The following is a 57,671-nucleotide window of genomic DNA, read 5'->3' on the forward strand; positions in this document are numbered from 1 at the left end:
GCAACCGTTGACCGGTGCGCTCTCAAAAAAACGCACGCGCTTCCCGGTGCCCGAGGCTCTGGACAAGCTTCGCTTCGCTGCCCTGATAACCAAACATTGCACCCCTCGCTAAGAACCCACTATGACCAATCAATTTGTAGAGTTCGCTGGTTGTGCGGGAAAACTGAACAGAACCTCGAGTTTGAAGGTCAGAGCCCGTTGATTCTGCGTTGCCGTTTGGCCTCAGCAGAGTTGAAATAATCCTTGCTGTTGTAGCGGCGGTTGAAGTCTTTGAGATCAGGCATGCTAAAGAATCCTGGTGGAAGATTAGCCAAGGATCCCAAGCGCCGACAAATTTTCTCAACCAGTCTTCAACATCCTTCATCCGCTGTTTGAGCGGAACTCGCATCGCTATGTCCCCGCCTTTCGCTGAGAACGCGCTGGAAATATAGACCAGTGACTGCGCATTCATCCATCCTGCAATATCAGGTAGAAGTTCCACCTTCTGCCGAAATTTCAGTTTGCGATACTGGAGCGGAGAAGTCGTTTCACACTTCATCAGGCAAGCAGAACCGGCAAAGATCTCATCGTCTGGGTGCCTGCAACTGAGTTGCGAGCTGAAGCTACGAGGTCGCTGAGGACCAAGACGGTGGCTTATGAGGCGCTAGGGCTGGTTGCTGGTTGCTGGTTCGAATTCGAGGGCTCCCATGGCTCGACTGCCAGTGTAGGCAAGACGCTCAAGAACGGACACACTTTTTGGGTCGGCTCCTCGGCGTGCCATTTCAGCATTGATGATCGCATCGCTGAACCAACCAAGAATTACCTCAAAGTGCATCGGGAAGTGTAAATCGTTTTGAGCTGACCAATCCAACTGTGAAGGGCTTGGTCATGAAGGGATCGACGGTGTTGAATGTGCGGAGTTCACGTCCGACGCTGCCTGCCAATGGTATTCATGAAGTTGCTCATTCATGGGTGGGGGATTCGTTTGGCCTTTGATGAGAAGGAACCAGAAAGTAGCAACCACGCCACTCCGATCTGACTCTTTACAGCGTATCTAGTGCGGGCTGCGAGCGATCACCGTCCCTGACGATGATCTTGAAACCCTTCTTGACGATGACCCTGTGCCTACGACGGGCCATATGCGCGAAGACGGGAACCTCCACATCAACGAAGTCGTGGATGCGGATCACTCGCTGCGCGTCATCGGTACGCTGAATGCGTCCAATCAGCTGCTCGATCTTGCCCTTAAAACTCGCCGGGGAGACCATGAACAAGGTGTCCAGGGTCGGCAAATTGAATCCTTCTCCAGCAATCTTGTCCGAAGCCACCACCACGTAGGAACCCCCTGCCTTCTCCACCTCTGCCAGTTGCGCGCTGATTGCTTGACGCTCCTTCTTGCTGAGTTTGCCGTGAAGTTCGATCACCGGGGTGGTGGTGCCCGAATTTTTGATGAGTTCAACAAGGTTGTGGATCTGTCCGGTTCGATTGGAAAGTACTAGGCAGTGTCGCTTCTCATTTAGCTCCGAGAGCACGAGATCAGCCACCTGTTGGTTGCGCCCCTGGTCGTGGGCGATCTCGTTATATAGCTCCTGCAATCCGGAGCCGTCGGTTTCCTGGGCTTCCGGCTCGAAGGGTGTTTCATGGACATGCAGTTCACGCGTGGCAGCCAGTGGGGTCCCGGCGTCATGGCGGATGGGCCCGCATTGCATAGTGATTAGGCTATTGAGCTCGTCTGCCCGGTAGGGTGTTGCCGTGAGTCCAACCCAGAATCCTGCCTTGATCTTCTCGACGGCAGCCAGGGTAGAAGGTGCGGCGACCGAATGGCATTCGTCGATGATGATCTGGCCATAGCCAGTGAGCGTTTGGGGATCGGCGTTGCGGCCTCGTAGCGACTGCATCATGACAAGGTCCACCTTCCCGCTAAGCTTTCGTTGGCCATCACCAAGCTGTCCGATCAATTGTGGATCCAGGCCCAGGAAATTCTGCAGGCTCTCGCGCCACTGGCCCAGCAACTGTGTGTTGTTTACCAAGATTGCGGTGGGTACTTGGCGCTGTGCAATCAATGCGCAGGCGATGACGGTCTTTCCGGACCCGGTGGGCGCGACGATAACTCCTTCGCGGTGAGGCAGGATGGAGTCGAGCATCTCTTGTTGTTCCGCGCGTAGCTCACCCTGGAATGGCTGCTCCAGCTTGGTTCGAGGCTTGCGCGGATAGTTGACCTTCACCGTGAAACCGGCGGTGCGCAAAATCTTGATGGCTTCGTCGGTGACGCCTCGTGGCAAGAGCAATTCTTCCTCGGTGTGACTGAAACATTGGATCAGACGTGGAAACCCGTACGTGCTCATGCGTTGCGCTTGCCTACGGTAGAACTCGGGGTTAGCCTGACACGCCAGATGCTTGAGCTCGGTAATCACGGCGCTGGGCAACACCGGCAGCGGGATGTGCAGTTGGGCTTCGCGCAGCACTCGAATCGGCTGGTTTTTGACCAGACCTCGCAAACTAGCACGGGGACGACGCGGTGCTGGTTCGCTGGCCGAAAGCTTGGGACCGACGCTCACGTTGCCCAATTCTTTTAAGTAATCCACCACCGCATTGGCGCTCGCCGGCACTACCTGATCCAACGCCGAGAAATAGTCTGGCAATGGTTCAAAGGTTTCCGGGTCAACAAACACCGTTCGCCCTTGTGCACGGGCTGTTCCTTCCAACGGCAACGCGATGAGGTTGCCCAGCCTGTTGGCGCCCGGAGACTTGACCGGCAACGTGTCCTGCGAAGGGAAGAGACGGTCATAACTTTCCAAGGGCAGACCGGTACGGTATTCCATGGCGCTTCGAATAATTCCGGCGCCCATGGCCCTGGCTTGAATTGCGGGGATGCGCTCGGTGAAGAAGATCCATATATGTGCCCCTTGACCCGATCGCGAAATCTCCACGAGGTTATCAAATCCAGCACCACGTGCTGCCGCCGCATAGGCGGTGGCATCCGCCTTCCATTCACCCTTATCAAAGTCGCACACCAGTAGGTAACAATGGTCATCATCCATCAATGGATACAGGCCAACGTGATAAGGATGAGTTCCTTCGGGAGTGGGCTTCAGATGCTGATAAATCACATCATCGCTCAGCGGCAACAAATCGGACTTGGCGACGTCCTTGGGGCTAACCCAGCTCTTTGTCTTCGGTCCCCAACCTTTCTTGCCAGTCTTGGCACTGAACCAGCTTGTCGCAAATGCATCGGTCCGACCGCGGAACCGAGAACGGAAGAGTTGTAGTTTGTCCGCTGCTGATGACAAGTGAGTAATCGTAGAGGTGACTGTGGTAGCAGCTGGGATAGCTGGCAGCTGCATGGGTGCGGGCGCTGGTGCCGGCGCAACAATCGAGGATTCGAGTGCCGACAGGTCTGCACGCACCAGATGAAGCTGGTGCTCCAAGGCAGCGACGCGTTGTTTGAGCCGCGCGACCTGATTGCTAATGTCATCCTGAGCTGGCACAGACGATCTCCTGGTGGAACGAACCTTTCTACATGAGCATAACCAGTGTCGTACCTACTAATCGGCAAGAAGTACACTGCGCTGTACTGTATTGGTTGCGCGGTTGTCGCTGAGGGGAAGAATTTTGGCCGTACTTGATAGCACGCGGTCAACGTGAACTTCCCTGTTTCTTGAGGTCTAAAGGCGATGAAATACCCCCGTTAGCTGACGGCCGGTTCTGCCCTAGCGAGGCTCGATCACGGCCGTTTCGACGGTGTCCAACCTCGGGTGCAGATGGTCTTCGTGTTCAACCACTCCCGTGACCCAGCTGATCACCAGCCCGTCCTCGGTGTCCTCGAGGATGGCCAGATTGTTATCGAACCACGGCCCCTTGATGCCGTCCCAGCGAAAGGGCGGGTCCGGCACGTGAGCCCTGCGCGCCATCCAAGCCCCGAACGGGACGGCAGGCCCCAAGGCCAAGGCTGCGGCAAAGTAGCGTATAAACCGGGGCAGTGGGTTGCGGATGGGCGAACACACAGCTTGCAGGATCCTGCTCCCGTTCTCGCGTTCGACCTCGGAGACGTAGGAGAAGTGCACGTCTCCGGAGAGGAACGTGACGGACGCCGGGGCGGGGCCGCGCTGCCCATCGGCGACCTCGGTGGCCCACCGTGCCACGTCCTGGAAGCTTTTTTGGAACGCCGCCCAATGCTCAAGGTCCACGGCCCGGCGCAGTCGTTCGCCGAGCCACGCCCGGGCCGGGCCGCGTTCCCCGGAGGAGTAGACCTCGTTCCACGCTTCCACGTGATGCAGGCCCATGGGCAGCAGGAAGGGCAGTGAGGTAGCGATCAGCAGGTGGCGGAATCCGCCTTGCATGTGCTCATCGAGCCACGCATTTTCCGGTGGATCGAGCAGGGCACGCGCTTCGGGGTCGAGGCTGCGGGCGGCACGGGAGTCCACCACGATCAGCCGCACCGTATCCCAGTCGCGGCAGTAGCTGAAGCTGTATTCTTCCGGTGCGGCATCGACGCGCTCGGCGAACCGGTCCAAGTCGGCAGTGATATCCAATTCTTCGGGACCGGTGTGGGAAGCGATGAGTTGCCACAGTGGATCTGCAGCCCGTTTCTCGGGGGAGAGATTGCCGAGGTGCTGGTAGATCCAATACGAGCCGAGGCCCGCAACAATGCGTTCGTGCCACCAGCTGGTCTGCTCCATGTCCTGCTTCCAACTGCGCGAGGAGTTCCAATCGTCGCGGATGTCGTGGTCGTCGAAAATCATGGCGCTGGGCAGGGTGGAAAGAAGCCAGCGGTTGGCCGGGTCCGACCAGGCCAACCGGTACAGATGGGCGTATTCCTCAAAGTCCTTCAGCTCCGCCCCGGGTTCCTCGCTGATATCGCGCCGGCTGGCGATGAACTCGCGCATCTGCTCACTGGTGGAGTCCGCATACACCTGGTCCCCGAGGAAGAGCATCAGATCCGGCCACGGTCCGTGCTCCGGGCCCGCCATGGACAGGGCATAGGCGCGCATCGCGTCCACCCCGTGCTTGCGGTTGCCCGGCGCGTCGTGCGGAACGCTGGTGCGGCAGGACCCGAAGGCCAGCCGGGGATTCTTGGCGGGGTCGATGGTGGCGATCATCGATTCGGGGAAGCCATCCTCGCGCGGCCAGACCGGTTTCCCATCCAGATGCACACTGTAGGGATTGACGCTTCCAATCTCCAGCCCGCTCACCTGAACCAACGCATAGTGGTGGCCGTGGGCAGCAAAAGTCGGCGCACTCCAGCTGGATCCACCGCAACGGACCTCGACGGTGCCAGGCCGCGCGGTTTCCACCCAGATGCTGGCGCAGCTGGCATCCACGTAGCGCAGCATCGGGCCAAGCACTAGGTCCTGATCGCTTTGCTGGCTCATCGGTTTCCCTTCCTGGAGGTGCAGGTCAACCAAGAATGGCACAACAACATCGTGGGGGATAGGCCCGGCTGCCGGGCAGAGGATCAGTTCCTGCATAGGATGGGCAGATGAGCCCATCCCCGTATCTGCAAACCCGCCGCCGCCTCGTGGCCGCTTCGCCTTCAGAGATCTTCGAACTGCTCACCGATCCGGCCATGCACCCGGTCATCGACGGCTCCGGAACGGTGCGGGCCTCGACCGCGAAGGAAGGCAAGCTCAGCCTAGGCAGTGAGTTCGGCATGCAGATGCGCCTGGGTGTCCCATACCGGATCAGCAATACCGTGGTGGAATTCGAGCATGACCGGCAGATCGCCTGGCGGCACTTCAGTGGGCATCGGTGGCGCTACCAGCTGGAAGCTGCAGGGTCAGGAACCATGGTCAGCGAAACCTGGGACGCGAGCCGGGTGCGGCACCAATGGCTGCTGCGCCTGATGGGCTTCACCCGGAGCACCGGTCCCAATATGGAACGCACCCTGGAACGGCTGGCAGCGCAGTTCCCCGAGACCGCCGAGTAAGGGCGCTTTGCGCTGAGCAGCTCGTCGATGACGAGGCAAAACACCGTGCAGCGCCACGCCTCACCGTGCTCATCGGCGGTCCGCTGGGAAACGCTGGCATCCGTAGCGGATCAACCCGTGATTCTCCACGGTCGTGGCTGCACTGCTGGCCGTCGACTCCAAGAAACGTCTGCCGGCTCCACAGCTGGGGGCGGCACAAACACCTACGCCTGGGCCTGCTATTCGGACTCGACCGCGCTCCTCAGCGCCCGCGGATTCGCCGAGAACGCATTCGCACCCTTCGCCATGGACGCCGAATTCGACCGGGCTCTGGCATTATTCGACCTGAACTTCTTGTTGTTGGTGGGCCTGTGGATCATGGTGGTCGTGGTGACGGCCCGGACCGCCGGGCGCCAGCCTGGGATGCGGCGATAGTGGCCCTAGCCCCCGGGGATCATCCTGGCGGCGACGATCAACATGGGAATGATGAAGAGCAACTAGCCGTCTTCTTCCGAGACAAGAGACTTTTGTCGTTTTCAGAAGGCAACAGCACTGCGATGCGTCGTCCTTTTGGCGGAAGGAGCATTTGGATAGCCGCGTGGCGCACAAGTGCAATTTCAAGAATTTGCGTCCTCAGTGACCCGGCATAGAAGGAAACATATAGTCTTTTGGAGCGAGCGAATTGTCGCTGCTAAGGCGAATTCACATTAGCAGCGATAATTTCAAAGCGTTCAATCAGCTACGCAGCAGAACCATTGGTCCGTTGAAATCTACGTGGCTCCGCAATGGAGCATGCCAATGGCCGGTCTCCCTGGCCGACCGATGACGCAAAGATAGAACGAACGCTCTTATCAGGCGTTGCAGCGTTTTCTGAAATCAAACAAGCCGCGAGATCTTGCTGGGGTACAGAAACTCCTGCGTCGTTACCGCGAACATTACAATCAGCGTCGTCCTCATCAATCCTCGAACCAGGCCACACCGCAAACTGCAGGTAGCTTCTGGAGCATACGCCGGCTACTGAGCCGATACCGTTAGTAGCGTTGGCGGCCAAAGCTGTCGAATACCTCATGGAACGCAGGCTGGGACGTATTGGGGTGAATCGGGCCGACATTGTTGTTTCGGAGACAGGAAACATCCTGGGAGACTTGAGCTTCATGAAGAGTACGGCGCTGTAATTGAAAGTAATCATTTGTTGATGGAAGTCACCACCAGCAACTGTTAGACCTACTACAAAGGGAGACAGTTTTTTACCGTCAACTTTTGCATAGTTTCGATTCGTACGGACGATCACCGAATAAGAATTAATATTGTCTGACCCCGACACCGCTGAAATCGTCCTACGGTTCCCGCTTCCATGAATCGATAATCCATGGATCTGGTGGAGCGGAATGTGTTTCCGTCTGGACAGACCGATAGGATCACAACTATCGGAAGTCGCGATTTGAGATCTACGTCAGAGGAGAATTAGCTTGAAGAAGCAAATCAATGTTGTTGGTGCCGTTATCATCAGGAACGATGAAATCCTCTGCGCTCAAAGAGGCCTAAATGGAAGTCTCGGCGGCATGTGGGAATTTCCTGGTGGCAAAATTGAGCCAGAAGAAACTCCTCGCGAAGCACTCGAACGTGAGATTCGAGAGGAACTCCTCTGCACGGTCAAAGTAGACGATGAAGTCACGAGTACCACCTATGAATATGACTTCGGAATTGTTACTCTGACAACCTTCTATTGCGAGTTAGTCGAAGGAGAACCGCAGCTAACGGAGCATGAAGATGCAAAGTGGCTCAAACGCGATGAACTCATGTCTCTGGAGTGGGCGCCAGCGGACATTCCCGCGGTGGAAATCATCCAGGCGGCGTAGTGAAGACAAACGCTGATCTCGTTCTTGGTAGTGCTCTCTCTAGAGACGTCACTTTTGGATTCTTAGACGGGAAACAGCAATCTCGCCGCCATCACCACCCTCGTGTCGTATTGAACGCTGACGGAAATACGGTTCTGCGCATCCTTCGCGAAGAGCTTGCCCGGTGTGATGAATTCATTTTCTCCGTCGCTTTTGTAACCCCGAATGCGATTGCTTTACTTAAACAGGAGCTCGTGGAATTTTCGGGTCGAGGAACGATTGTCACCTCCGACTATTTGGGCTTTAACTCGCCATCGGCTTTTAACGAGTTACTTAACCTTGAAACTCTAGGGATCAACGTTCGAATTCACAACGCGGGAGCCTTTCACCCGAAGGGTTATATTTTCATAACCGAGAATATGGTTACGGCCATGATCGGCAGTTCAAATTTGACCGGTAACGCGATCGTCAAAAATCACGAATGGAACCTGAAAGTTTCAGCATCCGAGGGCAGCGATCTAGCTGACCAGCTATCGTTGTTGACCCAGAACCAGATCGAAGAATCCATGGTGCTGAGCCAACGGTGGATAGATGCGTATGCGGAACAGTACACGCCTCCTCCGATACGTCGGAAAGTAGTAGTTACCCCTCAACCTGACGTTGATGAGCAGCTTCTGCCGATAGCGACTGAACAAGATCTTGATGTGACCGGCCAATCGCCGGATGGCGCTGTGTCGACCGAGTTGTTCCTGCCGATCCTCCCGAACCAGATGCAAACGGAGGCGCTCAAGGCGCTGGAACAGGTTCGGTCGAGCGGCGAGTCGAAGGCCATAGTCATTTCGGCTACCGGTACGGGAAAGACGATCCTCTCGGCATTGGAAGTACGGGCAGCTCATCCTGGCCGGTTCTTATTTGTCGTTCACCGCGAGCAGATTCTCGATAAAACCATCCAAGAGTACCGCCGCGTCATCGGCGGCCACTACAACGATTTTGGCAAACTTGCCGGTGCCTCCAAACAAAGCGACCGCAAGTTTGTTTTCGCAATGGTGCAGACATTGTCCCAAGATAGTGTGCTGCACGAGATTCAGCCAGACGCTTTTGACTACATCATCGTTGACGAGGCACATCGCGTTGGCTCTCCAACATACAAGAAGGTACTTGGATACCTCGAACCTACTTTCCTGCTTGGCCTGACAGCCACACCAGAACGTAGCGATGGATTCAATGTTTTTGAGTTTTTCGACTACAACGTGCCTTATGAGATTCGCTTGAATCACGCGTTGGAAGAGAACATGCTGAGCCCATTTCATTACTACGGGATAGCCGACGTAACGCTTGATGACCAGACGACCCTAGACAGCACAGATGATCTGGGACATCTTGTGACGGCGGACCGTGTTCACCATATTATTGACGCGCTGGCTAAATATGGGCAGGCGGGTGTTGCCCCAAAGGGGCTTATTTTCTGTTCTCGTAAAGTTGAAGCTGCTGCCCTATCTGCAGCGCTGAATCAGCAGCAACTGCGTGGGAAAACTTTGCGGACGGTTAGTCTCAGCGGTGACGATTCGGTGGATCAGCGAGAACGAGTAGTTGGGCAACTGGAACGCGGAGAACTCGACTACATCCTCACCGTCGACATCTTCAATGAGGGGGTGGATATCCCCACAGTGAATCAGGTCGTCATGCTTCGCCAAACGCAATCGGCCATAGTGTTCGTGCAGCAGCTTGGACGCGGTTTGCGTAAAGCACCGATGAAGGACTACTTGGTGGTGATCGACTTCATTGGCAACTACGCGAACAACTACATGATCCCGATAGCGCTGTTCGGCGATGAATCGCTGAACAAAGAGTCGCTGAAAGAGAAGCTTATTTCCACCGAACAGGCTGGCGTACTTGCCGGTTTATCAAGTGTTCGATTCGATAAGGTCTCGCAGCAGCGTGTGCTTGATTCCATCCGTACAACTGCTCTGGACAGCATTCAAAAGCTCCGCGGTGCGATGCAGTCGATGCAGAACCGAGTTGGACGCGCACCGAAGCTCTTTGATTTCTATCGATTTGAATCGGTCGATCCGGTATTACTGGCAACGAAGAAGGAAAACTATCCAGCGTTGGTTAAGAGCCTTTTGCGGATTGATCATGAGCTTAGCCATGATGAGCTCAAGGCGTTGTCACTACTATCGCATGAAGTCCTGACGTCGAAGAGAATTCATGAGTTCGTGCTTGTCCGTGAGTTGCTTTCACACGGTTCGGTAACCTTGCCCCAATTCCAAGCAGCGCTCCTCAACGAAGGAATCGACGCGACCCATCGCGAATTGATGAGCACCGTAGAAACTCTGAATCTTGCTAATCACGGACAAGTTGATCAAAGTCGATATGGAATTCGTTTGGCACACATCGATGGAGAATCTATATCGGCTGATTCTGGTTTTCTCAGTTCATATCGTTCACACAGTGCATTCACCAACGAAGTGGACGACATCATGCAAACGGGCATGGCCTTAGTGCGAGACCGGTATGTTGCTGGAGATCCGTTTATCGTTGGAGGACAGTATTCCCGAAAGGAAGTGACACGTCTTCTGGGACTGCCACGAAAATGGACGTCAACGCTTTACGGGTACAAAGTCGATCCAGAATCGAAGACCTGCCCGATTTTTGTGACGCTGCACAAATCGGACGATATCTCGGCTAGCACCGCGTACCAGGATGAACTGGTTGATCCTTCCCATCTGCGATGGTTCACGCGATCAAGGCGAACGCTACAGAGCGATGAAGTCCGGCGAATAGTGAATAACGAGGTTGATCTGTACGTCTTCGTTAAGAAAGACGATGCGGAAGGCACCGAATTCTTTTACTTAGGCCAGGCCGATTCGCGCAATGCCGAACAGACTCACATGTCTGGAAAGAACCAAGAGCAGCTTGACGTCGTCACGATGAACCTGCATTTCGAGAAAGCGATCGACAACGCTTTGTACGACTATTTGAGCCCGAATCAGAACCTGACTTAACTTCGCTGACACCAAATGGGCGTAAAGAATCAGCGGCGATTTCGGGCCGGATAGTCGCAACGAACTGTTACCGACGATCTTTGCCATCAATACGAACCGTCGAATGTATTCTTCCACTAGCTTTCTATCGGCCAATTTTTTGAGACCGTCCTAATCAAACTTCGACATACAGATACATGAAAAATACATCGTCCGGTCAGGAGTAAGGTATTCATCTAGCTTGGTTTGTAGAACGGATAGGCGCAGAAATTTAGGATCCAGAATTTAGCATAAATTCTGGATACCAGATTTTTATTAGCCCTTCGCAGTCATCCGCGGAGAGCTCTAAAAATTCGTCAGGGGTCTTATCAATTTTTTGCAACAGAGTATCGAAAGCTTCCGGGCCGTGTTCATATCTTCTACCCACTGTTTCGAGGCGGAGTTCTTTTTTAGTATCGACTTTGTGCAGGATAACTTGTCCCATACGTGATTCGTTTGCGTCGTGATGGATGAGATCACTATCTATCCGAACCGGAGGAAACACGTGGGTATCATTGATGAAGAAAATGATGTCTCCTCGAGAGAAGGCGCCTTCCTTTTCCACTATCTGCAATAAATCGAATCGAAAACCAGTCTTGCGTTGACGCAACGAACCTTCCTTCTCTTGTTGCAAAAGTTCTACGACCTCGTCAGGGGTTAGATCAGCATCAATCCACCGAACTATGTATATTTTGTTAAGTTCCCACGGGAATCCGAAAGCTTGTGGTTCGGGGGTATTTATGCCCGTAATGCGATGCGAAGGGTCACCAGCATCAAATAGTTTTTTGAGGTCAGATAACTTCGAGCTGGTGATTTTTCCTCCCGAAGCTTCAATCTCGTGCTCGACGAATTCTCTGACTTCTTTTCTAGTTTCACGATCAGTGGTGATTAGAACAGCTTCGGATGCTCGCGCAGAACTCGCGGACGCATTCGCAGATCCCACGACTGCGTGTCGGTCAGTAGAAATGACTTTGGCATGCAATATCGAAGACGTATGCACTTCGACGCCTGAATTAATAAATCGTTCAAGGGCGTAAGGATTTGTTGCCCCTGAGGCTACATTTTGGTCGCTAGCATTTACAAGGAGGACGTCGCCTAAACCAAGAGGAAGTCGTTCCGGAGCATCTTTACCGATAAATGCGATTGCGGCATATGTTCTTCCTGCGCCCTCAACTACGTTGGTGATATGCGGCCAAACGGCCTGAGAATGAAATCGAGTTACCATGATTGAAGTCTAATCGGATGGTCATGAGCAACAAGACATTTGATTCACTGACGAGCGGGGGACACCGACGTGCTCTGACTGCTGCTTTTGGATATATTTTGAAGAAGTAAACAATGTCGAGACCCAAACTGATGTGAGCGAAAATCCACAAATGCGCCTACTTATCGACAACGACACGGGTATCGATGATGCGCTCGCGTTGGCGTACCTCTGTGCTTGCGAACATGTACAGATAGAGGCAATCACCAGTACACCTGGGAACGTTGATGCTGAGCAGGTTACAGCTAATAACGATGCACTTCTTGGACTCTGTGATCAGCCTGACGTACCAGTACTAATCGGCGCGCGAGAACCTCTAGAGGTTCCGTTGGTCACCACGCCCGAAACTCACGGACCACAAGGTGTCGGGTATGCGACGCTATCGACTCCAGGCGTCGCCGCGCATAGTCACGACGCTGTGGATTATTGGATCGAAGCCGCACGAACTAACCCTGGCGAGCTAACAGTTTTGCTTACTGCACCTCTGACCAACTTTGCCCTGGCGCTACGCGAAGAACCTAAACTTCCCTGGTTGCTGCGCAAGGTAGTCATCATGGGAGGCGCCTTCTACTACCAAGGCAACACCACTCCTACCGCGGAGTGGAACACTCACGTTGATCCTCATGCGGCAAAGGAAGTTTTTGCTGCCTACACCGCGGCTGCGGAACAGGGGTTGCCTTCTGAGAAGCTTCCTATCGTGTGCTCATTGGACACCACTGAGCGCTTTGAAATGCAGCCGGAATTCTTGACTCACCTGGCGGCAGAAGCTGGGTGCGTCGAGCCCGAACTTGTATTGGACAGCGATCCCGAGGGAACCTTGAGCACCGCATCCAATCCGCTAGTGCGCTATCTTTCAGATGCTCTGCGGTTCTACTTCGAGTTCCACCGGCACTACGACCAGGGCTACATTGCCCATGTCCATGACTACTTCGCCGCAGGTGTCGCTGCTGGCACACTTGAATACCAAACTCGACTTGCCACAGTTGACGTGGAAACTGAATCCGAGCTTCTCTTCGGAACTACCGTGGCCGATTTCCGAGGACTATGGGGCAAGCCAGCAAATGCTCGCATAGTATCCAGCAACGATCCCGAATCAGGCTTCGCTGAGCTACTTACCCGCCTCGGTGCACTGGCCCGAAAACTCGACACGAATTCCTGAGCCGTAACCTAGGTGGGCTAGACTCATCTACCGGGCCGAGGTGACATTAGGCCCCGCACTCGCACGCACCCAGTAGTACCTGGGTGCACAGCCACACTCGTACCGAGGAATGCCTTTCTATGTCACCGAATCTGCTTTTGCCCGAAGAAACCAGCTCCCAAGTTCTGCGCCGCAGGATTTTGGCTACTGCTGGCACCCTGCTCTTGATCGGCACCTACCTGGTCCTAGTCATTACCCAACCCACGGGCATAGCCGAAGGACTGGGACAGGGCGTCGCACTGGTTACCTTTGCCGCATACCTTGCTGCCGCAGTCATGCTTTTGGTCGCGGTGCTTCCGGACTTGCCGGTATCCACTCTCACGCTGATCCCGGTAGCGCTGGCCCTGAACATCATCTTGGGGCAATTCGTTGGTTCCGTAATGGTCCCGCTCTACCTCGACTCGATTGGCACGGTGCTCGTAGGGTTCTTGGCGGGCCGTCGGGCCGGTGCAGCCACCGGTGTGCTCAGCACGCTGATCTGGTCCCTGTTCGCCCCCACGGTCTTGCCCTTCGCAGCTGGCGCCGCCTTGGTCGGCTTCCTCGCTGGAACCGCCGCTCGCTTCGGTGCGCTGCGCCGTCCGTATCTTGCCCCCGTGGCCGGTGTGGTTGCAGGTGTTCTTGTCGGCGTGGTTTCAGCTCCGGTGGCGGCCTTTGTCTTCGGCGGAACTTCGGGTGTAGGCACCGGCGCAGTGGTTGCGGCTTTCCGCTCCATGGGCGACTCGCTGCTTTCAGCCGTGACCAAGCAGGCCTTGATCTCAGACCCGGGGGACAAGGCCATCGTCTTCCTCATTGCGGCTTTGCTGATTTACGCCCTGCCCAAGCGTTTGAGCGGAAGCTTTGACTTCATCCGTCGTTACCGGGTGCTGGGCCAGCGGGGAACCAAGTAGGCCCACCCGCTATGCCCAAGTCCATCAACTTGCATCCATTTACCGTATTGGCTCTGACGGCGGCCGTCGTCACGATGACCACCGCCGCTGGCCTCTGGTGGTTGAGCTGCGCGGTCATCACTGTCTGCGTACTGGTTGCCGGTTGGACTGGGCATCTGCGACGGCTGGCGGTCCTGAGCGCTGCCATCCTGATCCCTACGTTCGCGTCCTTGCTATTAATCCATGGGCTCGTCTCCCAACAGGCGTCCGGGCTCATCGCTGTGGCCGGGCCGTTCCGGGTGACTGAAGGCGGACTGGAAGCAGCCACGGTTTTGGGCCTGCGCACTGCGGTGCTGGTGGTGGCAGGTCTGCTCTGTACCTTGCTGATCAGTAAGCATCAGCTGGTAGCGGCCATAGACCTGTCTCCGGCACCGCCGCAGGTGGGGTACTTGCTGGCAGCCACGCTGTTTCTCCTGCCCCATATGGCCGACAAGCAGCGCACCATCGGCCAAGCGCAGGCACTCCGCCAAGCGGGAACTGGACGTGGTCTTTCCGGTTGGTTCCAACGAGTGAGGTTGCGGGCGGTTCCGCTGGTGCTCGCCTCCCTTCAGGATGCCCACGATAGGTCGTCTCACCTGTCAGCCCGCGGATTTCCCGCTGCCGGATCCCACACCAGACTGCGTACCGTCGCAGATTCTGTCACCCAGCAACGTGTCCGGTGGATTTCCCTGCTCTGCGCCGTGGTGGGCCCGACAGCAATCTTGGCACCCTTCTGGGGGAGTGCATGATAGAGAATCAGAAGAACTCGCGCACGGGTAATACTGTGCTGCTCGACCTCAAAATTGAGCGCTTCCGCTATTCCGGTGCTGAGCTTGATTCCTTGCAGCACATTGAGGTGAATGTGGCTCCGGGCTCATTGACTGTCATCGTCGGGGAATCCGGTTCAGGCAAGTCCACTCTGGGCGAGGTGTTCGCAGGTATCTTGCCGCGGCAGGGCGCAGACCAATGCCTGGGAACAATAAATCTGGCCGGGCAACGGATCGAATATACCGGCCTGGAATGCCAGCGCATTAATGTGGCGGGGTGGGCTAAACACGTCGGTTTGCTTCCTCAGGAAGCTGGGCACTATCTTTCACGGATTCGTGAAAGGGTTGCCGAGGAACTCGTATTCTCGCTCGAAAACGAGGGCGTGCCACGAGATGAGATGTGCCAGCGCATCACTGCGCTTTCCACGCAACTGGGCCTGGACCATTTGCTTGAACGCGATCCTGCCAAGCTTTCTGGCGGTCAGGAACGACTAGTTGCTCTGGCCTCATTGGCAATCTCGGAACCATCCATCATGGTCTTGGATGAGCCACTGGCGGGCTTGGATGCAGAAGCTACGGCAGCCGTCACCGAAATGATTACCCGGCTGCGCGCAGGCGGTACCGCGATGGTGGTCTTGAGCAGGACTGCCAAGCCGTGGGCCGGCAAAGTTGATGCATTGAGGACATTAGCGAATGGGCAACTGAGCAAGGCTTCTTCAGACGATCTTGTACAGCACTCCGTATTTGAGCCAACCCAGCGGCGTGCCACTCCTATCGAAGCGAATGTTCTCTTGGAGTTCGGTGATGTCCAGCTGGTCCATCCGGGGGCCGAGCGCCCAGTCCTCGACGGGCTGGATCTGCAAGTGCGGGCCGGTGAATGCGTTGGACTGGCGGGTGCGAATGGATCGGGTAAAACCACGGTGCTCAAAGCCGCCGCAGGGCTGCTGCGGCCAACCGCCGGAAGTCTGGCGGTTTCAGCTACTACCGGCATGCTTTTGCAGAATTCCTCTGACCAGCTTTTCGAACGCACCGTATTGCGTGAGGTATCTTTCGGCCTTCCAAAGAAGGGCGCGCAACGATCGCGTGTTCCGGAAGTCCTCTCGCAACTCGGGTTGGAAGCTTTCGCCGAGACTCATCCCTACGAGTTGCCGGCTTCGGTGCGCAGGCTCGTGGCCCTAGCGACCGTTCTGGTCCGCGAACCGCGGACCCTCCTGCTGGATGAACCAACCGAGGCCTTGGATTCAGCGGGGCTGGCGCGCTTGCAAGAGGTCATCGACTCGGTGCTGATTCGCGGGGGAGCGGTGCTCCTCTCCACCCACGACAAGGAATTCATGAATAGGACTACCCACTGGGTCCATCTGATGTCAGAAAACCCCGAGCCAACGGCCCCCGATTCATAGTCTCGGCGACTTTCGCCGTACTCAGTTCACGTGAAAATTGTGCAACTGCTGAGTTGTGCCAACCGTCGAATCGTCATGCGAAACACTGACTTGATTCATGCTGAATTCACATGAATAGTTCACTGATCTATCTATCTATGGAACTGGTCGCGTATAAATAAGTTTGATGTTGTCATCGGTCTTTGGATGAGGCCGCAAGGAAGGGATCTATCTGATGTCTGATGCAGTTGGCGAAGAACTGGTGCTCCGAAACGACACGGACGGAGTCGCATGGCTGACAATCAACAGGCCGGAATCCCTGAACGCGATGAATCAACATGTCATTGCACGCATGCATAGCCTGCTCGACGAGATTGAACTGGATTCCGCGATAGAGGTCATCGTCTTCACCGGTGCCGGAGACAAGTCCTTTGTCGCCGGAGCTGATATCAACGAGCTTGCCGCGCGAACCCCCATCGACGCGTTGGGCGGCCGGATGCAGAATCTCTACGACAGGATTGCCAAGTTCCCGAAACCTACAGTTGCGGCGGTCAACGGATTCGCTTTTGGTGGTGGCCATGAATTGGCCCTGTGCTGCGACGTGCGCATCGGATCCACTCAAGCCCTGTTCGCCTTGCCCGAAACCGGATTGGGAATCATTCCTTCCGCAGGCGGAACGCAGCGGCTGGCTCGAATCGTCGGCATTGGACGTGCCACTGACATGATCCTCACCGGCCGGCGCCTCGATGCCTTCCAAGCACTGCAGGCCGGACTCATCACCGAGCTGGTCGAAGCGGATGAACTTGCGGCTTCGGCGCAGAAGCTCGCGCGCAAGATCGCTGCCAAGGGGCCCCTGGCCATCAAGCTGGCCAAGCTGGTGGTCAGCCGCGGATTCGACGTAGACCACGAGACGGGCATGCTGCTGGAGCAACTGGCCCAAGCGCTCGCTTACAGCTCGGAGGAAAAGCAGGAAGGCACCCGCGCCTTCCTGGAAAAGCGCCGCCCCGACTTCCGGGGTGTGCGCCAGTCCGATGCAGCCATTCATAACGCCTAGGAAACCGATTTTGGAAGGAGACTTTATGTCTCAGGAAAACCGTCCCGTCGACAGGATCACCGTTATCGGTGCCGGAACGATGGGTTCGCAGATCGCCATGGTGGCCGCCTTGTCAGGGGTCAGCGCTTCACTGGTGGACATCAAGCAAGAACAACTGGACCAAGCCAAGGAGCAACTCTGGTCCCGCGTGGACCGTGATGTCCAAAAAGGCCGCCGCGCTTCGGCGGACGTCGACGCGGCCAAGGAGCGTCTGAGCTTCACCACGGACCTGGAAGCAGCGGTGGCTGCGTCTGACTTCGTCATCGAAGCGGCAATTGAGGACTTGAAGATCAAGCGCGAGCTCTTCGCCAATTTGGATCGGATCGCCCCACCTCACGCCATCTTGGCCACGAATTCCTCGAATATTGTCTCCTCAAGCGTCGCTGATGCCACGTCCCGCCCAGACCGGGTGTGCAATATGCACTTTTTCAATCCCGCTCTGGTCATGGAATGCGTGGAAATCATCCCGCATGCCCAAACCTCAGAAGAGACCGTTGATATTGCTGCCCGACTGGCCGAATCCTTCGGCAAACGCGTCGTGAAGTTGAATAAAGAAGTTCCTGGATTCATCGCCAACCGTCTGCTCAATGCGATCCGCCGCGAAGCTCTGGAACTCTATGAGGATGGTGTTGCCAGTGCCGAGGATATCGACCTGGTCGCCAAGACCGCATTGCGCCACCCTATGGGGCCCTTCGAACTCATGGACCTCGTGGGCATAGACGTGGTCTACCTGATCCGGATGGCCGAATATGAGCAGACTGCAGACCCCGAGAGCCTGCCTGCACAGTCGGTCAAGAAGCTCTACGAAGAAGGATCTTTTGGCCGCAAAACCGGCAAGGGATGGTACAGCTACAGCAATTAGCTGCCCCGCGGGTCCGGGAAGACTTCCTTGGCGAGTTTGATGACGTTTTTCAATGCGGCATTGGTGTCTTCCCTGCGCCAGATGAGCCGCGCTTCAAGCTCGACATTTGCATCCTTGAGCGGAACGTAGACCACGCCGGGAATGGTGATGTTGGCGCGCACCGAATCCACCGTCAGGGCGCACCCCATCTCTGTGCTGACCAAGACGAGCTGGGTCAGGGTATCGGGTGCTATCTGGGTCACTCGGGGCGCGAAGCCGGCGGCCATGGACAAGGTATTCAGCCGGTTCTGCAGGGCTGCGCTGAATCCACCGGGCAGCGTGATCCATTGCTCTTGGGCCAAATCGGCCATATGCACGGCGCTGCGCCCGGACAATGGATGCGAGATGGGCAAGGCAATGAGCACCCGCTCGATCGCCATAACGTAGGAATCCACGTCGGGCGGGATGAAATCCCAGCGTCCGATGGCCAGATCCAGGGTCTTGTCCAGAATGCGCTCCAACCCGACATGCGAGAACTGCGAGCTGTGGAATTGCTGGCGCAGTCCGGGGTGGACCTTGCGCAACTCGCGGGCCAGAGCTCCAACGGTTGTATTCGTTGAAGCGCCGGCGAAGCCGATGCGTACTTCACCGGTTTCACCGGTCACCGCAGAACGGACCACCTGCTGTGCGCGCCGTGAAATGTTCATCAATTCGGTGGCAGGTTCAAGCAGGGCCTGGCCTGCCGGAGTCAGGGAAACATGTCTGGTGCTGCGCTCGAAGAGTTGTGCACCCACCGTGTGCTCAAGTTGCTTGATGAGCCGGCTGAGGGCGGGCTGCGCCATGCGAAGATTCGCGGCGGCCCGTCCAAAATGGAGCTCCTTGGCTACCGCCAGAAACGCTTCCGCGTGATGCACGTCCACTGTGGTGCTCCACTTCTTTTTTGATGTGAATTTATTATCAATTCAATCAATATTAGGTCTTGGACTATTAAGAATACTAATGGTTCGATGAATGTTGAGACCTATCGCGTAAACGAGGCACGCGATTCATTACGAGCATGTTGAACAGACCAGGAGCGCATATGAGGAATTCAACGGGTTCCGCAACCACCGGCCCGCTATCGGGAATCGTCATTGCAGACTTCTCCCGCGTACTAGCCGGACCATACTGCACGATGCTTCTGGCGGACATGGGAGCTACGGTCATCAAAGTGGAAGGGCCGGCAGGTGATGACACGCGCAATTGGGTTCCTCCGCACCGCGACGGCGTGAGCACCTACTACCTGTCCATCAACCGCAACAAGAGCTCCATCGTGCTGGACATGTCCAACGCCCAGGACCTGGAAACCGCCTACAGCATTATCGAACGGGCGGATGTGTTCGTGGAGAACTTCAAACCCGGAGGACTGGCCAAGTTCGGACTGGACCAGGAAGCCGTGGCTGAACGCTGGCCGCACCTGATCCACGCATCGATCACCGGATTCGGAACCGAGGGCGGGAGCTCCATGCCCGGATACGACCTGCTGGCCCAAGCGGTTTCGGGAATGATGACGCTCACCGGTGATGCCGACGGTCCACCGCAACGCGCGGGAGTGGCCGTCTTCGATGTGATGACGGGCTTGCACGCAACTGTCGCCATCCTCGGTGCCCTGCAAGAGCGCAATCTCACCGGGCGCGGGCAGCATGTCGGCGTCAACCTGCTGTCCTCAGCCGTTTCCGGACTGGTTAACCAGACCATGGGCTACGCCGGCGCCGGGAACATCCCGACACGCATGGGCAATGACCATCCGAGCTTGTTCCCCTACGGACCCTTGCATGCAGCTGACCGCGAGATCGTGATCTGCTGCGGCAATGACGTGCAATTCCAGCGATTGACCGAAGCTCTGGGCATCACCGAGGTCGGCATCGATCCGCGCTTCGCCACGATGGCGGACCGCAACGCCAACCGCGAAGAGCTGCGCGTGATCCTGGAGCAGGCCCTGGCCGCGCGCACCGCCGATGAGTGGTTCGAAGAGCTCCAGAAGAAGGGCATCGCCTGCTCGCCGATCCTGAACGTCGCCGAGGGCTTGCAATTCGCGCAGCGCCTCGGTCTGGACCCGATCGTGCAAGCAGGCAAGGGCACGGATACCGTGCCGACCATCAAGCACCCGGCCACGTTCAGCCGCAGCGAAATCCGCTATGACAAAGCTCCTCCCGCCTTGGATGGGGATAGGGAAGCCGTTCTGGAATGGATCAGCAGCAATCCCCAGCGCACCGCTGACGACAAGCTCGCGGTCTAGACGCAGCCCAAGAACCAAAGAATCGAAAGAACGAAATGACTTCTGTAATAGACCACCCGGATTACCTGCTGCTGGACCTGGACCTGACGGATGCGGATCGTGAATTGCGCGATCGCGTGCGTGCCTTCGGCGTGAACCAGATCGAGCCGATCATCAACGGCTACTGGGAACGCGCTGAGTTCCCGCGCGAAGTCGTCCCGGGGCTGGCCGGATTGGGGATCATCGGCACGTTCATCCAAGGCTATGGTTGCCCTGGGTTTTCCCGGCAGGCTGCGGGAATCGTGGCACGGGAAATGGGACGCATTGACGGTTCGGTCAATACCTTCCTCGGTGTGCACTCCAACTTGGGCATGGGATCCATTTACATGCTCGGCAATGAGGAGCAGCGCAACCGCTGGCTCCCGGCGATGGCCAGTCTTCAGAAGACCGGCGCCTTTGCGCTGACCGAGCCGACTCACGGTTCCGACTCGGTCTCCTTGGAGACCTCTGCACGCTTGGAAGGGGATACCTGGGTCATCAATGGCCATAAGCGCTGGATTGGCAATGGCCATGAAGCAGACGTCATTGTGCTCTATGCGCGGGACGTGGCAGATGGACAGGTCAAGGCCTTCATCGTGGAACGCGATGGGCAAGGACAGTACCCGCAGGGCTACAATCCAACTCCCATCGCAGGCAAGATCGGCAAGCGCGCCATCCTGCAAGCGGACATCACCATAGAGAACATGAGGATTCCCAGCGAAAACCGTTTGGCGAATTGCGAATCGTTTGCAGGGGTCAACCGGGTGCTCAAGGCCACCCGCGGCGGTGCCTCTTGGGAGGCAGTGGGGCACGGCATGGCGGCCTTCGAGATCGCTGCCCGGTATTCCCTGGAACGCGAGCAATTCGGCGGTCCCATCGGTGGATACCAGCTGGTCCAGGAAAAACTCGCCACGATGCTCTCTGACCTGACCAGCATGCAGCTGATGTGCACCCGCATGGCCGAACTTCAGGAACGCGACAAGCTGACAGCCTCCATGGCTTCGATGATCAAGATGACCACTTCCCGCAAGGCCTTGGCGATGTGCCGCGAGGCACGGGACATGCTGGCAGGAAATGGCCTGCTGCTGGAGAACCACGTGGCACGCCACCTGACTGATATGGAAGTTGTCTCCACCTACGAGGGCACCGATTCAATGCAGGCACTGATTGTCGGACGAGACATCACTGGCTTGTCTGCTTTCACCCGCAACAGCCGGGCCAAGGCCGCGTCGGCTGTCCGCTGATGCGCCGAAATCCAGACCAACTATTGAAGGGACCACAACGTGGCCAATATTTCAGCAGTCAATCCATCCACCGGTGAAGTATTCGCCGAGTTCGCGCAGCTCACCGACGAACTGCTCGAGCAATCCTTGACGCGAGCGAATGCCGCGCAACGACTTTGGAAAAAGGAACCGGTCCAGGCACGTTCTGAACTGCTTCGCAGCATCGCACGGGAATACCGCGAACGTGCTGACGCGCTGGCGAAGGACGTAGCACTGGAAATGGGCAAGCCGATCAAGGCCGCCCTCGGGGAGCTCGCGTTGGTTGCCTCGATCTACGAGTACTATGCCGAGCAGGGGCCGGCCATGCTGGAGCCCAAGGACATTCCCGCTTACGCTTCCGGAAGGGCCAAGGTCCGCAAGGATCCCATTGGGGTGCTGCTGGGCATCATGCCTTGGAACTTCCCGCACTACCAGGTGGCCCGATTCGTTGCGCCGAACTTGCTGCTGGGCAACACCATCCTGCTCAAGCACGCCTCGATCTGCGCGCAATCGGCGCAGAATATCGACGAGCTAATGAGCGCCGCCGGAGTGCCTGAAGGCGTGTATTCGAATATCTTCGCAAGCCATGCCCAGATTGAGCACTTGGTCGCGGATCCGCGGATCAAGGGCGTCTCGCTGACCGGCTCCGACGGAGCCGGCGAGCGAATCGGTGCATTGGCAGGCAAGCACATCAAGCCGGCAGTGCTGGAACTCGGCGGATCAGATCCATTTATCGTGTTCGCCGATGCGGATATCAAGAAAGCCGCAGCGGCGGCAGTCATCGGGCGCTGCAATAACTCGGGGCAGCAGTGCACCGGCGCCAAGCGTTTCATCATCGAGGACAGCGTCTATGAAGAGTTCATCGAACTCTTTGTCCAGGGCATGGAATCCGTCGTGGTCGGCGATCCGCTCGATGAGGCGACGACCATGGGTCCGCTGTCCTCGGAAGCTGCACTGGTGGAACTCGACGGCCAGGTCAAGCAGGCGGTCGCCGATGGCGCCCGGATACTGACAGGCGGAAGCCGTCTTGACCGCCCGGGGGCCTACTATCCGCCGACCGTGCTGGATGGCGTCACCGTCGAAAACCGGGTGTACTACCAAGAGCTCTTCGGCCCGGTGGCAATGGTTTTCCGGGTGGGTTCCATAAAGGAAGCCGTGGATCTTGCCAACGACTCGCAGTACGGGCTCTCCAGTGCGATCTTCACGGCCGACGAGGACCGGGCCGAACGCATCGCCGAGGATTTGGACACCGGGATGGTCTACATCAATGCAGTGTCCAAGAGCGCCCCGGAACTGCCCTTCGGCGGCGTCAAGCGCTCTGGCATCGGGCGTGAACTGGGCACCTACGGCATCGATGAGTTCGCGAACTTGAAACTGATCCGCCGCAGCTGACAGATCCGCGGAACCCGGCGGCCGACTCACGAAACCTTGTGAGCCGGCCGCCGGGTTTTTTGTTGTCCAAGAGAATATGAGCGATCAGGGACTCGGCGGCACCGGGCCCAGTGGTATGCAGGGGTCCAGATCCTGCAAGACGAGGGCTATTGCAATCGCTGCGATGCACGACGAGTGGCCAACCCCCAACACGGCCCAGATGGTGCTTGTGCTTTAGGGAATTTCCGAGCCTAGACAGGTTTAGGCTGGACGATGTTCGAGCAGCACCTCTTCGAAGAAGCGATCCACCACTGGTTCCAGGTATTCATGGTCCATGACTTCGCCGTTGCCCTCGTACCAATCAGCGAAGTCGAGAATTTCGCCCTCGTCCTTGTACCCGAGCTCATTTGCAATGTCGGTCCATTTTGCCGAGGTGGTGCGCACGCTGTCCACCAGTTTTGGACCGTCGAGCTGCGAGGATTCCTGCACCCCTTCAAGGATCTTTTCATTGCCGGCCGCAAGGGCCGCGCTGATTTCTGGAGCCAGGAAGTGCATTCCCGATCCGGCTTTACTTGCCACCTCGATGCCTTCTGCTTGGGCGGCATAAGATTGTCCAAGCTCTCCGACGTTGTAGACGCTCATCTGGTCGAAGATCAGCTGCTGTGCTGCCAATGGCAGTTTTGACCAGCTGGAACCGGCGACGATGCTGCCGGAGCCGATGCCAAAGGTGCTGTCCGTTGGCAGGTATACGTTGCTGGCCTGTTCGATCCAGCCGTTGCTCACCATCGTGGTCATCGATCCGTAGGTGCATTGGATGACATTTCTCTGGAGTCCTTCATAGGTCTCGGCTAGCTGCAAGGAAACAGTGGAAGCTCCCATGGCTTCGGACTGTATGACCTGTGCGGCCGCATTGACCCGAATCTGGGTTCCAGAAAAGTCGCTCAAGGCGTTTTTCTCGTCGGTGCAGGCCATGGCCGTGGAGCCGAAGGTATTGAGCGGATTCAGGACCGTCATGCCTTGTTCTTCGAACTCTGCCATGATTTCGGGAGTATCGAACGCAACCTCTTGTGCTGCGAAATGCGTGACGATCTCTCCTTGCAGTGGGCTGGAAGGTGCCGCTACTAAGGCATCTTGCAGAGCCATGAAAGCCGGCATTTCATCCTTGTGGTAGGAAGTAAGCCAATGCGCAAGGTCCAACCGCCCATCAGCCAACGCATCGGAGATGCCATCGGGTGCCACGACCGCGTTGGCGTAGATGACCTCGACCTTGATCTTTCCGCCGGACCAATCTCCAATGGCATCGGCGAAAGCTTGGTCGCGTTGCCCGGAAATCGAGTTCGCAGATGGTGAAGACACCTGGAACTTGAGTGTTACTTCGTCCATGTCGGCTAGGGCCGCTTGGAAGTCCGCTTTGCTGGAACCATAGTCAACCCCAGTTCCGGTACCGGAGGAGCCGGAATCGGCTGAGCTGTTGCCGCCCATGGTGCAGCCGGTGAGCGCCAAAGATGCGATTGCTGCGGCTGATGCGAAAGCCATCAGGTTCTTGCGTTTCATAAGGTGGTCCTTTGGAAGTTGTATCGGAGAAATTTTCCAGTGCTTCGAGTAGTGATTTTTGCTATCTCCCCATTTCCTCAGCGAGTGTGGAGGCCCCCACGAGAGTTGTATGAATGCCGATATTGCTGGCAAGCGTCATCACGTCTACGATCTGGTCTGGGGTGGCGCCGTATTCAATGGCCTTCTTGACATGGGTGCGGATGCCGGGGACAAAAAGGTGAGTGGTGGCAACGTCTATTGCGATATAGATCAGTTCCTTCATGAACTCATCCAGGGGTCCTTGCTCCCAGGGGATGCTTGAGAGCTCCAGATATGCCTCAAAGTATTCTGGCGAGTAGGCCAAGACGGTGTCCCAGCTTTCGGACCAGTACTTTCGGTTGCGGATGAATTTGGCCTTCAGTTCTCGGCGGTGCTCATCAGCCGGAACTTCACTCACTTCTACGGCTACGCCAAGCTCTTCGAAAACCCCGTGGGCAATGGGCATGCCGACAAGCATCGAATGAGTTCCCAATGAGGCAGCTAGCTGGATTGTTTCTGCGATTTCTGCCGTAGAGGCGCCGGCATGGGTTGCTTGGCGGATATGGTGCTCAGTTGCCGTGGAGTTCAGGTAGGTGACTTGTGCATTGACCGATATGCAGATCAACTCACGTTGGATTGGCGTCAGCGACCCCCGAGAGCCAGCTACCTGGAGCAGCCGGTCGTAGGATTCGAAATAATTTGGGTCGAGTTTCAGCAGATTCTCTAAATCTGCATTCCAGAAACCGTGGGCAGCTTCGAAATTTGCGCGTGGGCATTGAATGGTTTGCGAGTCGGCCATTGTGTTCATTTCCTGGGTCAGTTCGGTGGGCGCATATTTGATTGGGCATGCGCATAGAGCCGGAGGATCTCGGCGCGGATAAGGCGCAGAGGGAAGTGCCTGGAAGGACAGTTCGTTCGGAAATGGAATGGACGTTGGATCGACTCGCGTCACGAATTCCGTGCGATCATGATTTTTTTGCAAAAGGCACTATTGCGGTTCGCTATATTCAATGCCATAGTGAACGCCAGTGCATGTGACTGCCATTTAAAGCTAACCATAAATAGCTGTGAATTGCATCACTTTATCAGAAAATTACGCGATGGTTTTTGCGTTTGACCTGAGGTTGAAGAGGCTGATGATCGGGAGCTGCGGTGAATCTTGGCCTAAATAAATGTTTTCCAATGCAATTAGACCTCGCATTCTCCTAAATATCATTTCTGGAGAATGCAAGGTCTAATTGTTGAATTTATTTCTAATCTACAGCATGGCGAATTTTAGGATGCCGATGAAATCGAGGGCAGCCAGGTCGTTAGTTCAGGCCAGAAAATCATGATGATGATAAAGCCGAGGGCAAATGGCAGGAACCAGAGGATCGAGGTGAATACATCGGTGAGAGAGACCTTGACTCCCTGGTTGACTTCTCGGCGCTTAAGGAGGTTGTAGCAAATGTAGGCCAAGACTCCCACCGGGGGCGTGATCATGCCGACCTCGCCCAGAATGATGATGAAGACGCCGAACCACATCAGGCCGATATCGTAGGATTCCAAAACCGGCAACAGCAGGGGGATGGTCAGCAGCATCATTGACATGGTGTCGAAGAACATGCCCATGAAGATGTAGAGCACGACCAAGGCCATTAGGAACCAGAAGCGTGACAGCCCCAGTTCCGCGATGAAGTCGGTGATGTCTCCGGCGATGCCGGTCACGGCCAGCACCCGGGTAAGCATTTCGGCGCCGATCAGCAGCAGGAAGATCGATGCCGTCGCTTTGGCGGCACCGGTCAGCGATGCGGAAATCTGGCGCAGGGGCTTATTCTTGCGGGTGTAGAACAGGGTGATCAGCAGCGAGGCGAAGGCCGCGGCCGCACCGGCTTCGGTGGGAGTGAAGTAGCCGGTGAACAAGCCGCCGAAAAGCACGAGCATGATCAGTGGCAGTCCCCAAAGCCCGCCCAGTGACTTCAATCGGTCGCTCCACGTGACACTGAACGCAGCTGCTGCTTTCTGCTGATTTCCGCGCCCGAACATCTGCGGGAAGATCAGGGCCATGGTGAAGTAGATGAGTGCGAACATGACGGCTAGGCCGATACCGGGAACCACTCCGGCCAGGAGCTGCGGACCGACTGGTACGGATACGATTCCGGCATATACCACCATCATGATGCTCGGTGGGATGAGCTGCCCGCTCAATCCGCCGGTGAGCACGGCTCCGACTGCCACACGGCGGTCATAGCCGACCTTGAGCATTTCCGGGATGCCGGCGCGGCCCAGGGCGTAGGTCATGCCAATTGACGAGCCGCTCACCGAAGCCAAGCCTGCGCCCGCAGCCGTAGTTCCGATGGCAAGTCCTCCTGGAAGCCATCCGAACCATTGGTGGGTTGCCTGGTAAAGGCGCTGGGTCAATCCTGCTTGGGTTAGCAGCAATCCCATCCAGATGAACATCGGAAGGACGGACATCGACCAGCCGCTGGAAGCGGTATAGGGGGCGGTCGACAGAACACTGATTGCGGCATCTGCACCGCTTACGTAAATCAGGCCCAGGACGCTGGCAATGGATAACGCGAAGCCGACTGCGATGCCGGCCAGCATCAGCGCTACCATGAGGGCGATGGTCCACAGCCCCGCTGCCGAGGCGGAGCTGCTGGTGAACAGCCCGATGGCGCACGCAATGTTGACCGCTACGAGAATCCAGAATCGAAGAGGTGTCCCCTTCAATTTGGTTCCGGCTGGTGTTCCTTGCGGGCTCGATTCGGTTTTGGAGGGGGCAATCAAGGGTGTCTCAATCATTGTGGGTACCTACCTAGAATCAAGCTGCTACGTCAGCGGTCGGTTTGCCGGTGCCGGTGTTGAGGTCATGCTCTGGCCTCTTGAACCCGAGCCAAGCATCGATTGCCAGAACGAAAGCTGTAAGCGTGAAGCCCAGCGGGACAAAATAGTACGCTGGCCATATTGGGATCGAGGTGATGCCGCCGGTCGCCTGGACTGCGGTCTTTGCCAGGGCCTCCGCTAAGCCATACCAGGCCAGAAGGGCGGACATCACTGCGCCGGCCAGGCAGCCGAAAAGCCGAATCCAGGCCAAGCTGCGGTTGCTCAAGTTCTCGACGATCAGTGCTACGTTGATATGTTCCTTCCACACTTGTGCGCCGGGGATGGCCAGCAGCACCAGGGCGGGGAGGAGCCAGTTGGCCGCAACCTCGTTCGCCCCGTAGATCGGTGTTTGGAACCAGGTGCGGCCAAGCGCGTTGGCCAGGCTCAGGAGCATCATGGTCAGCAGGGCGAGACCGGCAAGGCCTGAGATGATCCGTTCGAGGATTTTGGTGAGTTTAAGCATGGGATGCTCCACTTCTTGTTGTCTCTACGGTGAGAGCAGTCAGCAGCGTGTGGTGGTGGGTCATGGAATCAGCGGACAAAAGGCGTCGTGGACGCGAAGCCGCCGCGAATGCCGCCATCCAGGCGAATCACTTCCGCGTTGAGGTACTTGTTCTGGTAGATCTGCATGGCCAATTGCGCAAATTCGTGCGGGAACCCCACGCGCGGAGGGAACGGAACGTGTCGTTCCAACTTCGGGGTATCCGCCAGAATCGGCGTGTCGAAAAGTCCAGGAGCAATTGTCGCCACTCGAATGGAGAGCTCGGACAGCTCGCGGGCCAGCGGAAGTGTCATCCCTGCGATCCCTGCTTTTGATGCCGAATAAGCCGATTGCCCTGCTTTGCCATCGAGCGCGGCACCCGACGAGGTGAGTACGATCGCACCGTTCTCGTGCGGGTCTGCGTTCCGGGACATCAGTCCCGCTCCGTGGCGAACGACCGAAAATGTACCCAGCAAGTTGGTGCGGAGCACATTCTCGATCGTTTCAAAATTATCCAAAGGAGTCCTGGATCCAGTGTCAACTAGGTATCCCGGGTTCCGCGGTCCGAAAGCGGTGATGCCTGCGCAGTGAACGATGCAACGGAGCTCGACCCCGTCCGCTGCCACCGTGTCGAAGGCGCTGCGGACTTCGGCGTCATCGCCGACATTGACCTTGTGGTAGGTGATGCCCGTAGCCGGATTTTCGGCGTTGGGCTTGATGTCAAAGACATGTACCGCCCATCCGTTTTCGGCGAAGAGCTTGGCTGAGGCGGCACCTAGGCCACTTAGCCCACCGGTGACTACCACCGCGCGTTGAGCAGGCATAGCAATCCTTCAGGACTAGTGCATGCCCATGCTTCGCGTGGTGTGAATATAGACATGTATGTTCGACATTGTGATTTGAACCACGATACATGCGACCGGGATCCGTGTCACCCCTTTTGGAAATGTGACGCAAATCAATTTCCCCGGTGGTCCTAGTTGAAGGGCCGCAGGTTATTTCCAGCGGTTTCCCCGCCGTCAATGGAAATGCTGGCACCGCTGACAAAGCGCGACTCATCGCTGAGCAGGTAGATAACCAGCGGGCTCACCTCGTTGGTCTCGGCTGCGCGGCCAACTGGAATTTGCCCGAAGCCTCGTTTGAGGCCAGCTGTCATGGGCGTATTCACCGACCCCGGGTGAATCGAGTTCACCCGGATGCCCATGTCGCCTAGATCCAGCGCGGAAGTTTTCGTCAGCCCCTGCACGCCCCATTTGGAAGCGGAATACGATGCCCGATTCTTGAAGCCGGTCAGTCCGGCAATCGAGGAAACGTTCACAATCGAACTCGTGGCATGCTCCTTCAGTGCGGGCACGGCGGCTTTCATCCCGTAGAAGTTGCCCGTGAGGTTGATGTCGATGGTCCGCTTCCAATCTTCGAGGGTCGCCTCCTCCACCGAGCCCCTGGAGCCAATTCCGGCATTATTGACCAGTCCGTGCAATGCGCCGAAGTGGACTCTGGCACCTTCGACGGCTCGCAGCCAGTCGTCGAAGACGGTGACATCCAGTTCGGCATAGCGAGCGACCGTTTCGCCGTGGGCGTCGTTCAGCTCCTCGGCCAAGGCGCGGCCGGCTTCATGGGCGATGTCTCCGATCACGACGCGGCCTCCTTCGTGGCAGATGGACCGGGCGTGCTCGGCGCCCATTCCGCTGGCTGCCCCGGAGATCAGGATGACTTTTCCGGCGAGTCGCCCCGGGGTTGATTGCCTGTGTTGCTTTGCCATGATGGCTCCTAATTTGGTGGTAGTTGATATTTGCGGGACCGGCGTGGCGGCCTGCCGTCTTCGATGGTTCGATGTTGCCGTTCGAGCTATGAGTCTGGTTCGAGTCCGCTGGAACTCCGAAGATGTTACGCGTTCGTTCCCGGGACTAATTTTTCTATAAAGACAGTTTGACTTGGACTTTTTCCTGAACCTTTCCTGCTGTCATGACGCGGGGCGAGCTGTTTGCGGACATCTTGAACTAAATTCTAGACGAACGTGTATGTATTGTGATTCAATGAACATATTCCGCAAAACAAATGATCCCCGTCACAGTTGATGGGCACCGGTTATGGAGGCCACGATGAGCCAGGACAATCTGCACTTCGGTATTTTCTGCCTGACAAATGTTCCCGAGTGGAGCACCGAACGCGAAGCAGTCCACAAGGGCATCGAACAGATCAACCTCGCCGACAAGCTGGGCTTCGAGGAAGCTTGGGTAGCCGAGCACAACGCCCGCCGCTACGGAATCATCTCTTCCGCGCAGATGATGCTCGCAACCGTGGCAGGCACAACGAAGAATATCCGCTTGGGCTCGGGTGTGACCCGTTTGCCGATGAACCACCCGCTGAAGACCGCAGAGGACTTCTCGCTGCTGGACGTCATCAGCGACGGCCGCCTGAACTTCGGCATCGGCAAGGCCTATGACCTGCTGGAATTCCAGGCCTACGACATCGACCCGGAAGAACGCGATGAGCGTTACCAGGAGTCCTTCGAAATCATCATGCAGGGCTGGAAAGACGGAAAGATCAACTACCAGGGCAAGCATTTCCAGGTCCCTGGCCGAGGCAACCAGACCGAAGAGATCCAGTTGATGCCGCGTCCGATCCAGGAACCGCATCCACCGGTGTACATCATGGTCTCGCAGACCGAGGAGTCGCTGCGCTACGCCGCCCGCGAAGGCTTTGCCTTCGTGCTGGGGCAGATGCCTACCTGGGAGCACATGGCCCATCTGGTCAATGTCTACCGCGAAGAGGCCCGCGCCGCCGGATACAGCTACGACGCCATCGACGCGAATATCGCCCGCTCCTCGCAGCTCAAGGCCATCCACGTATCCGAGGACCGCGCCACCGCCGCCAAGGAATACGAAGAAGGCCTGATGTGGTACCTGAGCATCCTCAGCAACCGCGCCAAGGTCGGCCTGGGCCTGACCGAGCTCAGCTTCGATGACTACGTCGAGAAGGGCGCCATCCTGCTTGGCTCCTCGGATGACGTTGCGCAGCAGCTGGAAGACTACAAGAAGGTCACCGGCATCGGCGGCCTCGTCGGCTGGTTCGACGCCGGAAGCCAGCCGCAGGAGCAGGTCCTGCGCTCGATGACCAAGTTCGCCACTGAGGTCCGCCCCCAGCTGACCTCCCGCGATTCAACCGTTGAAACCGCACGGGCCTAAGGACAACACCATGACGACCATGACTGCAGACCCGCGCGTGGGTCCGAGCGAGTACAAAGAAATTATCGATGCGCTCATCGAGTTCATCGAAAAGGCCGTTGTGCCCATCGAGCAGGAGCACGCGGAATTCCTCAAGGACGAAGTCAACATCTTCGACTCGCGCGGCTTGATGACCGAGAAGTACAAGCAGATCAACCAGCAGGTGCGCGAGCTGTCCGCCGAAGCGGGCTTCTACACGCTCTACAGCGCCGAGTCCCTCGGCGGCGCGGAGCTTCCGGCCGCGGCCATCGTGGAAATCCAGGAGGCCCTGCACCACCGCTACGGACCGGAGCGTTCGCTGATCCACGAATCGGTGATCCCCTCCCCGTTCACCAACGGCCTGAGCCCGCTGCTCCTGCAGCTGCAGGAAGATGTCCTGGCACCGCGCATCGACGCGATCCGTGCCGGAACCTCGACCCTGTGCTTCGCGTTGTCCGAGCCGGATGCCGGATCCGACGTCTACAACCTGAAGACCCGCGCTATCGCGGTGGATGGCGGCTGGGTGATCAACGGCCAGAAGCAATGGATCTCCAATGCGGCCCACGCCAAGCACGCCTTCGTCTTCGCGGTCACCGACCCGGAGGCGGTGGCCAGCCGCAGCGGCGGGATCACCTGCTTCTTCGTGGACACCGATTCCGCCGGGTTCTCGGTGGATGCCGGCATCCCGATCATGGGCAAGCGCGGTTCGAACGCCACGATCCTTTCCTTCACCGATTTGAAGGTCACCCCGGAGCAGATCATCGGCGAGGAAGGCAAGGGGCTGAACCTGGCCATGGGCGGCATCAGCCGCGGACGCGTGACCATGTCCGCCACCTGCATCGGTGTCGCCCAATGGGCGCTGGACCAGGCCCTGGAATACTCCAAGACCCGCAAGACCTTCGGCAAGACCATCGGCCAGCACCAGATGATCCAGTCCAAGCTGGCCGAGATCGCCCGCGACATCTACCTGTGCAAATCGGCCGTGCAGCGCACCGCCGCCTTGCTGGACGCCGGGTTCCCGGCGATCAAGGAAACCTCCATCATCAAGTTCTCCTGCACCGAGATGCTCAGCCGCGTCGTGGATGAGGTTATGCAGATCCATGGCGGCCTGGGGCTGACCAACGAACTGGGCCTGGAAGGCGCCTACCGCTTCGCCCGCACCTTGCGCATTCCGGATGGAACCAGCGAGATCCAGCGCCGCACGGTGGCCAAGCGGCTATTGGCAGGAGATACCAAGCTGTGAGTGCTGTGCGAACCAGTCTGGTATCCGTCAGCACCGAGCAAGGGGTCCGCACGGTGGTCCTCGACCGCGCCGAAGCGCGCAATGCGCTGAGCCCGGATCTGCGCGAGGACCTGCGTCAGGCGCTGCTTGAAGCCAACGATGACCAGGACGTGCGCGCCATCGTGATCACCGGGGCGGGGGAGAACTTCTGCGCCGGCGGAGACGTGAAGCGCATGGGCAAGAACACCCCGAGCAACGGCGCCGCACGCATTTCGCTGGGGCGCGAACTGGTGGAGCTGATCCGCAACCTGAAGAAGCCGACCATCGCCGCGGTCCAAGGCCACGCGGTGGGTGCCGGGTTCGGACTGGCGCTGGCCACCGACATCATCCTCGCTTCGGAGACCGCCAAATTCCAGTTCGGATTCATCAAGCGCGGACTCGCGCCCGACAGCGCGGTGCCATTCCTGCTGTCCCAGCAGATCGGCAACCGCAGAACCCTGCACTACGCGATGACCGGCGAAGTGATCAGCGGCGAGCAGGCCGCAGACCTGGGAATCGCTTCGAAGGTGATCGGCAACGGCAATTTCTCCGAAGAGGTGGCGGCGTTCGCCAAGAATTTGGCGGACGGTCCCACCGCAGCCTATTTCGCTACCCGCAAGGTCGTGCAGGCCTCGCACAACATGACCCTGGCCCAGGCCTGGGAATTCGAGTCCTTCGCCTCGGCGGTCACCTCGACCACCGGCGATCACAAGAACTCGGTTGCCGCGTTCAAAGCCAAATCCAGCTATGAGTTCCAAGGAGAGTAAGACAGATGACTGAAGTAATTTCCGATACCCAGGTCGTGCTGGTTGAGCGCGATGTCGAGAAGAAAACCGCGATCCTCTCCCTGAACCGCCCGGAGAAGATCAACGCCTTCAACAACGCGCTGCTCGAAGGGCTCATGTCCGCGCTGTCGGAATTGGCGGATGATGACGAGATCTCGGTGGTGATCCTGCGCGGCAGCGGGAAGAACTTCAGCGCCGGGTACGATGTGGTCTCCGGATACGGTTCGAAGACGGCCTATGAGGACTGGCGCAATCTCCAGGAGAAAATCGACCTGTGGGAACGCGTCTACCGTTTCCCCAAGCCGCTGATTGCAGCTATCGAAGGGCACTGCCTGGGCGGAGCGACCATGCTGGTCTCCTGCAGCGATCTGGTGATCGCCTCCGAGACCGCGAACATCGGATGGCCATCGATTCCATTGGGCGGCGGGCTGCTCTCTCCGGTATCGCTGTGGCATATCGGCATGCGCAAGGCCAAGGAATTGTCCTTTATCGCGGGCAATTCAATGAGCGGCATCGAAGCCGCGGAGCTGGGCTGGGCCAACAAGGCCGTGCCGGAAGGAACCGCGCTGGAAAGCGCAAAGACCATGGCCGGCCGCGTGGCCAAGACCCCCTTGGATTTGCTCTACCTGAAGAAGCAGGCCTTGAACAAGGTGTACGACCGCCAGGGCTTCGTGGAATCACTGCGCGCAGGTGCGGAATGGGATGCCATTTCGCATACGGCCGACTCGATCGGCGAGGTGAAGGCGCTGATGAAGGACAAGGGCCTCAAGGGAGCAATCAAGCACTTCAGCCAGTCCTAGAACTCAACGATCGGATTAGGGAAAAACAATGTTTTCACGCAAGTATTTTGCCGGCGCGCTGTCCATGCTCGCCGTGGCAGCGCTGGGATTGACCTCATGCGCCGGGGGTCTGAACTCCTCCGGCGGCAACGAAGATCGTGCCGGTGGCGCAGGTATTGCCCCAGGCGCGACGAAGGAGCAGTACATCGCTGCCTTTGAAGATATTGAGCCGATCACCCTGGACTTCCAGTATTCCAGCACCAACCCCAAGTCCTTCTCGGCCCAACGAGATCTGAAATGGGCTGAGTCCGTGGAGGAATGGTCCGGTGGCAAGGTCACCATCGAATCCCATGCGGCCGGGGCGATCGCGAAGCCAACCGAGGTTCCCGGGGCGCTGCAGGATGGCCGATTGGACATCGCGCATTACTACACCACCTATGAACCGCAGGAAATGGCCGCCTTCGTGGACATGTCCACGTCGCTGGTCCAGCTTCCCAGCAGCCCGGTGGTCGGCGAGTTCGTCTCGCACGCGGTCATGATGGAGGTAGGCTTCAATACCCCCGAGGTCATGGCCAACTACGAGGACCGCGGTATGCACGTCTTGCACCCGGCCAACCCCAACGGCAACACCTCGGTGATCTGCCGGGAAGACCAGCAAGAACCCGCGGATTGGGCCGGCTCCCAAATCCGCGGCAATGCGGCGGCCCACGAAATCCAGGCCAAGGCGCTGGGCGGCGTGTTGACTTCCGTGGAACTGGCCGAAACCTATGAAGCGCTGGAACGCGGCGTGCTGAACTGCTCGCTGCAGTCAACCGCAACCGCTGTCTCCGTGGGCTGGCTCGAAGTCGCTCCGTTCATCAGCATTCCGAAGGACGCCAGCTTCGCTCCGGGCGCAGGCGCCCTGGTGGCCGGCTCCTCCTGGGAGGGGCTGCCGCTGCTGGTGCAGCAGCTGATGTTCGACCGCATGGAGGGCTACGTGGCCGGCGAGGACTTCAACGCCATAGCCAGCTTGAAGATCGCAACCGAGACCGCCGAAGAGCAGGGTGGCAAGCTGGACTACCTTGACGCGAAGAGCGAGGCCGCGATCGCGGAATCCAACAAGGAACTGCTGGCGCAGGTCGAGAATTCCAAGAACCTGGACGGCAAGGCCGTGAACGCAGCGGTAGCCTCGTCCATCGAGAAGTGGACCGGCATCGCCGAAGAGCTGGGATACGGGGAAAAAGGCGAAGTCACTGAATTCACCGATTGGTACGAGGGCTCGGTGGATCCCGCTGACCTGGAATACTATGAGCCCTTTGCCGAGCGCGTATACAACGAGATCATTCTTCCGCAACGACCCGAGTAGCGGCAGCTTGCCCGGCAAGACGTAGCCTATTGACCAACGTCCTCCCGGAGGCCGGACCATCCTTATCCGACCTCCGGGCTCCCACCCACTACCTCGATTTCCAGAGAGGACCAAGACGATGATTACCACATTCACCGGGGAACTTCCTGCCGACCGCCTGGGCGCGACGCTGATGCATGAACACGTCTTCGTGCTGAACGCCGAGCTGTTCCTGAACTACCCGGGCCAGTTTCCAGCAGATGACCTGGTTGACCGCGCGGTGGAGTATTTGAATGGGGTCAAGGCCAACGGCATCGACACCATTGTCGACTTGACCGTGATGGGCAATGGCCGGAACATCCCCTTGGTCAAGCGCGTAGCCGAGCGCACGGAGATGAACATCATCGCGGCCACCGGCTGGTACACCTTCCACGACGCGCCGACCTTCGCCACGCTCAATGGACCCGGCCGCCTGCTCGGCGGAAGCGATCGGCTGACCGAGCTCTTCATCCGCGATATCCGCGATGGCGTCGATGGCACCGGAGTCAAGGCCGGGGTGCTGAAGTTCGCCACGGACCACTACGGCTTCTCCGAAGGCGTCTTGAACGTCATGCAGGCGGTGGCCGATGCCCATCTGGAAACCGGGGCACCGATCTTCACGCACTCGAACCCGAGCCAGCGCAACGGCCTGGACCAGCAGGACTACCTGGCCTCGCGCGGAGTCGACCTGGGTGGCGTGGTCATCGGCCACTGCGGAGACAGCGAAGACCTGGACTACCTGAAGCAGATTGCGGACCGCGGGTCCATACTGGGCATGGACCGCTTTGGACTGGACTCCAAGCTGCCCTACGAAAAGCGGCTGCACGCCGTGAAGGAACTATGCCAGCAGGGCTATGCCCAGCAGGTCGTCATCGCCACCGACTCATCGGCCTACTCCATGAACTTCCCGGATGAGGCGCGTGCCGAACGGCTGCCGAAATGGCGAGCCAGCGAAATCATGGACAGCGTCGTCCCCGATTTGCGGAACCTGGGCGTTTCGGACTCGGACATTGATCAGATGATGCTCGCCAATCCACGTCGAATCCTCGGGAGCGCACAATGAAATCAGGAGAACTAGCCATGGCAAAGATCGATGCCTTTGAATTCCGCCGGGTGCTGGGGGCTTTCCCCACCGGAGTTGTCATCGTCACCGGAATGGACGACGCCGGGCAGCCCCTGGCGATGACCGTCGGGTCCTTCGTTTCGGTGTCCTTGGAGCCAGCCTTGGTCGGCTTCCTGCCAACCAAGACTTCGTCCTCATGGGCCGCATTGCAGAACCGCACGAGCACACGATTCGGCATCAACGTGCTGGCCAGCGACCAGGAGGATCTGTGCCGAGCGGTGGCCTCGCGCAAGACGGATAAGCTCGAAGGCTTCGAATGGGAGCTGTCCAAGAACGGCAGCCCGATCCTGACCGACTCGGTCGCCTTCGTCGACTGCGAGATGCAGTCGGTATCCGACGCGGGGGACCACGACTGGGTGATGGGCAGCGTGCTGGATCTGTTCACGCTCAGCTCTAGTTTGCCCTTGCTCTTCTACCGCGGAGGCTACGGCTCGTTCGCGCCCGGTTCCATGGCCATCAGCACCGACATCCCGGTCAAGGTCTTGAGCCAGCTGGACCTGATCCGTCCGCATATGGAACGCCTGGCGGCCGAATTGGTTGCCGAGGTGAGCATCATGACACGGGTGGAGACCGAACTGATCAACGTCGGGTCGGCAGGCTCTTCCACCCGCCAGGGCCGCTCCAGCCGGGTGGGCATCCATGTGCCATTCATGCCGCCGATCGGCGGAGTCTTTGCGGCGTTCGGGGGGCCGGAAGCCGAGGCCCAGTGGCTCGCGCAGGGTCATCCGGACGCCGACCCGGCGCTGCAGACGCATTTCGAGGCAGGCCTGGCCAAGGTCCGCGAACGCGGCTACGCTGCCGGGATCGGACATGAACGCGGCAGCGGCATCGAGCATTCGGCACAGATTGCCTACGGCGGACGGGATCCCGAGGCGCGGCAGCGGCTCATGGCGGTTGTCAACGACGCCGCCGAGACGTTCAACGCCGCGGATGTCACCCATGAAGGTGAATACGAATTCCATTCGGCCACCGCCCCGGTCTTCGATAAGGACGGAGCGTGCTTGTTCTCGATGACCGTCTGGGGATCGGACGGCCTGACTCGCGGGTCCGATGTCGTGGCCACCGTGGAACGGCTCAAGCTCGCCGCGGACGCGGCAAGCCAGGAACTCCAGTTCCGCTCCCGCTAAAAGCCTCCAGTAAAGGTAGAACTCGTGCTGAAATCATTTTCCAATCTCATCGTCCTTGAACTCGGGCATATCTACAACGGCCCATACTGCGGTTTGCTGTTTGCCCACCTGGGCGCGGAAGTCATCAAGGTAGAGCCGCTGGGCGGCGAACGCCTGCGCACTCGTGCCCGCGGAGACGCGGACCCGCAGGAATTTGTCATGCTCAACTCCAATAAGAAGAGCATCGCCTTGGATCTGAAAAGCGATGACGGCAAAGAGACCTTCCTGAAGCTGGTCGACCGGGCCGACGTGCTCATTGAAAACTATGCGCCAAATACCCTTGAACGTCTTGGCCTGGCACTTGAATCGCTGCTGGAACGCAATCCCCGCCTAGTGATTGCTTCGGGCAAAGGCTATGGGACCAGCGGCCCATACTCGAAGATGCCGGCCATGGATCTGACGGTCCAGGCAATGTCCGGTGCGATCGGGACCACCGGCTTCGCCGATGGGCCGCCGGTCAAGACGGGGCCGGCCTTCACCGATTTTTCTGGCGGCATCCATCTGTTCGGCGGCGCGATGGCGGCCCTGTTCGACCGGACGCTTACCGGCGCGGGGCAAATCGTGGAGGTGTCAATGCATGACACCATCTATCCCATGCTGACCTCTGCACTCAGCGCGCTGTACAACCAACCGGGCGATCAGCTGCCCGAGCGCACCGGCAACCAGCACTCCGGGCTGGCCATTGCTCCATACAACGTCTATCGCGCGGCCGATGGCTGGCTGGCGATTATCTGCGCCTCGGACCATCACTGGACCCGCTTGGCCAAGGCGCTGGGTTTCGCCGAGGCCATCGAGGAACCGCGCTTTGCCGATCCGGTGAGCCGGGCGGAGCATATGGAAGAAATCGACGCGCTGGTTACTGGGGCCACCAGCAAGCTGACCCGCGCGGAGATCTCGGATCTGCTGGGCAGCGCCGGAGTTCCTTTCTCCCCGGTCAAGACCCTGCGGGAGGTTGACCAAGACCCGCATTTAATCGAGCGCGAAATGATCCGATTCGTCGACCATCCGGAAAACGGACGGGTACCGGTAGTCGGCAATCCGCTGAAGATGTCCACCCAGCAACCGGGAGCTGCTTTAAGCGTCGCGCCCAAGGTCGGGCAAGACCAAGCTGAGGTGCTGGGCAGGCTCTTGGGCATGAACGAACGCGAGGCCGGGGCCCTGCGCACGGTTCCATTAGGGCTTTAGATGCTAAAGGCTAATGAAAACTGGCACAATTTAGCTAAATTGACTTCAGCTTGAAGGATGAAGACCATGCAAACCGAAGCACCCGTAGAAGCGGACAGCGGCCCCAAGAGCGAGGCAAGGCAGGCTGAAGTAGCACTGTTCCTGGACGCGTTGAGCCGTTGGACCGATGTCAAGTCAAAAGCGGCCCCAATCTACAAGCGCGGCATCAACACCCGAGCGCAGATCGTGGAAGCTTCCCGTAGCGTGTTCGTGCGACTGGGCTACATTGACAGTTCCGTCGAGGACGTATTGCTTGCGGCCGGGATCTCCCGCGCTACGTTCTATTCGCATTTCCGCAGCAAGAAGGCAGTCTTCGCAGCAGTAGTGGAAGAGCACGTGCGTGGGCGGCTTTCGCAAACGAATGTCACCAATGTGGACAAGTCGGACTATCGCGCACGAGTTACCGAAACCATCGAACGTTTCGTGAATAACTACACCAATACGCAGGACCTTTCCATGGTCATCGAGCAGGTGGCGCACTATGACGAGGAATTCCGTACTATTCGCTTGGTGATCAGGGACTTGTTCGTCGACCGCATCGCACGGGGGATCCGCCGCCAGCAGGCCGCCGGGAATGTCCCGGAGGAACTCAACGCGCGCGAATCGGCCACCTTGATCCTGGCGATGATGACCAATATTGCGCAAGTGGAAATTGGCTGGAAAAAGAAGAAGCCTACGCCGGAGCTGATCGAATTGATGACCAACTTCTGGTGCGCCGGAATCGGCCTCAAGGATCGCTGAAAACACGAAGAATTGACCGGTCCGGCAGCATGCCGGCCAGCAGGTAAGGATTGACCATGAAACTCATTGTCCTAGTCAAGCAAGTTCCGGATACCGGTGAGACTCGGTGGCTCAACCTTGAAACCGGCATCTTGGATCGGGCCGCGACCGAAGCGATCCCGGATGAGATTACCGAACGCGCGCTCGAATGCGCCTTGCGCCTGAAAGACGAGGACAGCAGCACCGAGGTCGTGGTGCTCACCGTTGGCGCTCACGAAGCCGAAAAGACGTTGCGCAAAGCGATGTCCATGGGTGCTGACCGCGCTATCCAGGTCGTAGATAACGCTTTGGAGGGTTCTGACATGCTGCAGACAGCCAAAACCCTGGCTGCTGCCATCAAACGAGAAGGATTCGATATCGTTCTCGCAGGAAACCAGTCCACGGATGGCAAGGGCGGCATGGTCCCGGCGATGGTTGCCGAGTTGTTGGAAGTGCCGCTGCTCAGCGACCTGTCCAGTTTCGCCGTGGCCGACGGCCAGGTCAGCGGATCGGTGCGCACTGAGCAAAATGAGCTGCAGCTCTCGGCCAGCTATCCAGCCGTCGCCGCAGTCACCGAACGTGTAGCGGAAGCGCGCTTTCCAACTTTCAAGGGCATCATGGCGTCCAAGAAGAAGACCCTGGAGAAGGTTGCGCTGGCGGATTTGGGCATCCAGGCCGGTCCAGCCTATGCACCGCAACGCTCCGTCATGGTCTCCGCCGTGGCGGCGCCTCCGAAGCAGACCGGTCCGAAACTCAACGATGACGATGAATCAGTCGGCAAGCTCGTTGATTTCTTGGAATCCAAGCACCTGCTCTAGGGCGGCGTCCAGCTACCTGAAAACTTCTGAACTCCGAGGAAAAAATGTCGAAAATTCTTGTAATGGCCGAGACCGCCGCCGACGGCAATCCGCTCGGCAGCGTGGCCGCCCTGATCGGTGCCGCAGCTGCCGTGGGCGAGCCAATCGTGGTGGCACTCAGCAGCGAAGCGAATGCCGGGATCATCGGCGAGAAACTGGGCGAGCTGGGCGCGGCACAGGTCATCGTCGGAACCCTCTCCGCTGAGCGAGCCCACCGGTTTGCCACCGACGAGGTGGCATTGCTGCAGCAGTGCATTGTCCAGCAGGCGCCGTTGGGCGTATTCCTGGATGGTTCCGTGAGCGGTCGCGCGATCGCCGGACGACTGGCCGCGCGCCTTGGCTCGTCGGTATCAGCCGACGCAATCGATGTGGCGTTGGAAGAGGGGGAGATCATCGCCAAGCATTCGGTCTTCGGCGGAGACTTCGTCACGGAATCAACGGTCGAGGGCGGCACCATGATTGCGACCCTGCGCTCGGGAAGCATTTCCCATCGGGCCGCGCCGCTTGAGCCAAGCGTGGAGATCATCTCGGTTCCGGAATCATCCCAAACGGGAGCGCACGTGGTCAGCTCGAACGAGATTGCCCACGACGGCGGACGCCCGGCCTTGAACATCGCCCCGGTGGTGGTATCCGGAGGCCGAGGAGTTGCCTCCAAGGAGAACTTCCACCTCGTGGAACAGCTGGCGGACGTCTTCGGCGGGGCCGTGGGCGCGTCACGTGCGGCAGTGGATGCCGGCTATGTTCCGCAGAGCTACCAGGTGGGACAGACCGGTGTGGCAGTATCACCTGACCTTTATATTGCCTTGGGCATTTCGGGAGCCATTCAGCACCGTGCCGGCATGCAGACGGCCAAGACCATTGTGGCCATTGACAAAAATGAGGACGCACCAATTTTTGAGATCGCCGACTTCGGCATCGTCGGAGACTTGTTCTCTGTAGTTCCTCGGATCGTAGACGAAATCAACGCCCGCAGGAACTAGCAAGAACTGAACAAGTACCCAAGCTGGGAACTTGAACGATTTGGCTGTGAATGCGAATAGTAATGGAGCGAAACGCGTGAATGAGATCGGAAACCCGGTACGCCAGAAACGGCGCATGGCTGGAATCCCTCCGCTGGCCCCGGACCTAATCCGCAATGGCGGAGAAGCACCGATGCGCAAGGACATCGAAGCACAGCCGCAGCCGGAGCCTTCAAGTTTCCAAGCCCAGGAGGATCTCGTTGCCGGCAAGCCTGCGCACGCCGAAACCGCTGCAACTCCTCCGGCAGGCGGCAACCGCCGCCGCATGGCGGGCGCGTCAAATGCGCCGTTGCTTGTTTCCTCCTCCGCACCGTACGGAACGGCCACGGCCGTCTCCACGAATAGTCCTGCCGCTGAAAACGCCCAGCCACCAGCTCGCACGGAAATTGACGCTGCTGTTTCTCATGATCAGCTCCGGGAAGTTCCCAGCAAGGATCAGGGCTCGGCCCTTAATAGAGGCCGGCGCATGCCTGGTCCATCGACGGTGCCGGTAGTTGTCGCGCTGCAAGAATCCAGGCCGGCAAACGAACCGGCGAGCGTGTCATTCAACCAGCAGATCCCTGCAGCAGCCAGCAACCGTGCTGCTGGCGAAGCATCCTCGGTTCCGGAACGGCAGCGCCTGCGCCAAGCATCGCAGCCCGCGTCCGACGAATACGCCCAACGTGCCTCCGCTGAAATTGCTGATGGCAAGCGCGAGCCCGCTCAGCGCTCGGCGAAGAGCTTGGCATCGGAAAATTCCACGGGCTCCGCAAATGCTTTAAATGGCGATGTGAACCTGGATTCTCGAAATGCCAGTAAAACACCGTCCAAATATGCCAAGCGCGGTCTGCAGATTGGCGGGCTTCTGGCAATCGCTGTCATCGCAGTCCTTGCCGCTCAGTGGCTGCGTTCCACCTCCTCGGTCCAAGAATTCATCGCAGCATACCCAGGACATGCGAGCCAGCCGATTTCTACGCCTGAGGGCATTCCTGCCTGGCTCGGGTGGCAGCACTTTCTCAATATGTTCTTCATGGTCTTGATTGTGCGTTCAGGATTGCAAGTGCGTCTGCAGAATAAGCCACCGGGGTTTTGGACGGCCAAGAAACGTTCCTTCTTCTCCCCGGGAAATCAGCCGCCGAAGAAGATCTCGATTACTCAATGGCTGCATCAGCTGCTGGACGTGGCGTGGGTGGTCAACGGGTTGCTGTTCGTTGCTGCGCTATTCATCACCGGTTTCTGGATGCGCATTGTCCCAACTAGTTGGGATGTTTTTCCGAATATGGCCTCCGCCGGCCTCCAATATCTTTCATTGGACTGGCCCGAAGAAAACGGTTGGATCCACTACAACGCATTGCAGGTGATGGCCTACTTCATCACGGTGTTCGTCGCAGCGCCGCTGGCAATCATTTCAGGTGCACGCATGTCTACCTGGTGGCCTGCGAAGAATGAGAAACTCTCAAAGCTTTACCCCATTGAATTGGCGCGAGCTGTACACATTCCGGTCATGGTTTACTTTGTCGCTTTCACTCTTGTTCACGTCTTCCTGGTGTTTTTTACCGGTGCGCGCCGAAACCTCAATCACATGTTCACGTCCCGAGACGTAGCTGATTTCTGGGGATTGGTGGTCTTCGGAATCTCGGTGGTAGCCGTCGCCGCGGCATGGTTCCTAACCAGTCCCATGTTTATCCGCCCAATTGCAGGAGCCATGGGCAAGGTTTCAAAGAACTAGGCTAACGAGGTCATAAGGGATCTTCACGGTATTCAACCGTGGACTGGCTTCCATTGCCGGATTCAACCCAGCCGAAGTAGGTTCCGTCTTCTTCGCCGCCTAAATCGTTGCCAAAATCAGGGCTCTCGGTTCCACCCAAGAAGCTGCGAGTGAACGATGCCGTGTCACCCATGAGTTCTTCAGCTGCAGCGACCAAATGTGCATCTTGCGGTACTACCCCAGCAATGGCTGCGGCAAGAATCGCTCGGCGCACCAGTTCACGGGTGAAGGACGCGGTAGTTCCTTCGATGGTTTCGGCCACTGACTCAACGGTTTCCGGGGCAATGTTTAGTTTCGCTCCGTAGAGGTTGATCAATGCCTTGCGACCGTCGAAGTCGGGACGGGGGATTTCCATAGCGAGGTCGATGCGCCCGGGACGTTGCACCAAAGCGCGTTCCAAGGATTCCACACGGTTGGTAGTTAGCAGGAAGGTTACATCTGCGTCCGACGCCAGTCCGTCCATGGCGTCCAGGACTTCAAAGAGCAATGGCTGTGGGCCGTGTCCGAAGCTGCGGTCCTCGGCAATCAGATCGCAATCTTCAAGCACGACGATGGCTGGCTGCAGGGCGCGGGCCATCTCCGAAGCGTGCGATACCAATGGCAGCGTATTTCCGGTAAGCAAGATGACCGTGTGCTCGGTCGCCTTTGCCGACAGGTAGCGTACGGTGTGGGTCTTTCCTGTACCGGGAGGGCCGTACATTAGGACTCCGCGTTTTAGATGCGCGCCATGTGCCGCTAGGAATTCGCGGTGTTGTCCTACCCCTAGAACCTGCTCTTCAATGCGCTCACGGATACCGTTTGGAAGGATCAGCTCTTCGGTGGACATCTGCTTGCGGTGATGGAAGGTGACGCCGCCGGTCGACTCGGCATAGTCGCTGGTCTTAAATGAAATGACATGGCCACGGAAAATACTGGAAGTGCGCATGGCTTCGCGGAAGTCGACCAAGAAGAGATCGCCTGCTCGTGGGTCGGCGCTCAAGATCTCCAGACGCGCTTGGAGGCGGCCGTATTCCGGGTTCGCCTGACGTAAATAGACCGCGAGGGCCGAACCATGGATCTTGAACAGGTGAATGCCTGAACCTAGGAATCGTTGCTGCTCACCTGGGCCGACGGGGAGAGACGTGTAATCAGGTTCGCCGATAATTCCGCGTTCGCCGTTCGGGTCCAAAAGATCCGAGAAATCTGCGTGATGGCGTTGCTGGCCGCTGACGCCTATAAGCGACGAATTTTCGTCTGCGGCCACGAGCTCATCGAGGACTATGTTGGCATCGGCCAAACGGTGAGCACCGAAAGCCTCAACGATTAGCGGAAGCGATGCTGGTGCGACACCTAAATGCGCTTCGAGTGCAGCGGTCAATAATCGACCCACTCGATCCGGACGATTCTGCTCCGCCAGCTGAGCTATACGGGCGAAGGAAGTGATGAATGAACTCAAATCTGGATCCATGGCCTGAGCCTACCAGCACGTCAGGGCGACTTGGGAGTCCTTATCTCGCGATATTTAGCGTTAGAGAGCTCGTGACCGAAAGCATAGTGGTTTGATTGACGCGTCATCGACACTTGGTCCGATTCGGAGTAGCGTCCTTGGTATAGGGCCAACGGAAATCCCGTGACCATCTTGGAGCAGAAAGTGAGTTCACCATGGCTCAGTATGATGTAGCAGATCGTTCGGCAGTCGTCACCGGGGCAGGCTCCGGAATCGGCCAGGCTATCGCCATTCTTTTGGCTGCAAACGGAACCAAGGTCGTAGTTCAAGATCTAAACGCAGACGCGGCCGAGGCTACCGTGCAGGAAATCATGGCCAGCGGCGGCGAAGCCGTTGCAGTAACTGGAGATGCCAGCTCCTCGGAAGTTGTCGAGGAAACCATCAAGGCTGCCAACGCGATGGCCCCATTGAAGGTCGGTGTCAACAACGCCGGTATCGGCGGCCGCGCCGCCAAGGTTGGCGAGCTGACCGATGAGGACTGGGACAAGGTCGTGTCGGTGAACCTGAATGCGATTTTCCGTGGCACTCGCGCCCAAGCGGTCGCCATGAGCGAGAACGGTGGCGGTTCTATCGTGAACATGGCTTCGATCCTCGGCTCGGTAGGCTTCGCCGGGAGCTCCGCCTACGTATCCACGAAGCACGCCGTGGTGGGCTTGAGCAAGACCGCTGCCGTTGAGTACGCCACCGAAGGTGTGCGCGTCAACAGCGTGGCTCCAGGCTTCATCGACACCCCGCTGCTGCAGCAAATGCCCAAGGAAGCCTACGATGCCTTGGTTTCCAAGCACCCAATTAATCGCTTGGGCAAGCCCGAGGAAGTCGCCGAGCTCGTTGCCTTCTTGGCCAGTGACGCGGCGTCCTTCGTTACCGGCAGCTACCACCTGGTCGACGGTGGCTACACCGCAGTTTAACGACTTCAGCCGGAGCGGGTGGTGGTGCATGACTGTGCCGTCACCCGCTTCTTGTGCGTCTAGATCCTGCGGAGGCTTTGGCCAAGGAATAGCGCCAATTAAAGATGCAGGCGACAGATATCGCCTGACGGATGCCGCTAGGGCGCGAGATGCACGGTGACCCCGGAATCTTCAAATGGCTTGATTTGCTCTCGCGGAGCTTCCGAATTGGTCACCAGGATCCATTGGGCAGGCAACTGCGCCCACGCATGAAACGGTGTTTGATTTAGTTTCGAAGAGTCGGCAAGCACCACAACTTTTGTGGCACGAGTGGTCATTTTCTCCTTCAGGCGCGTTTGCACAAGATCGGCTTCGCAGATGGCACTCGGCGTGACGCCGTCTGCTCCGAGGAATACGATGTCGAAGCTCATGCGATCCAGGCAATACTCGGCCAAGGGGCCGACAAAGGCGGCACTGGAATGCCGCAATGTGCCACCAATGCACTCGACATGCACTTCCTCCGCGTCGGCAAGTTCATCCAGGACAACCAAGGATGTGGTCGCGACCGTGAGATTTGAGCTGTCACGCAGTTCGTGAGCCAGGGCCGCGACGGTGGAACCCGAGTCAAGTAATATTGTCTGTCCCGGGTCCACCATGGAACGAGCAACTCGCGCGATGGCTCGCTTCGCGGCCGTACTCTGCTTATTTCGTTGCCTAAACGTCGATTCAACAACCTGGCCGTTCAGCGCCATTGCGCCGCCGTAGGTTCGGGCGATTTTGCCCTCTGAGGTCAATCTCGACAGATCGCGGCGAATGGTTGAGGCAGTGACCCCAAAGCGTTCAGAAAGTTCCTCGACGCTCGCCAGGCCGCTTGTGTGGGCGAGCTCAAGGATTTCACCTTGACGAACCTTTGCACTCGTTGACATGAGTTTCCCCCAGAAATCGAATTTGTGAGCTAGCGGACCGGAACCGCGGCTAGAGCGACGGATTGGGCCAACGCTTCAATCATGCTTCCCACCTCGACAATACCCTTGCCGGCGATGTCAAAAGCCGTTCCATGATCCACCGAAGTGCGGATAACGGGCAACCCGACGGTGATATTTACCCCGGCTTCAATGCCCAAGACCTTCACCGGACCGTGTCCCTGGTCGTGATACATGGCCACAATCAAATCGTAGTCGCCACGCCCGGCCAGGAAGAACGCCGTGTCGGCCGGTAGCGGCCCAACCGCATCGATTCCGTCTGCGCGCAGCTTCTCCAAGGCGGGGACGATTTTGGTTTCTTCCTCGCCGTATCCGAACAGTCCGTTTTCACCGGCATGGGGATTGATGGCGCAAACCCCTATTTTCGGATCGGGGTTCCCTGCGCGAACCAATGCATCATGGCCTCGGCGAACCGTGCGTTCCACCAAGCCTGGCTCAATTTTGGTGATTGCGTCAATGAGGCCAACGTGGGTGGTTACGTGAATAACCTTGACCTTCGGGGTCGAAAGCATCATTGAGACCTCTTCAACGCCCATGAAATGAGCGAGTAATTCCGTGTGCCCGGGATAAATATGCCCGGCACTATGCAGGGCGGCCTTGTTCAATGGTGCCGTACAGATGCCTTGAACTTCTCCAGCCATTCCGAGTTCGCAAGCGATGCGAATGTAGTGATAGGCGGCGTTGCCAGCTTCGGCAGATTCCTCGCCCCAAGGCAGATCCTCGGAAAGCAGGTGCGGATCAATGACATTAATGCGTCCTGCGACGAACTCGGCTTCGGAAATATCGGTGATTTCAACAATGTCGGCCTTTGCGCCGAGTGCCTCGGCCCCTAACCGCAAACGCCGAGTGTCCCCGATAACCACCGGGCGGCACGAACCGTACGCACGTTCGTCTAGTAATGCTCCGACGGTTACTTCTGGGCCAACGCCCGCACCATCACCCATGGTGACAGCGATATATGGTCGTTGGTCCTGAGAGATGGTATTCACGTTTAGCTGCTCCTGGGATTCTGAAGTGCGCAAAGTGCGCAAAGTTTTGAGTGCATTGTTGAGGATATGGGTACTGCCGAAGGTACCGGGCTTGGTGCCGATGAGCCTTCCGTCCGTTGATCGACAGATCACTACACCCGGCTCCAACTGAAGGAGCGGTTCAAGGGTGGAAATGCCCAGATCATCAAGGATGGTTCGTGCCGTTTCTCCTCCGGTGAGGAAAAGATCTGCGTTGGGAGCGCAGGCCAGTATTTTTTGAGCCTGCAGTTTCAGGTTGTTCAAAATCATGGAAGGGTCGCCCAGTGTTGCCGGACCAGAGAGGATGGAAAATTGAGATTGACTCAAGTTTCCAATGACCTCGTCCGCGATCTCTGAGGTGTGGTGCCCGAGCTTGCGGAACGCTGCAAGTTGTTCGCCCGAGCGGCCAGAAGCGGATCCAACAATTCCAAGGATCGGTCTGGCGGATTGCTCGATTGGTGAGAGGCCGGCCGGTCCTTCGGCAGCCAGCTCTCTTGCCCGAAAATGTTTTGAGAATTCTGCGGCAGCGGCAGCATTGAGCGCTCCGGTGCCAACGAGCGCAATTCTTGAATCGGAAGGATTTCTAGCAGATTCCAAGCCCAGGACTGCGCAGGCAATGCGAGTTAAGTCCTCGTCGGATTCGCAATCAACGATGATCGCTTGAGCCTCGCTCAGCGACTTATTCAGTGCGGTTTTCCAAGCATAGGTCGCGGCCGTCGGTCGGGCCAGGCGCTGCGAGGTGATGTTCGTGAGTAGGTCTTCGATCTGCCGAGGCGCTTGGTTCCGCTCGATGCTCCAGGTCTCGGTTTGCCCCAGGGGGAATCCGCCAATGAGTGGGCTGCCATGGAGAACCGTGCGGTTTAGGTGTGGCAGCGCTCCTGCGATAACAAGTTTGTATCCGGCGTTCGCCAACGCTCCGAGTTCTGCCTTGATGTTCCCGCGCCAAAGGGAATCGATTTTTTTGACGAGGAGCGTATTTTCGCTTGCAGCGCGAGCGATTGCCTCGACCTTTTTCTCTGCAGAGGCAGAGCCCGAGTAACGCGTATTCAGGTCAAGGACTTGGACCGCTGCTGGTGTTGCCTGCCTTTGATCTAGGGAAATTGCCGTCTGGTACCCCTGGGTGACCCACGGTAGGGACACTTCGCAAGCGCCGGTGAAATCATCGGACAAGATGAGCACCTGGCGTGATGCCTTCGGCGTATCGGCGGAAGCTTCCTGGGCCTGCGGATCTGGCTTGATCGGGTTCATGGTTCGGCAGTTCACCTCCTATTCGTTCTTTCCTGCAAAGCCTCGAAGTTCGTTGATTTGTAACTCATCATGACACAGTTGCGCGAAACACGCTATCGCTATTGCGTATTTCGCGCACACGTGGCAAGGTGACATGAGTTACAACAAGCAACGTGAGCGAGTCGCCCACTAACCGGTACGGGCCAACGACGCTCCATACGACGAATCGAGAAGTCGAATATGACCGCAACATTCTCTGGCCCCAACATGTCGCGGCGCCAGCTGCTGCGTCTTGCGGGTGCAGCTGGACTCTTTGCGAGTATCGGAGTTGGCGCTTCCGCCTGTGCCGGACCCACGGGGTTGCCGGGAAAAGATACGCTGACCCTCGCGCTGAATCGTTCACTGGTATCCCTTGATAACAAACTGAACCAGTTCGACGCCGCGGTTACTGTTCAGCGAGCGGTAAGAGAAGGACTGACCGCAATCGGCCCCGACATCACCCCAGTGCCGATGCTGGCCGAATCTTTCGAAATGGTCAGTCCCACACGGTGGACGGTGAAGCTGCGCGAGGCGGTGGCCTACTCTGACGGACGTCCGGTAAAAATTGAGGACGTTGCTACTGCCCTCAAGATGTATTCAGAGGTACAAGGGTCCTTCGTGGCGGGGTTCTTCCCCGAATTCCCCACAGTGAATCCGGTTGATGAGCGTGAATTCCACTTGGACTCGAAGGCTCCCATTCCCATTCTGGATGCGCTGATGGCCCTGATTCTCATCTCGCCGGCGGAAGACAACGAACCTGAAGAACTGCAAACCGGAGTGGGCACCGGACCCTACGTTGTCGAATCCTTTAATCGCGGTGCGGGCACCTACGAACTACTGCGCAACGAGAAATACTGGGGTCAGGCACCTGCGGTACAACGCGTTAATGTACGTTTCCTGCCCGAGGAGTCCTCTCGTGTCATCGCCCTGCGCAGCGGAGAAGTCGACATCATTGACTCGATCTCCCCGAACTCGATGGAACAACTCAGTGGGCTACCGGGCGTCAGCATTGAGACCGCATCTTCGTTGCGCATGAACCAGATTTTCTACAACTTCCGCAAGCCGTCTTCTCATCCGCTCAGCGATGCACGCGTCAGGGAAGCCCTCTCCTTTGCCATCGACGGCCAGTCGCTGGTACATGATGTCCTCATCGATTCAGTTGAGCAAGCGCAGGGTGTGACCCCGGCGAGCTTGTTCGGGCATGCCAAAACCGGCGACTTCATCTACGACCCGGCGAAGGCCAGGAAAAAACTGGCGAATCTTGGAGTAGAGAAGCTGAAGCTGAAGATCATTTGGGAAACCGGAGAATTCCCTTCCGATACCGCCATTATGGAAGCCCTGGTGCAGATGTTCGGGGACATCGGCGTCTCCACCGAACTGCAGCAGTTTGAACCCGGCGGCAACATTCTTCAATGGCGGCAGGGCAAGGAGGGAGATTGGGACCTCTTGGGCAACGGATTCTCCAGCCCGACGGGGTTGGCAATCACCATGTTGCAAGGCATGTATGCGGGCACCGCAGAAAAAGAGAAAACTCGGGATACCTACCAGGGGTACGTCGTTCCCTCGGTCGCAGAGAAGATAGCGCGTGCCACCATCGAGGTCGATGATTCCAAACGCGCAACGTATTTGAAAGTTGCCCAGCAGGCCGCCTGGGATACCTGGCCGTGCGCTTGGGCCTTCGTGCCAAAGTCAATTCTCGCAAGACGAAACCGAGTGCAAGATCTCGGGTTGTCTGCAGCTAACTCGTACCCACTGGTCAATATCGGATTGGAGAGCTGAAACATGCTTACATACCTGCCTAAACGCATTGGCCAGGGGTTGCTGACCGTATTCATGACGATTTCGGTGGTGTTCTTGCTGATCCGCATGGCCCCGGGTGACCCGGCCGCGGCATTCGCCGGCCCGTTGGCGACCACCGAGCAGCTCGCTGCGGTCCGCGAGCAGTTTGGCCTCGAAGCCCCGGTCTTCCAGCAGTATCTGATCTTTATCGGACAGCTGTTTACCGGGAATCTCGGCACGTCTTACTCTTTCCAGGCCCCGGCAATGCAAGTCGTTCTCGAACGACTTCCCTACACATTAACGCTGGCTACTTCCTCCATTGTTCTGGCGGCGCTAGTTTCCATTCCGCTAGGCATGTGGATGGCGCGCCGTGCAGACACCGGTTCGGAACTCGGCGTCAATGTGGTGACCGTGGCGGGGCAGTCCATGCCGGACTTCTGGACGGGCATCATGCTGCTCACGGGGTTCTCGGTACTACTTCCCATCTTCCCCGCCTCCGGGTTCACCACCTGGGGTGGTCTATTCCTTCCCACGCTCACGGTGGCGATCTTGCAGATCGCCTTGGTTTCTCGAATGGTCAGGCGCGAGATGGTGAACAACTTCAACTCTCCGTACCTCACGGTGGCTCGTTCCCGCGGTGTCAGCGAGAGGGCCTTAACCTGGCGCTATGCCTTAGGCAATGCAGGCATTCCGGTCTTCACCGCCTTAGGCACTCGATTCGCGGCCATGCTCAACGGCGTCGTTGTCGTAGAAGTTGTCTTCGGCTGGCCGGGCGTTGGTTCGCTGATCGTGCGAGCTCTGGAAACTCGCGACTACCCACTCATTCAGGCCACCGTGTTGATCACGGCGCTACTAGCCGTTGCCGTGCAACTGCTCATCGATTTGGCCTATCCATTGTTTGATCCTCGTGTTCGACTCGGAAAGGCAGCTTCGGTATGAGCACCGCAACCCAATCGCCCCGAACCGGCGTAACACCTCAACGTCTCAAGGCTTCGGCTGCGGCGCGAAAAGCCCGGTCAACCCGGATCAAGCTTTGGGCCGGCTCGATTCTGACGTTGCTCGTGGTACTGCCCATCGTGCTGGCAAACTTCTTGCCGCTTGCAGACCCCAACGCCCAAGATCTCAGCGCGCGCCGTTTGCCCCCGCTCAGCGAAGGTTACTTCTTTGGCACCGACGAATTAGGGCGCGACTTGCTCTCCCGCATTCTCTTCGGAGGCCAGACCTCATTGATGATCGGCCTGCTGGCAGTAGTCGTCTCAGGTGCTATCGGAGTGATTCTTGGATCGATTGCCGGGTTCTATGGTCGCTGGGCGGATACGATCATTTCACGCATTCTCGAGGCGCAGATGTCCTTGCCGCTGTTGATGATGTTGCTGCTGGTCGTTGCCTTGTTCGGTCCCTCCATTCCGGTGATCACCGGTGTGATTGCTATTGCGCAATGGCCGGAGGTAGCGCGTCTTACCCGGTCGCTCGTTCTGGTGGAACGTGAAAAACCCTATGTGGATGCCGCAAAGACGCTGGGCCTTCACCGACTTTCCGTCCTTTTGAAACACGTCATCCCGAATATCTTCAAACAGGCCAGCCTGGTCATCTTGCTGTTGCTGGCCCAGGCAGTGCTGCTCGAAAGCGCCCTGTCCTTTTTGGGCGCCGGACCACAGCGGCCATTTGCCACCTGGGGTCGACTGATTTCGGACGGTCAGGACTACATCACCACCTCATGGTGGATGGTCACGCTGCCGGGTTTGGTTATCGTGGCCCTGGTCGTCGGGGTAAACCTCCTAGGCGATGCCCTTCGCGACGGACGTCCCCGCCGCAAAGCACGAAAGGAAGCCTAGCCATGAGCAATCCCAACGAACAGCGGGCAAGCAGCCCGGCGATGGTTCTCGAGGTCCAGAATTTCAGTGTCGAGCTCATGACCGACAACGGCATCTTCAAAGCCGTTAACAACGTCAATTTTTCCATTAGGCGTGGCCAGACCGTCACCATCATTGGTGAATCGGGATCGGGCAAATCGACCACCGCCATGGGGATGCTGCAGCTTTTGCCTCCTGACCTCGCGGTGCTCTCGGGAACGGTGGAGATCCATGGCAACGACGTATTGTCCAGCCCGAAAGCGATACGCAGGTACCGTGGACGCGGTTTAGCGCTTATCCCGCAGGACCCAATGACCGCTCTCAGCCCGGTGCTTTCCATAGGTTCCCAGCTGCGCGAAGCCATCAAGGTGGCGGGGCGGGAGAAGGGCAAAAATGCCATCCAGGCAAAAGCCGTGAGGCTACTGGAGCAGGTTCGCATTCCACTCGTTGATGAACAGCTGAAGAAATTCCCTCACCAGCTCTCTGGGGGCATGCTGCAGCGAGTCCTGATCGCCATCGCCTTGGCCAGCGAACCGGAGTTGCTGGTAGCCGATGAACCCACCAGCGCATTGGATGTCACCGTCCAAGCCGGAATCCTGGATCTGCTGCTAGAAATTCAAGAAACCAGCGGAACGTCAATTCTGATGATTACCCACGATATCGGCGTGGCCAGGCTAGTTTCGGACACCATCCACGTCATGCAGGGTGGGCGATTCGTAGAATCGGGTGGTGCGCATCAAATCGTGGAAGATCCGCAAGAGGAATATACCCGCAACCTCCTGGCGGCCGTGCCACGCCTGGGAACCTGGGACGAACTAGAATCAGTGGAGGAATCCCGTGTCTGAAGTCTTGAAAGCCACAGCCGCCAAGGGCAGCCAACCGTTTCTGTCGGTCAAGAACTTGGTTGTGGAGTATTCCACTCGCAAAGGTCCGTTCCGGGCAGTTAACGACGTTTCCTTCGATCTGCAGCGCGGATCAACTATAGCCATCGTGGGCGAATCAGGATGTGGCAAATCCACCGTGGCCAAATCGATCATGCGGTTGATCAAGCCAACGAGCGGCTCCATAGTCCTGGATGGCAACGACCTGTTGTCGCTCAACGAATCGGCGCTTCGCCCGCTACGGCACAAATTTCAGATGGTCTTTCAAGATCCTTATGGGTCTTTGGACCCGCGCCAGACGGCCGAAGAAATTATTACCGAGCCGTTGAAGATCCAGAGGGTGCATTCCTCAGCCGAGCGGACCAAGGAAGCCAAACGACTATTGGACCGAGTGGGCCTTTCCGAAAATTCACTTTATCGTCGCCCTAATGAATTCTCCGGCGGACAGCGCCAGCGCATCGGCATCGCCCGTGCGCTGGCTTCCAAACCGGAGTTGCTGGTTTGCGATGAGGCCACCAGCGCCTTGGACGTTTCGGTACAGGCCCAGGTGCTGAGACTACTTGCAGAGATTCAAGCGGAAACCGGAATTTCCTACGTGTTCATCTCACACAATCTGGGTGTGGTTCAGGAAATAAGCGAACACACCATGGTCATGAGACGCGGAGAGCTCATTGAACTAGGGAAAACCAGCCAAGTGCTCAGCGCTCCGAAAGCCGAATATACCCGGGCCCTTCGCCGCGCGGCCCTCGACCCAAGCATCATGCAGGGCGTGAAACCTCGGTATCTGCTCTCGGCCCTGAGCAGTTCATCCGCAAAATAGGTGCCGCTGAACCACCCCCAAATCTCCTGACTTACCAAAGGAAACGTCAATGACAACAAGAAGCAACCCGGGCGCAGAACTAGTCTTGGGCACGATGACCTTCGGGGATACCGCAGACGCTTCCACCAGCGCAGCGATCCTTCGGACGGCATTGGACGCAGGCATCCGCCATATCGACACCGCCAACGCCTACGTCGGCGGTGTCACGGAAGAATTGCTGGCCAAGTTGCTCGAAGGCCACCGCGACGAAGTATTTTTGGCTTCCAAAGCTGGGATGCCGCATGCCGACGCGCAAGAGGACGCCTTGCTTTCTCCGGTGGCAGTTCGGCGCAGCGTTGAAGGTTCCCTGCGTCGGCTCAACACCGACCGATTGGATCTTTTCTATCTGCACCAGCCCGACTATCTAACTCCGCTCGAAGAGACAATGGGTGAGGTGGCAAAGCTCGCCGAAGAGGGCAAGATTCTGTCTCTAGGGGTCTCCAATTTTGCCGCCTGGCAGATCGCGCAGGCCCGGCAGGTCGCAGCCGAGGTTGGCGCCCCGGCGCCGGTCGTTGCCCAACAGCTTTTCAACCTGGTTGGTCGTCGCATCGAGACCGAGTACCTGCCTTTTGCCGCCGCAACCGGCGTGAAAACCATGGTGTACAACCCGCTGGGCGGTGGATTGCTCAGCGGAAAGCACAGCTTCGAAAATCGCCCGACCGATGGACGCTTTGGTGATTCGCGACTAGCCAAAATGTACACGGAGCGATACTGGGACGCTGGTCTCTTCGAGGTGATCGATGGGCTGACCCGGATAGCCCAAGACGCAGGTATCAGCCTGATCGAACTAGCGTTCCGCTGGCTGGCCTACCATGAGCAGGTCGACTCGCTCCTACTTGGTGGATCCAAGGTAGCGCAGCTGGAATCAAACCTCGCGGCGATCGCCAAGGGGCCACTGGATGCAGACATCGCAGATGCAGCCGCACAGGAGTCTAACTCGCTGCACGGTCCGATGCCCGCCTACAACCGCTAATCCTCCACTAGAAAGAAAATAACCCTCATGACTTCACCCGTTGCCCTCGAATTCGTCCGCAAGATTCGCGATCGCGAGCCGGCCGTCGGATACTGGATAGTGCTTGACTCACCGGTTTCCACCGAACGAATTGCCCGACTGGGTTATGACTATGTCGCTCTGGATGCACAGCACGGTCTGCTCGGATACTCCGGAATACTCAACGGCTTGATGGCCATAGACGCCTCGGCCCAAGCGGTAGGCGTGGTGCGCGTCGAAGCGAATAATGCCACCGCAATCGGTAAAGCACTCGATGCCGGCGCCGTGGCGGTGATCGTGCCACTAGTCAACAACGCACAAGATGCTGCTGACGCCGTAAACGCGGCCAAGTACCCACCTCACGGCATTCGCTCATATGGCCCCATGCGGTCGGCTCTGCGCGTTGGGCCAAAACCAGGCGAAGCAGATGCCGCCACCATGGTCTTCGCCATGATTGAGACACCCGGTGGGCTGGAAAATGTGGAAGAAATCGCGGCTGTTCCCGGATTGGACGGGTTGTACGTAGGCCCCAGCGACCTTGCTTTGGCCATCGGCGCCGCTTTTCCGGGCGACCCGGCCATTGCAGATGAATTTGAGGCCGCTTTGGTCCGTGTTGCGGAAGCAGCCAAAAATGCGGGCATTGCCGCAGGCATCCACAATGCGAGCGGTGAGCTCGCACAAGGCCGGTTGGCGCAGGGCTACACGTTCGCAACGGTTGCCTCAGACCTAACGCATTTGGAAGCTACGGCTAGCGCGCACCTGAAGGACGCGCTCGCCAGCATTCCCGCGCACTAGATCCCAGAGCGAGTCAGCATTTCAAAATATCGGTGAGCCAGGGTATCGCCTGCGCGGCCGGAAAAAAGCCATAAGGACATGGACGCATGCCACTCAAAGAATTTTCGAACATTTCCACAGATGGAATTGTTCGTCACGAACAAGACCTGAATTTCGCCTACTTGCCTGCCCCAACTGTGCAGTCCCACGCCGCGAACCTCATGACGCTAGGCAACGGACGGCTCGGTTGCGTCTGGTTCGGCGGCACGCAGGAGGGAGTGGCCGATATCAGCATTTACTTTTCATACTTAGACAAAACCGCTTCCGGAGCGTGGGAATCACAGTGGTCGGAGCCGAGGAAGCTGTCCAATGACGCAACCCGCTCCGAGCAGAACCCGATTCTGTTCGTGCATGTAGAGGAATTGTGGTTGCTGTACACGGCCCAGCATGCCGGAAATCAAGATACTTCCGAGGTCCGCCGCCGGATTTCATGCGACAACGGCGAGACCTGGAGCGAACCGGAGACCCTTTTTGCGGCTACCGCCCACGGGGGAGTATTCGTACGCCAGCCTCCGGTAGTCGTAGGCGAACGCATCCTCGTTCCGATCTTCCGCTGCGCGACGGTCCCAGGGCAGAAATGGGTGGGCGATGAAGATGACTCGGCGCTCATGGTGTCCAGCGATGGGGGGAAAACTTGGGTGGAGCAGCTTATTGAAGGGTCATTAGGCTGCGTTCATATGAACATTGCGGCGCTCGCCGACGGTTCGCTCATGGCCTTGTACCGCAGCCGCTGGGCAGATGCTATTTACTTCTCGAAGTCCGAAGACCAAGGAGTTTCATGGACCGCGCCGGTAGCAACCGAACTTCCGAACAATAACTCTTCCATTCAATTCACCGCCATGCACGATGGGCGCCTGGCACTGATCTACAACCATTCGCGGGCAAACGCCGAGACCGAGCGTAGGCTCTCCTTGTATGACGAAATTGACGATGAGGGTCTGGACGAACAAGTTGATGGCCCGGTTGCGTTTGAGCCTGAGCCCGCTGAAGGCGAAGGTGTCACCAAACCAAAAGCGTTTTGGGGTACGCCTCGCGCTCCGCTGACAGTTGCGATTTCGGAGGACGGAGGCCAAAGCTGGACGGTCCGTCGCGACCTGGAGGTAGGGGATGGGTACTGCCTATCGAATAACTCAAGGGAGGGACTGAACCGCGAATTCTCCTATCCCTCTATCCACCAGAGCCAGGATGGACTGTTGCATCTGGCTTACACGTACTTCCGCCAAGCCATCAAGTACGTTCGGGTAGACCCGTCATGGATTTACCAAGATGCTTTCGAGACGAACACGGAACCGGCCGATGCCTAAAGCATTGGTTACCGGGGTGAGCTCCGGCATTGGTTCGGCTATTGCTTTGTCGCTGCTTGGTGCCGGGTACCAAGTCACGGGTCTGAGCCGGCGCAAGCCAGACTATGCCGATGAGTTTGCCGAGAATTTTCTGTGGGTGCCGGCCGATTTGGGGGACATCCGAGCGGTAGCTCAACTCGCGTTGAAGCTGGAACCTCCGGAAGTTTTCATTCA

Annotated in this window: 49 protein-coding genes and 1 pseudogene (2 of these 50 only partly in view); 37 read left to right on the top strand and 13 right to left on the bottom strand. The window is 57.9% G+C overall.

What is annotated here, in order from left to right; translation table 11 throughout:
- Positions 1-112, top strand: partial view of a nucleotidyl transferase AbiEii/AbiGii toxin family protein gene (locus CQ019_RS08565; protein WP_105569444.1) — the 3' end only. The gene continues 668 nt to the left of window position 1, outside the view; 112 of the gene's 780 nt are visible here — the last part of the coding sequence; the start codon falls outside the window, past its left edge; its stop codon occupies positions 110-112.
- Between the two features lie 910 nt (positions 113-1,022).
- Here the strand turns inward: CQ019_RS08565 and CQ019_RS08575 are convergent.
- On the bottom strand, positions 1,023-3,467 hold the full coding sequence (locus CQ019_RS08575) for a DEAD/DEAH box helicase (RefSeq protein WP_105569446.1): 2,445 nt from the start codon (positions 3,465-3,467) through the stop codon (positions 1,023-1,025).
- Positions 3,468-3,689: 222 nt separating this feature from the next.
- Positions 3,690-5,351 (bottom strand): alkaline phosphatase D family protein, encoded by a 1,662-nt coding sequence (locus CQ019_RS08580; RefSeq protein ID WP_105569660.1) that lies wholly within the window; start codon positions 5,349-5,351, stop codon positions 3,690-3,692.
- Between the two features lie 107 nt (positions 5,352-5,458).
- Here CQ019_RS08580 and CQ019_RS08585 point away from each other — a divergent pair, with 107 nt between their 5' ends.
- From CQ019_RS08585 to CQ019_RS08605, 5 genes and pseudogenes are all read left to right on the top strand, one after another.
- The gene (locus tag CQ019_RS08585; protein WP_105569447.1) at positions 5,459-5,905 is read left to right on the top strand and encodes an SRPBCC family protein; all 447 of its coding nucleotides are present in this window, start codon (positions 5,459-5,461) and stop codon (positions 5,903-5,905) included.
- A 27-nt stretch (positions 5,906-5,932) separates the two neighbouring features.
- Entirely contained in the window at positions 5,933-6,319 is a 387-nt protein-coding gene (locus tag CQ019_RS08590) for a hypothetical protein (protein WP_146113346.1), read from the top strand.
- A gap of 271 nt (positions 6,320-6,590) precedes the next feature.
- Positions 6,591-7,179: pseudogene (locus CQ019_RS18725) on the top strand (integrase core domain-containing protein); the annotation flags it as partial.
- 174 nt (positions 7,180-7,353) lie between these two features.
- Positions 7,354-7,743 carry a (deoxy)nucleoside triphosphate pyrophosphohydrolase gene (locus CQ019_RS08600; RefSeq protein WP_105569450.1) on the top strand — a complete coding sequence of 130 codons (390 nt, stop codon included), beginning with the start codon at positions 7,354-7,356 and terminating at the stop codon, positions 7,741-7,743.
- Positions 7,743-10,727 (top strand): DUF3427 domain-containing protein, encoded by a 2,985-nt coding sequence (locus CQ019_RS08605; RefSeq protein WP_105569451.1) that lies wholly within the window; start codon positions 7,743-7,745, stop codon positions 10,725-10,727. Before CQ019_RS08600 ends, CQ019_RS08605 begins: the two co-directional genes overlap by 1 nt.
- Before the next feature lie 250 nt (positions 10,728-10,977).
- Here the strand turns inward: CQ019_RS08605 and CQ019_RS18265 are convergent, their stop codons facing one another.
- Positions 10,978-11,970 carry a phospholipase D-like domain-containing protein gene (locus CQ019_RS18265; protein ID WP_146113347.1) on the bottom strand — a complete coding sequence of 331 codons (993 nt, stop codon included), beginning with the start codon at positions 11,968-11,970 and terminating at the stop codon, positions 10,978-10,980.
- A gap of 151 nt (positions 11,971-12,121) precedes the next feature.
- On the opposite strand from CQ019_RS18265, the gene CQ019_RS08615 reads away from it, so the two are divergent.
- From CQ019_RS08615 to CQ019_RS08640, 6 genes are all read left to right on the top strand, one after another.
- Positions 12,122-13,168, top strand: a complete 1,047-nt coding sequence (locus tag CQ019_RS08615) for a nucleoside hydrolase (protein WP_105569453.1) — start codon at positions 12,122-12,124, stop codon at positions 13,166-13,168.
- Positions 13,169-13,287: 119 nt separating this feature from the next.
- Positions 13,288-14,094: a glycosyl transferase family 9 gene (locus CQ019_RS08620; RefSeq protein WP_105569454.1), complete on the top strand. Its 807-nt coding sequence runs from the start codon at positions 13,288-13,290 to the stop codon at positions 14,092-14,094.
- 11 nt (positions 14,095-14,105) lie between these two features.
- Positions 14,106-14,861: an energy-coupling factor transporter transmembrane protein EcfT gene (locus tag CQ019_RS08625; protein WP_105569455.1), complete on the top strand. Its 756-nt coding sequence runs from the start codon at positions 14,106-14,108 to the stop codon at positions 14,859-14,861.
- Positions 14,858-16,279, top strand: coding sequence for an ATP-binding cassette domain-containing protein (locus CQ019_RS08630; RefSeq protein ID WP_105569456.1), 1,422 nt, complete (start codon positions 14,858-14,860; stop codon positions 16,277-16,279). The genes CQ019_RS08625 and CQ019_RS08630 overlap by 4 nt, the downstream gene beginning before the upstream one ends.
- A 214-nt stretch (positions 16,280-16,493) precedes the next feature.
- Positions 16,494-17,312, top strand: coding sequence for an enoyl-CoA hydratase/isomerase family protein (locus CQ019_RS08635; RefSeq protein WP_105569457.1), 819 nt, complete (start codon positions 16,494-16,496; stop codon positions 17,310-17,312).
- A gap of 25 nt (positions 17,313-17,337) precedes the next feature.
- Positions 17,338-18,213: a 3-hydroxyacyl-CoA dehydrogenase family protein gene (locus CQ019_RS08640; protein WP_105569458.1), complete on the top strand. Its 876-nt coding sequence runs from the start codon at positions 17,338-17,340 to the stop codon at positions 18,211-18,213.
- Here CQ019_RS08640 and CQ019_RS08645 read toward each other — a convergent pair.
- Complete coding sequence (locus CQ019_RS08645) at positions 18,210-19,112, bottom strand: LysR family transcriptional regulator (protein WP_105569459.1); 903 nt, start codon at positions 19,110-19,112, stop codon at positions 18,210-18,212. The genes CQ019_RS08640 and CQ019_RS08645 overlap by 4 nt on opposite strands.
- Positions 19,113-19,273: 161 nt before the next feature.
- Between CQ019_RS08645 and CQ019_RS08650 the strand changes: the two genes are divergently transcribed.
- From CQ019_RS08650 to CQ019_RS08660, 3 genes are read left to right on the top strand one after another with little or no spacing between them, the layout of a single operon-like run.
- Positions 19,274-20,470, top strand: a complete 1,197-nt coding sequence (locus CQ019_RS08650; RefSeq protein ID WP_105569460.1) for a CaiB/BaiF CoA-transferase family protein — start codon at positions 19,274-19,276, stop codon at positions 20,468-20,470.
- A 35-nt stretch (positions 20,471-20,505) separates the two neighbouring features.
- Positions 20,506-21,732: an acyl-CoA dehydrogenase family protein gene (locus CQ019_RS08655; RefSeq protein ID WP_105552628.1), complete on the top strand. Its 1,227-nt coding sequence runs from the start codon at positions 20,506-20,508 to the stop codon at positions 21,730-21,732.
- A gap of 39 nt (positions 21,733-21,771) precedes the next feature.
- Entirely contained in the window at positions 21,772-23,142 is a 1,371-nt protein-coding gene (locus tag CQ019_RS08660) for an NAD-dependent succinate-semialdehyde dehydrogenase (RefSeq protein ID WP_105552629.1), read from the top strand.
- 240 nt (positions 23,143-23,382) lie between these two features.
- On the opposite strand, the gene CQ019_RS08665 is transcribed toward CQ019_RS08660, so the two are convergent.
- The 6 genes from CQ019_RS08665 to CQ019_RS08690 all read right to left on the bottom strand — a co-directional run bounded on the left by CQ019_RS08665 (position 23,383) and on the right by CQ019_RS08690 (position 29,801).
- Positions 23,383-24,675 (bottom strand): hypothetical protein, encoded by a 1,293-nt coding sequence (locus CQ019_RS08665; protein ID WP_105552630.1) that lies wholly within the window; start codon positions 24,673-24,675, stop codon positions 23,383-23,385.
- Positions 24,676-24,736: 61 nt separating this feature from the next.
- Positions 24,737-25,492, bottom strand: a complete 756-nt coding sequence (locus tag CQ019_RS08670) for a carboxymuconolactone decarboxylase family protein (protein ID WP_181148344.1) — start codon at positions 25,490-25,492, stop codon at positions 24,737-24,739.
- Between the two features lie 476 nt (positions 25,493-25,968).
- Positions 25,969-27,477 (bottom strand): TRAP transporter large permease, encoded by a 1,509-nt coding sequence (locus tag CQ019_RS08675; protein ID WP_105552632.1) that lies wholly within the window; start codon positions 27,475-27,477, stop codon positions 25,969-25,971.
- A 19-nt stretch (positions 27,478-27,496) separates the two neighbouring features.
- Complete coding sequence (locus CQ019_RS08680) at positions 27,497-28,021, bottom strand: TRAP transporter small permease (protein WP_105552633.1); 525 nt, start codon at positions 28,019-28,021, stop codon at positions 27,497-27,499.
- A gap of 68 nt (positions 28,022-28,089) precedes the next feature.
- Positions 28,090-28,863, bottom strand: coding sequence for an SDR family NAD(P)-dependent oxidoreductase (locus CQ019_RS08685; RefSeq protein ID WP_105552634.1), 774 nt, complete (start codon positions 28,861-28,863; stop codon positions 28,090-28,092).
- Between the two features lie 152 nt (positions 28,864-29,015).
- Entirely contained in the window at positions 29,016-29,801 is a 786-nt protein-coding gene (locus CQ019_RS08690) for an SDR family oxidoreductase (protein ID WP_105569461.1), read from the bottom strand.
- Between the two features lie 340 nt (positions 29,802-30,141).
- Between CQ019_RS08690 and CQ019_RS08695 the strand changes: the two genes are divergently transcribed.
- The 12 genes from CQ019_RS08695 to CQ019_RS18730 all read left to right on the top strand — a co-directional run bounded on the left by CQ019_RS08695 (position 30,142) and on the right by CQ019_RS18730 (position 43,289).
- Positions 30,142-31,227 carry an LLM class flavin-dependent oxidoreductase gene (locus tag CQ019_RS08695; RefSeq protein ID WP_181148346.1) on the top strand — a complete coding sequence of 362 codons (1,086 nt, stop codon included), beginning with the start codon at positions 30,142-30,144 and terminating at the stop codon, positions 31,225-31,227.
- Positions 31,228-31,237: 10 nt separating this feature from the next.
- The gene (locus tag CQ019_RS08700; protein WP_219843910.1) at positions 31,238-32,488 is read left to right on the top strand and encodes an acyl-CoA dehydrogenase family protein; all 1,251 of its coding nucleotides are present in this window, start codon (positions 31,238-31,240) and stop codon (positions 32,486-32,488) included.
- Positions 32,485-33,273, top strand: coding sequence for an enoyl-CoA hydratase/isomerase family protein (locus CQ019_RS08705; RefSeq protein ID WP_181148348.1), 789 nt, complete (start codon positions 32,485-32,487; stop codon positions 33,271-33,273). The genes CQ019_RS08700 and CQ019_RS08705 overlap by 4 nt, the downstream gene beginning before the upstream one ends.
- Before the next feature lie 5 nt (positions 33,274-33,278).
- Positions 33,279-34,091, top strand: a complete 813-nt coding sequence (locus CQ019_RS08710) for an enoyl-CoA hydratase/isomerase family protein (RefSeq protein ID WP_105569462.1) — start codon at positions 33,279-33,281, stop codon at positions 34,089-34,091.
- A 28-nt stretch (positions 34,092-34,119) separates the two neighbouring features.
- Positions 34,120-35,415, top strand: a complete 1,296-nt coding sequence (gene dctP, locus CQ019_RS08715; RefSeq protein ID WP_105552639.1) for a TRAP transporter substrate-binding protein DctP — start codon at positions 34,120-34,122, stop codon at positions 35,413-35,415.
- Between the two features lie 118 nt (positions 35,416-35,533).
- On the top strand, positions 35,534-36,496 hold the full coding sequence (locus CQ019_RS08720) for a phosphotriesterase (protein ID WP_105569463.1): 963 nt from the start codon (positions 35,534-35,536) through the stop codon (positions 36,494-36,496).
- A gap of 17 nt (positions 36,497-36,513) precedes the next feature.
- Complete coding sequence (locus CQ019_RS08725; RefSeq protein ID WP_181148350.1) at positions 36,514-37,683, top strand: flavin reductase; 1,170 nt, start codon at positions 36,514-36,516, stop codon at positions 37,681-37,683.
- 24 nt (positions 37,684-37,707) lie between these two features.
- Positions 37,708-38,907 (top strand): CaiB/BaiF CoA-transferase family protein, encoded by a 1,200-nt coding sequence (locus CQ019_RS08730; RefSeq protein ID WP_219844249.1) that lies wholly within the window; start codon positions 37,708-37,710, stop codon positions 38,905-38,907.
- Between the two features lie 66 nt (positions 38,908-38,973).
- Positions 38,974-39,687, top strand: a complete 714-nt coding sequence (locus CQ019_RS08735; RefSeq protein WP_181148352.1) for a TetR/AcrR family transcriptional regulator — start codon at positions 38,974-38,976, stop codon at positions 39,685-39,687.
- Positions 39,688-39,743: 56 nt separating this feature from the next.
- Positions 39,744-40,523: an electron transfer flavoprotein subunit beta/FixA family protein gene (locus tag CQ019_RS08740; RefSeq protein ID WP_105552643.1), complete on the top strand. Its 780-nt coding sequence runs from the start codon at positions 39,744-39,746 to the stop codon at positions 40,521-40,523.
- A 62-nt stretch (positions 40,524-40,585) separates the two neighbouring features.
- The gene (locus CQ019_RS08745) at positions 40,586-41,542 is read left to right on the top strand and encodes an electron transfer flavoprotein subunit alpha/FixB family protein (RefSeq protein WP_258133897.1); all 957 of its coding nucleotides are present in this window, start codon (positions 40,586-40,588) and stop codon (positions 41,540-41,542) included.
- Between the two features lie 76 nt (positions 41,543-41,618).
- Entirely contained in the window at positions 41,619-43,289 is a 1,671-nt protein-coding gene (locus tag CQ019_RS18730; protein WP_258133896.1) for a cytochrome b/b6 domain-containing protein, read from the top strand.
- Between the two features lie 10 nt (positions 43,290-43,299).
- Here the strand turns inward: CQ019_RS18730 and CQ019_RS08755 are convergent, their stop codons facing one another.
- Positions 43,300-44,775 (bottom strand): AAA family ATPase, encoded by a 1,476-nt coding sequence (locus tag CQ019_RS08755; protein ID WP_105552645.1) that lies wholly within the window; start codon positions 44,773-44,775, stop codon positions 43,300-43,302.
- A 194-nt stretch (positions 44,776-44,969) separates the two neighbouring features.
- Here CQ019_RS08755 and CQ019_RS08760 point away from each other — a divergent pair, with 194 nt between their 5' ends.
- Entirely contained in the window at positions 44,970-45,722 is a 753-nt protein-coding gene (locus tag CQ019_RS08760; RefSeq protein WP_105569466.1) for an SDR family NAD(P)-dependent oxidoreductase, read from the top strand.
- A 137-nt stretch (positions 45,723-45,859) separates the two neighbouring features.
- On the opposite strand, the gene CQ019_RS08765 is transcribed toward CQ019_RS08760, so the two are convergent.
- Together CQ019_RS08765 and pdxA are read right to left on the bottom strand one after the other, a co-directional pair.
- Positions 45,860-46,627 (bottom strand): DeoR/GlpR family DNA-binding transcription regulator, encoded by a 768-nt coding sequence (locus CQ019_RS08765; protein WP_105569467.1) that lies wholly within the window; start codon positions 46,625-46,627, stop codon positions 45,860-45,862.
- A gap of 29 nt (positions 46,628-46,656) precedes the next feature.
- Positions 46,657-48,939, bottom strand: coding sequence for a 4-hydroxythreonine-4-phosphate dehydrogenase PdxA (gene pdxA / locus CQ019_RS08770; RefSeq protein ID WP_105569468.1), 2,283 nt, complete (start codon positions 48,937-48,939; stop codon positions 46,657-46,659).
- A gap of 219 nt (positions 48,940-49,158) precedes the next feature.
- On the opposite strand from pdxA, the gene CQ019_RS08775 reads away from it, so the two are divergent.
- The 9 genes from CQ019_RS08775 to CQ019_RS08815 form a co-directional block, all read left to right on the top strand.
- Complete coding sequence (locus CQ019_RS08775) at positions 49,159-50,736, top strand: ABC transporter substrate-binding protein (protein ID WP_105569469.1); 1,578 nt, start codon at positions 49,159-49,161, stop codon at positions 50,734-50,736.
- 3 nt (positions 50,737-50,739) lie between these two features.
- The gene (locus CQ019_RS08780; protein ID WP_105569470.1) at positions 50,740-51,675 is read left to right on the top strand and encodes an ABC transporter permease; all 936 of its coding nucleotides are present in this window, start codon (positions 50,740-50,742) and stop codon (positions 51,673-51,675) included.
- Positions 51,672-52,571 carry an ABC transporter permease gene (locus CQ019_RS08785; protein ID WP_105569471.1) on the top strand — a complete coding sequence of 300 codons (900 nt, stop codon included), beginning with the start codon at positions 51,672-51,674 and terminating at the stop codon, positions 52,569-52,571. The genes CQ019_RS08780 and CQ019_RS08785 overlap by 4 nt, the downstream gene beginning before the upstream one ends.
- Before the next feature lie 2 nt (positions 52,572-52,573).
- Positions 52,574-53,434 (top strand): ABC transporter ATP-binding protein, encoded by an 861-nt coding sequence (locus CQ019_RS08790; protein WP_105569472.1) that lies wholly within the window; start codon positions 52,574-52,576, stop codon positions 53,432-53,434.
- Positions 53,427-54,290: an ABC transporter ATP-binding protein gene (locus tag CQ019_RS08795; RefSeq protein WP_258133895.1), complete on the top strand. Its 864-nt coding sequence runs from the start codon at positions 53,427-53,429 to the stop codon at positions 54,288-54,290. Before CQ019_RS08790 ends, CQ019_RS08795 begins: the two co-directional genes overlap by 8 nt.
- Before the next feature lie 49 nt (positions 54,291-54,339).
- Positions 54,340-55,302: an aldo/keto reductase gene (locus CQ019_RS08800; protein ID WP_105569473.1), complete on the top strand. Its 963-nt coding sequence runs from the start codon at positions 54,340-54,342 to the stop codon at positions 55,300-55,302.
- A gap of 27 nt (positions 55,303-55,329) precedes the next feature.
- Positions 55,330-56,115 (top strand): HpcH/HpaI aldolase/citrate lyase family protein, encoded by a 786-nt coding sequence (locus CQ019_RS08805; protein WP_105569474.1) that lies wholly within the window; start codon positions 55,330-55,332, stop codon positions 56,113-56,115.
- An 86-nt stretch (positions 56,116-56,201) separates the two neighbouring features.
- Positions 56,202-57,458 (top strand): exo-alpha-sialidase, encoded by a 1,257-nt coding sequence (locus CQ019_RS08810; protein ID WP_105569475.1) that lies wholly within the window; start codon positions 56,202-56,204, stop codon positions 57,456-57,458.
- Positions 57,451-57,671, top strand: partial view of an SDR family NAD(P)-dependent oxidoreductase gene (locus CQ019_RS08815; protein WP_105569476.1) — the 5' end (the start) only. It continues 469 nt past the right edge of the window; only the first 221 of its 690 coding nucleotides appear in the window; the start codon lies at positions 57,451-57,453; its stop codon lies off the right edge, out of view. The genes CQ019_RS08810 and CQ019_RS08815 overlap by 8 nt, the downstream gene beginning before the upstream one ends.

Origin of the sequence: Arthrobacter sp. MYb229 (assembly GCF_002975405.1) — a bacterium.
Classification (GTDB): Bacteria; Actinomycetota; Actinomycetes; order Actinomycetales; family Micrococcaceae; genus Glutamicibacter.

Coding starts and splice junctions, on each gene's coding strand:
- CQ019_RS08580 (WP_105569660.1), bottom strand. CDS start 5,351: ATGAGCCAGCAAAGCGATCAGGACCTAGTGCTTGGCCCGATGCTGCGC.
- CQ019_RS08805 (WP_105569474.1), top strand. CDS start 55,330: ATGACTTCACCCGTTGCCCTCGAATTCGTCCGCAAGATTCGCGATCGC.
- CQ019_RS08585 (WP_105569447.1), top strand. CDS start 5,459: ATGAGCCCATCCCCGTATCTGCAAACCCGCCGCCGCCTCGTGGCCGCT.
- CQ019_RS08720 (WP_105569463.1), top strand. CDS start 35,534: ATGATTACCACATTCACCGGGGAACTTCCTGCCGACCGCCTGGGCGCG.
- CQ019_RS08640 (WP_105569458.1), top strand. CDS start 17,338: ATGTCTCAGGAAAACCGTCCCGTCGACAGGATCACCGTTATCGGTGCC.
- CQ019_RS08615 (WP_105569453.1), top strand. CDS start 12,122: ATGCGCCTACTTATCGACAACGACACGGGTATCGATGATGCGCTCGCG.
- CQ019_RS18265 (WP_146113347.1), bottom strand. CDS start 11,970: ATGGTAACTCGATTTCATTCTCAGGCCGTTTGGCCGCATATCACCAAC.
- CQ019_RS08675 (WP_105552632.1), bottom strand. CDS start 27,477: ATGATTGAGACACCCTTGATTGCCCCCTCCAAAACCGAATCGAGCCCG.
- CQ019_RS08690 (WP_105569461.1), bottom strand. CDS start 29,801: ATGGCAAAGCAACACAGGCAATCAACCCCGGGGCGACTCGCCGGAAAA.
- dctP (WP_105552639.1), top strand. CDS start 34,120: ATGTTTTCACGCAAGTATTTTGCCGGCGCGCTGTCCATGCTCGCCGTG.
- CQ019_RS08590 (WP_146113346.1), top strand. CDS start 5,933: ATGACGAGGCAAAACACCGTGCAGCGCCACGCCTCACCGTGCTCATCG.
- CQ019_RS08700 (WP_219843910.1), top strand. CDS start 31,238: ATGACGACCATGACTGCAGACCCGCGCGTGGGTCCGAGCGAGTACAAA.
- CQ019_RS08625 (WP_105569455.1), top strand. CDS start 14,106: ATGCCCAAGTCCATCAACTTGCATCCATTTACCGTATTGGCTCTGACG.
- CQ019_RS08800 (WP_105569473.1), top strand. CDS start 54,340: ATGACAACAAGAAGCAACCCGGGCGCAGAACTAGTCTTGGGCACGATG.
- CQ019_RS08735 (WP_181148352.1), top strand. CDS start 38,974: ATGCAAACCGAAGCACCCGTAGAAGCGGACAGCGGCCCCAAGAGCGAG.
- CQ019_RS08765 (WP_105569467.1), bottom strand. CDS start 46,627: ATGTCAACGAGTGCAAAGGTTCGTCAAGGTGAAATCCTTGAGCTCGCC.
- CQ019_RS08775 (WP_105569469.1), top strand. CDS start 49,159: ATGACCGCAACATTCTCTGGCCCCAACATGTCGCGGCGCCAGCTGCTG.
- CQ019_RS08755 (WP_105552645.1), bottom strand. CDS start 44,775: ATGGATCCAGATTTGAGTTCATTCATCACTTCCTTCGCCCGTATAGCT.
- CQ019_RS08620 (WP_105569454.1), top strand. CDS start 13,288: ATGTCACCGAATCTGCTTTTGCCCGAAGAAACCAGCTCCCAAGTTCTG.
- CQ019_RS08740 (WP_105552643.1), top strand. CDS start 39,744: ATGAAACTCATTGTCCTAGTCAAGCAAGTTCCGGATACCGGTGAGACT.
- CQ019_RS08760 (WP_105569466.1), top strand. CDS start 44,970: ATGGCTCAGTATGATGTAGCAGATCGTTCGGCAGTCGTCACCGGGGCA.
- CQ019_RS08630 (WP_105569456.1), top strand. CDS start 14,858: ATGATAGAGAATCAGAAGAACTCGCGCACGGGTAATACTGTGCTGCTC.
- CQ019_RS08710 (WP_105569462.1), top strand. CDS start 33,279: ATGACTGAAGTAATTTCCGATACCCAGGTCGTGCTGGTTGAGCGCGAT.
- CQ019_RS08670 (WP_181148344.1), bottom strand. CDS start 25,492: ATGGCCGACTCGCAAACCATTCAATGCCCACGCGCAAATTTCGAAGCT.
- CQ019_RS08810 (WP_105569475.1), top strand. CDS start 56,202: ATGCCACTCAAAGAATTTTCGAACATTTCCACAGATGGAATTGTTCGT.
- CQ019_RS08695 (WP_181148346.1), top strand. CDS start 30,142: ATGAGCCAGGACAATCTGCACTTCGGTATTTTCTGCCTGACAAATGTT.
- CQ019_RS08685 (WP_105552634.1), bottom strand. CDS start 28,863: ATGCCTGCTCAACGCGCGGTGGTAGTCACCGGTGGGCTAAGTGGCCTA.
- CQ019_RS08650 (WP_105569460.1), top strand. CDS start 19,274: ATGAGGAATTCAACGGGTTCCGCAACCACCGGCCCGCTATCGGGAATC.
- CQ019_RS08790 (WP_105569472.1), top strand. CDS start 52,574: ATGAGCAATCCCAACGAACAGCGGGCAAGCAGCCCGGCGATGGTTCTC.
- CQ019_RS08665 (WP_105552630.1), bottom strand. CDS start 24,675: ATGAAACGCAAGAACCTGATGGCTTTCGCATCAGCCGCAGCAATCGCA.
- CQ019_RS08655 (WP_105552628.1), top strand. CDS start 20,506: ATGACTTCTGTAATAGACCACCCGGATTACCTGCTGCTGGACCTGGAC.
- CQ019_RS08780 (WP_105569470.1), top strand. CDS start 50,740: ATGCTTACATACCTGCCTAAACGCATTGGCCAGGGGTTGCTGACCGTA.
- CQ019_RS08785 (WP_105569471.1), top strand. CDS start 51,672: ATGAGCACCGCAACCCAATCGCCCCGAACCGGCGTAACACCTCAACGT.
- CQ019_RS08725 (WP_181148350.1), top strand. CDS start 36,514: ATGGCAAAGATCGATGCCTTTGAATTCCGCCGGGTGCTGGGGGCTTTC.
- CQ019_RS08680 (WP_105552633.1), bottom strand. CDS start 28,021: ATGCTTAAACTCACCAAAATCCTCGAACGGATCATCTCAGGCCTTGCC.
- pdxA (WP_105569468.1), bottom strand. CDS start 48,939: ATGAACCCGATCAAGCCAGATCCGCAGGCCCAGGAAGCTTCCGCCGAT.
- CQ019_RS08745 (WP_258133897.1), top strand. CDS start 40,586: ATGGCCGAGACCGCCGCCGACGGCAATCCGCTCGGCAGCGTGGCCGCC.
- CQ019_RS08635 (WP_105569457.1), top strand. CDS start 16,494: ATGTCTGATGCAGTTGGCGAAGAACTGGTGCTCCGAAACGACACGGAC.